Raw genomic sequence first — 44,349 nt, 5'->3', positions numbered from 1 at the left:
CTGAGCTCGGCGTGTCGAACCAAGGACCGGATCAACCGTTATTCAGACAGTCCCCGGTGCCGCCGTAATCGCAATATCTCAGTTCAGGCGGTGCCGGCGGGACATATGTATCGCACTCGGCTTCGTACCCTGTCGTGCCGTCTGAGTACAGGGCGGTGCCTGACTGATACAGATCCAAGTCACCGCACTCGTAGGTGATGAGTTGGGGCTGAGGAACAGGCGGCGGCTCAGGTGCCGCCGTCACGTCCACGTTGGAGGTAGGTGACGCCGACACCGTAACGCTCGAACTGCTCGTCACAGGAACAGCTTCGCTCGGTGTCTCGTCGGGGCTGCTCGAGCAGCCGACGCAGACCAGCGCCACTGCGGTGATTGCAATGAAAGTTCTCGTGGACATGCCAACTCCGAGCTGGTCGAGACTGCATGGACCCGTCCCCGGTACAGGCAATGTCGATTCAGTATCGCAATGAACTGACCACCGACACGGGCGATTCGACATTCGGATATGCCGTTATGCCTTCGTTCACAGGCATAACAGGGCTCAGTCCTATAAAAGAGGGGCGTATTGTCGCCTATGCATGTAGTCGCAAGCATAAGGAGCGAATATGGCCCATCCGCGACGACGAAGTCGGAGATATCCGAGTGAGGTGGCGGCCGCCTTCGTCGCACGTCGGCTTCAGTTACGCCTCACTCAAGCAGAGTTGGCATTGCTCGCCGACGTGGGTCGGTCGACGATCCAAGCTCTCGAAGGGGGCAAAGACTCGATCCAACTCGATGGTGCGATCGCCATCGCGAATGCGCTGGGCTGTGACCTTACTTTGCGGACTCGATCCGGAACGCCTGTGCCACCTCTGGATCCGCGTTGACCAAGCCTCAATGCCCGACCGGCCAGGCGGACTGCAACCCCGCGTGGCCGTAGAGCTCAGCCATGGAACCCGAATCGGGTCTCGGCCAAAAAAGGGGACAGATCGTCTCGTACGCAACGATTTCAGGGTCTTGCGTACCGGAACTCGTTGATGACGTCGCACAGTCTGGTCAGGCGCGCTGTACACCCACGCCCGTCAGTCTCTCTGCTGCTGCATCGGTTCCGAGTTCGACTCGGGCATCCGGGTTGTCGATATAGAACCGAATCCACTGTTCCAGCGCCACCGGGTGGACATCGAAGCGTCTGCAGTCGAGTTCGATGTACTTACCTTTCGGCATAATTTCGATTCTCCAGAGCAAGGTTGTGAAGCGCCGAGTCATCTTCGCCATTTCGTCGACCCTCACCAGAACCAACGGGTACGACTCCACGACCACAGCGGTGTCTCTTAGGTCCACCCACCGCACCTGGATGTCGAATGCCCAGCCGCGGTGGCGAATACCGTCATCCGAGAGCTCGAGGTAACCGTTGCGAATACTGCGCAACAGAATTGGAATCAGGAACGAGGCCATGGACAATCCCATTGCAGCAAGAACCCATCCCACCCCACCCGAGGTGTAACCCATCGCGATCACGCAGATCGACAGAGAGCTGACTATCACGACGAGCAACCTCAAGCCCAGCGGGTTGTAGCGCACAGTCGAGCCCTGCACCCAACGGCGGACGTCAGAGCCTGTCTTGATCGACGGAACGTTGGTCCACGCGAAAGCCATTGTGCTGATGCAGAACACAGCAAATCCGAATGTCGACAGAGCAGAGGCGATCATTCCCTCCACGACACTCACCACGCACGAGTACAGAGCAATCAGCGCCGCAACCCCGAAGATCGCGCTTCGAGCGATCATCGACCCCGGCGATGCCACCCAGCGCCGCAATTCACTGGGCCGCACGTCAAAAAATCGCATCCCACGCCCCTGTCGCCAGTTCGCCGATTACCGACCCCGTGCCGGCAACTGCAGCAGCACCATCACCGATGGCGTTGCCGACGCGGCCCGATCGCCGCCCCACAGCATCAGACGCAGCAGGGATCGCGCCGGTTCCATGGTCTGGGCTGTTTTCAGATCCAGTAGCACTCGCCAGATAGTTGTTTCAGTCCCACACCGTGAGCCCGCCGCCCGCCACACTGACTGCTTTGAAGCCCTCGGGCGCTGCAACGGTCCACGCATCGAAATCAGGGTTTGAGGGAACTACCAAGCTTGTACGGTCGGCGAACTCAATTAGCAAGCCGCCATCATCGGATGCATACGCGGACGCGACGCGTCTGCCGATAAGACGCTGGACAGTGCTGTCTTCGGGTAGCAGCGTGTGCGGCACACCGCGAAACCTCTTAACCCCGGGCTCAGTGACTCGAAAATTCGACTCGATGCGAATTTCGCAATCACGCTCTGTATGCAACGCGAGGGAGAACCCGAACTCCAAAGACACAATCGTGTGCCGTACGAGAGGAAGCTCCACGCGTGTCCACCCTCCCGGAATCGGTCGACAGTCTTAGCCGCTCCTGACTGTCAGACGCAGCAGCGATCTCCGCGGTTCCACTGACAAGCCGACCCCGTCGACAGCCTGGTGGATGGCTTCAGCGAGACAGCGCCTGCAAGGTCGCCTCTCCCGCGCGATACCCCGCCTCGAACAGCCATGGCCACTCGGAAAAGTCCTCGGGGTCGACGACCACCGTCTCGACACCGCCGTTTCCACGCAGCTTGGGCATGTTCTCGGGATGGGACGGGAACCGATCCTTCAGGTACGCGGGTTCGAGACTCTGCCGAAAAATCAGCCACGTCCGAGGCGTAAATCCCACTGCTTCAGCACGTTTCGCGAGGTCGATCCAGGCTTCGGCGTTGGCGTACCCACCTTGGAGTACCAGCCTCCGAGTCTCGAGCATCGGAAACACGCCGTACCAGATCGGCGGGTAACTCAGGAGCGTCTGGCACCAGGTACGACGGCGTTCGGGCGGAATGGGTTCCCACTTCGCCTGTGCTGCTTCGAGTTCGCCACTACCGGACATTGTTCACCTCATCCTGGAGGTGCAACCCTCCATCGACTTGCGCGCCTGCGATTGCGGGACGCGCCGGTTCTTCCCCTGGGGCACCCTGTCGATGGAGACGGGGTTGCCGGACAGCCGGCCAGGTACCTACGGCTGTCACTCTTGAACCTTCTTCGACAATAGCCGAGCGTTACGGCTTGGACAATCATTGCGTTCGGCTGAGCAGCTCAACCCATTTCGCACTTCAAGAGTCCCCGGCTCAGAGCCCAGTCAACGACTGCGCCCCGAAAAAGGAGTCCGACCAAAGCAGCGAGACCTCCAGTAGAACCATGCTGTCCGTGCGCTAGGCTCGGTCTTACTGGGGCTCAGTGTATTTCAGCCGCGATCAAGCCTTCAGCTCGATTACCGATTCGACAAGCAGCGCAGTACCTACGTAGACGCACAGCGGCACCGATCACACCTGGATGTGAAAGTCACTCGCCCAGACCCTCCGCGATCTCCCCGATGGACAACAATGTCCGCTGATCGGCATACTCGGCCTCATCGAAATAGCGCTTGAACACCGACCGCATCAGCTCGATGACCTCGATGTGTTGCATCAGCACGACGTGCAGCGATCGATCACCACTGAAGGCAATCCTCTCGAACTTCTCGCCGAGCTGCCTGGCCGAATCCAAGGTGCCGAATGCCTTTACGTCGACCAAGTTTTGCGTTTTCACCACCATATCCTTCAAGTGTCTGATGTAGGCAGCGCACACCTCGTCGCACTGGAACGCCACGCCTTCGGGAATCTCGAGCTGCCCGGACTCTGCCTGCATCGACAGTGACTGCCACTGCTGCATCGTTGATGCAAGCTCGTTCGTTTCCAAACCCATCGGTTGCCTTCACCTACCTTCAGACGGCAAGGACGGCCGGATTGAACGCGCCAACCGTTCGACCTCGACACACGGATCGTCAAGAGGTGGTGTCATCACCAACCCGTCGAGATTCAGGTACACGACGCCACCCGGGTGGCCGAAAGCGACACCGCAGTTGACCTCGTCGTACTTGATGGCCCGCTGGAAGCGCATGCCGTCGAGTCCCTCGATGGGCTCGAAATTCTCGAACGGTCCCCGTTCACGCAGGTAGTCGAGACTTTCAGTAGACGAGAAGATACCGACGCGATACCACGGCGTCGGCAGTGGGTTCGTCCAAAAACAAGTCATCCAGTCTTCCGAGATCGGTAGATCCCCCACCAAGTTCGAGGACTTCGTCTCGACCGCCAAGCCCGCGTCTTCGATGGCAGCCTCTGGGATGGTGCACGGATCCCACGCACCATTGGCCGGCGCGGTTGCCGTCACCGATGTCGTCGACGGGCCCGCAGGGGGAATGCCTTCGGGTGCCCCTCCGCATCCGGTTGCCACCAGCATCAGTCCGACCGCACTCCCGATCAGCAATCGCATCTTGCTCACAGCACTCCGTCCTTGGAACCCGTCCTTGGTGTTGGACGCAGCTACCGGCGCATCGGTTCCATTGGATCGGACGCAGGTGCGTCCGTGCCTGTTTGACCTCAGGCGAGCAGTATCGACGCGTTTCTCACAGATCCAGCATGTCGCGCAGTCGACGCACGCTCATCGCACCAGGTCGTTCCTCGCCCGGCAAAGAATCGAGGAGACGAATCAGATCATCGCGACGAGTGGGATCTGCCGCGGCATCGCGTGGCGTCCATCCGTCGAGAGCGGGTATGGACTCGGTGAGCCACTTCCGTTCGTATTCGCGAATCTGCTCGTCGAGGAGCCCAATCAGCTCTGGAGTCATCTCGACAGGTTCTGTGCTCTTTCCCGACCTTTCGACCATCGCTTCCTCTGCCGACGAACGCCTGTCGCTCAGCTGATCCGCATCAGGGTGAAGGGTGATCACATCGTCGATCAACGTGTCCACGCGGCGTTCGGACATTGCTTCTACCGTCAATCGGGTGCCGTCCAGGGTGAGTGTTCCGAGGATGCTCGTTCCGACCTTCCAATGCCATCGATTCCCCTCCGCAGCCCCGAACTTGCGGCTCAGCCTCCGCCGCAGTCCATCGACCTCACCGAGCTCGAAGACCGACTCGCACAACGCCACCGGATCGCCGTCACGAGTTTCGATTCGGAGAGGAGCCAACCGGGCACTGAGGAAACTCACCAGATCTTCGGGATCGACAGGGTCGGCGTCGAGGATCTCGATCAGCTTCGTTCGTTGCGTCGGATCGACAGGTTCGATTCCACCGAAGATCTGAAACTGTCCACCGACGGGTACGACGCGCGAGCAGATGAATTGTCCTGCGGTCAACTCTCGGCTCGCCGAACGTTCCGTGACAGCGTGTCGGTCGCCGGTACGAATATCTCTCAGAGACAAACCTTCTCCAGGTCTTACGGATTCGATCTCGTGAATCGAGCGTTCCACCAGGAGCCACTGCTGAGCCAGCATCAACTCGTCGGCCGGCAGTAGCGGGCCGTGAGAACTCACGAACTCTGCAAATTTTCCGCCCTCGAACAGCACTACATCGCTGACCATCGGTTCTTCGAAGGCCTTCGACAAGACATCATCACCATCACCGAGATGCTCCGTGCGTATTCGGGCCAGACCGAGGATGAGATCAGCGGAATTCGCCGTTACCGCATAGCCACCGGCCTTCTGGTAGAGCCATTGAGCGCGCTCTTCGAGCGAGAGAACGTTCTTTCCGAGGTGACACACCTTGTACTTACGGCCCGAATCACACCAACAGCGCTCGTTGCGCCCCAGATCGGGTCGGTCCTGAGGGACGTAGGGCTCCAACATCTCTCGCAGGTCCGCGCCAGCATCGGAATCGATACGTCCGAGCAGTGACAGTCCCCGGACTGCATCTCCCCGCGTCGACGCATACTCGGCGAGAGCCAGCACTGCAGGCTCGAAGTGCGAGTCCGCGTCGAGCGCTTTCTCCAACGCTGTCTCGGCCGATAGTGCGTCCCCAAGTCGGTCCAACGCGGTAGCACGGAACCAGTGCGCAGCTGCGGTCGCCCGTCGAGGCCCAGCACTGAGCAGCGCTTCGGCCGCTTGCAGTAGGGCCTCCGCGGTCCCTTTGCTGTCGAAGTGTCTGTTCAGTGCCAGCACGGCGACGTCGGATCGAGCAAGAGGGATGAGCGCATCCGCACCCTCGGAAACTGCTGCCTCGGAATGCTGTTGGGCGTCGTCGGCAATCTCACCGCGAATGTCCCTCACGATGTCGCCGAACAGGACGAGCGCGCGAGCCTCCTCGGTATCGACTCCGAGAGTGTTGGCGACGATGTTCGTTCGAGTTGTGGCCGCTGCGGCGTCGAAATCGAATCCTGTGCGGGCTACCTGGTCCTCGGACTGGTCGATGCCGGCACCGGCGAAGATCTCGGACAGCGGTGGGCCTGGTCGTGTGAACAGGTCCGGATGGTCGTACATCAGTTGGTAGACAACAGCATCGCGATCGACGCTCTCGTCTTCGGGCACAATCTCGCGCACCGCGGCAGTGACGTCGATCTGCTCCAGCGGGCCGTCGACCAATCGGATCGAAACCACACCGTCCATCACTACGAGCGATACCACGTCGCCTCGTTCGTAGTCGCTCAGAGTTCCCGGCGGGAGTACGAGCGCTTCGCTGGGCGGCCACTGCGGGTCGTCGATGCCGCGGCCGGTAAACGCCCCGCCGTCACCGATACCTCTGTACTTCGTGCGGAGACCAGCGGGATCGTCAGCGAACTGCAAGAGCGTCGTGATGGGCGACAGGTCGTCCATCGAGTCGATGATGTCCGACGCCACTTCCTGCTCGGTGAGCCGGTGAGTGAGGACGCGGCCCTCCAGCAGCCTGTCGACAGCGATGTTGCGCATGTCCGGCAGAAACGCAAGATCGATCGAATCGATTGTGTAGACGAGGTCGTACATCTCGCGTCGGTGTCCGAACCTTCGGTCGGACATGGCAATCGCCCAGTCCTCGGTGCTCAGCGGGCCGAGTTCACGGAGGACGTCGAGGGCTGCGGTATCGAGCTCGTCGTATTCATCGTTGCCGTCCATCGCGACCAGCATAAACGTGTCCAGAGGACGACCTGCGGTTCGGCTCGTATCGTCGTCGGGCCCACATTTTTCCTATGCTGTGTTCGTGCCCTCCGACCGAACAGACAGCAACCTCGCTCGCGTCATTCCTCTGTTCGGGCGCCGGGGATCCCGAACCGCCAACACGGAATTCGCCGACGACATCGAGCCGGCAGTCGAGTCCCCGGTCGAAGGACTGACGCCCCACGATATCGAGCTCACACCACCGACCGCCGAGGACGAGTTCGCAGCGCTGACCGCATCGAAGCCGATAGCGCAGCTTCGTTCGCTCCTCGACTGGCTCGGTCCGTCACGACCGATCACCGGCACAGGTGTTCCCCGGCCCGGGTCGGTCAGCGAGCTGGCGAAGGCCGTCGGGGTGGATCTGGACGCGCGTGCGCGGAATTCACGATCCATGCGCGACATCCGCAACCTGATGACGCTGTGGGATGCGGCAACAGCGGCCGGATTGATCGAGTTGACATCCACCATGGCGATACGCGGTCCCTGGGCCGACGAGTTCGCCCACTCACTTCCCGGCTCGCTGGCCGCCCACCGGACGGCTCTCTCGCACGTCATCCGCCGGTACTTCCTCAGCGAGGACCCGCGCCGCCAGTCGCAAGTCCCCGATGTCGTTGCCGGACAGATAGTTCTCGCCGCGATGACGAGCACTCCACGGGAGCGGCTCCCGGAAGTCGGTTCGGCCCACTCCGGAGATCTGTACGAACACATCATTGCGTTGATGCTCCGCGGCCTACTGGACCAATTCATCGCCGACGGGTGGCTGGTCTGCGACGGGACATACGAGGTGCCGGCACCCTTGCGTCCAACCGTCCTGGACGCCATGAAGTCACTTCGATACTACGAAACGGATGACCTCAACCGATGATCATCACCGGATTGTTCTTCGCCGAGTACGCGCGAGCCTCCAACGACATGCTCGACATCCTCGGCGGCGTCTGGGATACCTGCACGGTTCCCCGCCAGACCCGCATGCTCGAATGCCGACTGGTCGCACTGCTGCAGACGGGACCCGATGACATCGGTAAGGACTTTCCCGCGACTCTCGAAGTGCACGACGCAAACGGCGAACACATCGTGAATCAGCGTGGCCTGCAGATCCCCGGTGCCGGCTTCACCGGCGAGAATCGATTCTGGTTCCTGCCGATGCAGATGGTGTTCCGCGACGAAGGACGGCACAACTTCATCCTCAGCGCCGGTGGGGCCACAGCGAGCGTCGGGCTTCGCATTGCCTTCGGCTGACGTCAGGTGCTGATCGACACCCGCGCGGCACGTTCCACCACTCGTCGAGCGGTTCGGGCCACGGCCTCATCGATCAGGAATCCGTTGCTGTCGACGGCCACACCCGAAGTCGCTCGCTCCAAATCGGCCAACATCTCCTCGGCCTCACGCACTGACTCGTCCGAGGGTGCAAACACCGATCGCACAGGAGCGAGTTGAGCCGGATGAATACACGCACGCCCGACAAAACCGAGACCTGCCAGAGCGCGAGTATCGGCCTCGAATACATCGGCATCGCGGAAGTTTCGCGACACCGCAGCAGGCGGTGGATCGATCCCCGCCGCCACGCTGGCTGCGACCACCTGAGCCCGCACGAACGACAGTGACTCCGCAGAACCGTCGACGCCCAGATCGGCGGCGAGGTCCACTTCCCCGATTTGGAGAAACTTGACCCGAGGCGCACGCGCAATCTCGAGGGCCGCGAACACTCCCGCGGCAGTCTCGATGAGAGGCGAGACCACCGCGTCACTGCCACCCAGTAGAGCGTCGGCCTGTTCGATCTCACGGGCAGAAGAGACCTTCGGCAGCCAGATTCCCGTCAGGTTCGGGTGCAGCACTGCACGAATATCGTCCTCCTGCAACGGCCCTGGGTTGACCCGCACCCAGATCTGCACATCACCCGGATCGCAGGCTGCAACCCACGCCGCCACCGTCGCACGCGCACGGTCCTTGTTCGCCGCGGTGACGGCGTCCTCGAGATCCAACACCACCGCGTCGGTACCCGAATTCAGTGCCTTGTCGAACCGCTCCGGCACGTCCCCGGGAACGTAGAGGTACGTCAGAGCGGTCCTCATCCGATGACGCCTGTGCCCGCGACGAGGGACTTCGCGATGACGGTGCGCATAATGTCGTTGGTGCCCTCACCGATGGCCATCAGCGGAGCATCTCGGTAGAGGCGCTCAACGACGAATTCGGTGGAGTAGCCGTAGCCGCCGTGAATGCGCATGGCTTCGAGGCTGGCGGTGATAGCGGCCTCGGAGGCGAAGTACTTCGCCATGCCGGCTTCCATGTCGACGCGCTTGCCCGAATCTGCCTGCGATGCAGCCCAGTACGTCATCAGACGTGCAGCCTGCAGCTGGGTCGCGATGTCGGCGATCTTGAGCTGAATGGCCTGGAACTCGGCGATGGGCTGACCGAATGCGGTGCGCTGCTTCGCGTATTCGAGGGCGGCGTCGTACGCGGCCTGCGCGATGCCGACGCTTCGTCCGGCGATGTTGAGGCGACCGATCTCGAGACCCGACAGTGCCTGCTGCAGACCACGCCCCTCGACGCCGCCGAGCAGAGCATCGACGGGAACGCGCACATCGGTGAACGTGATCTCACACGACTCGGTGCCCTTGTAGCCGAGCTTGCCCATGTCGCGCTGCACCTCGAAGCCGTCGGTCGTGGTGTCGATCAACAGCAACGACATTCCCTTGTGTGCCGGTGTGGTCGTGGTGTCGGTCTTGACCAGTACCGGAAGCACATTCGCGTGCCGGGCGTTGGTGATCCACGTCTTTGCACCGTTGACGACGTAGTGGTCGCCGTCGCGCTTGGCGGTGGTCTTGATGCCCTGCAGGTCGGTTCCGGCACCGGGCTCGGTCAGGCCGACACCCGTACGCCATTCACCGGACGCGAGCTTGGGCAGCAGAGTCTTCTTCTGCTCCTCGGTACCGTGCTTGCCGATCATCCAGCACGAGAGGTTGTGGCTGCCGAGAATTCCGGCAACGCCCATCCATCCGCGGGCGAGCTCCTCGTACACAAGGGTGAACGAGACCTTGTCCAGGTCGAGACCGCCGTACTCCTCCGGCGTCGTGATCCCGAACAGTCCCATGGCCTTCATGTGTTCGACGATCTCGGTGGGGTATCGGCCCGTCTTCTCCCACTCGTTCGCGACGGGGATGATTTCCTTGTCGACGAAGGTGCGCAATGCTTTACGGAAGGCCGACTGTTGCTCGTCGTACGTGAAGTCCATGATGATGTCCTGTCGATCGATGGTGGTCAGGGTGCCGGCGCGATGGCAGCGGCGAGATCGAGAATGGCGGTCAGGTCGGTTTCGTCGACCAATCCGAGAATGCGGTCGGCGAGCTCGGTAGCCCGAGAGTCATTGCCGCAGTTGCCGAGAAACTTCTCCAGCAGACGGTCGTCGCTCAACGGGAACCCGGCGGATCCTTGACTGCCGCCGACGAAGGCGTCCAGCACCCGTCCGTCGGTGAGAGTCAGAACTGCTCTGCCCGACGCGGCCGCCGCGGGAACCTCGGACGGCAGGTTCGTCACCCGTACTTTACGGGCGGTGACGAGGACGTCCTCGCGTGCGATGGATTCGTCGGTGTACGTCGAGACGGTGATCGCTCCGTCGTGGAGCAACGCTGCCACACTCCACGGCAGATCGAACTTGCCGTCGTAGGTGCTCCGCGGTGAGGCGACTCCGGCGTTCGGTCCGCAGACGAACGGACTCGAATCGGGGTGAACGAACACCTCAATGTCGTCGACATCTCTGGCCTGAACTGCGTTGTCGCCAAGCGCTTCCGACACCGCATCGAGCGTCACGTGCATCAGCTGGCAACTGGGATACGGCTTGATGCCGATTCGGGTGGCTTCCCACCGCGTCCCGAGTCCGTCCGTCAGTGCCGCGAAGTTCGTCGGCCGATCGGTCAGCGCAGCGTAGATTCCGCGTCGACCTTCCAGGACCGAGGACGGTCCGGTAGCCCCTGCCGCCGCGAGCCGGGCCGCCAGGACACCGTTCATGCTCGCCGATCCGGGATGCAGCGCCTTGGTGTCGGCGTCGGTATCGAGAAACTCGAGCAAACCCGAACTCGACGACCCGGCGATCCCCAGGGCGTTGACCAAGGTTTCGGTATCGAACTTCGAGAGATGACCGGCGACCAGTGCGGCGGTCAACGGGCCCACCGCCGCGGTCGCGTGCACGCCCCGAGCGTGGAATCCGTGCGGACTGACTTCACCGAGGCGGCAGGCAGTTTCGAGGCCGAGAGCCGCGGCGGTCAGCACATCTGCACCCGAGGCCGACACCTGCTGTCCGACGGCGAATGCCGCAGGAAAGGATACGGCCGTCGCATGAACCAAGGCTCCGGCGTGGGTGTCGTCGAAGTCGAGAGCGTGCACCATGACCCCGGTCGCGAACGCGGCTGCCGGAGCAGACAACCCTCGAGTACCGGTGAGAGGTCGCGCCTCCGCTGGGCCGCCCAGAGCGTCGGCCACGGTCCATCCGGCTCGGCCGTAGCCGAGGCGTTGAGCCGCAACGGCATTCCCGACGCCATCGAGTAAGTGTCGCGCCGCCGCGCGTCGAACGTTCTCGGGCAGGTCGGCGACGGTGACGCCCGACGCCCATTCCGCCAGAACCGTCGAGGTCACGCCCGAACCTCGTCCTTCGCCGTACCGAAGGCACCCTCCGCCTTCAGCTTTGCGACGCGTTCGTCGTCGTATCCCAGTTGATCACGCACGATGTCGTCGAAGTGCTCGTTGCGCTGCGGAGCGCGACGATACTGCTTGGCCTCGGACCCGAAGTTCACCGGGGAGGCGACCTGACGCACCGTGTTGTACACCGGATGCTCGGTCTCGACAACGAGATTGCGCGCTATCGTGTGGGGTTCGGTCAGTGCGTGCTCGACGTCGTTGATCGGCCCGGTCGGAACCCCGGCCGGACCGAGCTTCGAGAGCCAATGCTCGACGGTGTTGGTGGCGAACACCTCTTCCAGGATCGGCAGCAGCACGTCCTGATGCTTGCCGCGCAGTGAGAAGTTGCTGAACCGTGGATCAACACCGAGGTCCGGGCGATCGATGGCGACGACGAGCCGGTCCCAGAACTTCTCCTTCGCGCAGCCGACGATGAGCCAGCCGTCCGTTGCCTCGAAGGCCTGGAACGGAACCAGCGACGGGTGCGCCGAGTTCTTCGTGCGGACTGGCTCGAAGCCAGCGTTGAGATGCCACGTTGCGGGATACGTGAGCAGCGACATCGCCGTGTCGTACAGCGAGACGTCGCAGTCACCGCCGATGCCGTCGCGCTTGGCCGCGTGCAATCCCGACAGCAGCGAGATCGCCGCGACGAATCCACCGGAGTAGTCGACCAGCGACAGACCGGATTTGGTGGGCGGGCCGTCCGGGTCGCCGGTGACGCTCATCCAGCCGGCGAGACCTTGCAGGATGTAGTCGTAGCCGGGCTCTTTCGATCGTGGTCCGGTCATGCCGAAGCCGGTGAGGCTGCAGCATACGATCGCGGGGTTGAGGTGCTTGAGTTGGTCGTAGGTGATGCCGATCTTTTCGGGCACGTCACCGCGGAGGTTGGAGTAGACGGCGTCGCTGGTGCGGACGAGGTCTTCGAACACCGCTCGCCCGCTCGGGGTCGAAAGGTCCAGTGAGAGAGAGCGTTTGTTGCGGTTGAAGCTTTCGAAGAACAGCGAGTCCTCGCCCTCGCTGTAGGGCGGGACGTAGCGGCCGACGTCACCGCCGACGCTGGGGTCCTCGATCTTGATGACATCCGCGCCCAGATCGGCGAGGTGCAGGCTGCCGAACGGGCCTGCGCCGTACTGCTCGAGGGAGATGATGCGGACGTCTTCGAGTGGCCTCATGCGTCGGAGTCTTTCGTCGTGGGGAGTTCGAGCGGTCCGTTCTTCGCTTCGGGGAAGTAGTTCTGCCCGATGCCACTGTCGCGGGTGGCGACCATGACCGAGCGCTTCCACGAAATGACCTCGACGCCATCCTGATTGAGGCCGCGGGTGATCATCGAGACGATGCCGGCGTAGGGGCGTGATTCGGACTTACGCAGTCCGGTGCAGATGCTTTCGGCGTAGAGGGTGTCGCCTGCGTACACCGGGTGGGACATCTTGATGTCGGTGAAGGCGAGGTTCGAGATCGCGTTCTGGCTCATGTCGATCACCGAAAGTCCCAGTACCACAGAGACTGTGAAGCCGGAGTTGACGATGACCTTCCCATCGGTGATGGGGTTCTGAGATGCCAGGTGCGCGTTGAAATGGTTCTGATTGGTGTTGAGCGACAGCAGCGTGATCCACGTGTTGTCGGTCTCCGAGATCGTCCGCCCGAAGGGATGTTGATAGACGTCCCCCACGGCGTAGTCGTCGAAGAAGCGCCCCAGAACGGCCGGATGGATTGCCACCGTGTCTCCTCGTGTCGGTTTGGCGAGTGCCTTACCTAGACCATAAACATCAGATGTTTACGGCGTCAAGGGTTCGGCAAAACCGGCAATCAACGGACTTCAGGTAGATCAGCTCGATAAAGAGCAGATGTTTACGGGTTGCGGAGTCGATCCATCTGCCGGTAGGAGTCGCCGAGGTGGTCGAGATGCTTGCGCATCAGGTCCATCGCGGCCATCGAATCGCCGGCCGCCACCACGTCGCGCAGTCCTCGGTGGTCGCTGTCGACGCACTGCCAGAAGCCCTCGGGCGCGTGGTCGCGACCGAATCGGCCGGACAGGACACGGAAGACAGGTGCGGTGATGAGCTCGAGCAGCGGGTTGTGGGCCGCACGAAGCAAGACGAGGTGGAATTCCTGGTTTTTGGCGAAGGTCTCGGGTCCCTGTACTTCGTTGGGGTCGAAGATCGTCGCGTTGAGTTGTTCGAGATGCTCGTCGGTGCGGCGGAACGCAGCGATGCCTGCGGCCGGCACCTCCATCAGGTTGCGCACTTCCATGAGCTGGTCGACGGTGACGGTCTCTGCGGCGGCCATCAGCGCGACACCTGTTTCCAGGTGCTCACTGATGTGTCCGACGCTGGGGACGGCCACGAAGCTTCCCCCGGTGACTCCCCTGGTCGTCTCGATCAGGTTCTGGCTGGCCAGGGACCGGAGAGCTTCTCGAATGGTGCTACGTCCGACGCCGAATTCGGCGGTGAGCTCGGCCTCGCCGGGTAGCCGCTCCCCCGGCTGCAGCTCACCGGACAGAATGCGGGTGCGCAGATGGCCGGCGAGAACCGCATACGCGGGGACGCTCTTGGCTGTGGCCTTGAGCGGTGCCGATGGAGCCACGTCTTCCCCCTGGTGTTGCTGGACTGTTTCTGCTGACCGGTGGGTACTGGCCGGCTCGAGCTTAACCTGGCCGCTGCTTAGAGACGTAGGGATCACGGACCTCGATACATCCGCTTTTAAGCAGCCGTTCCACCACACAGACGCATAAAAGGCGATAAATACCGGCAAACCAGACGCAATACATCAGAGGTATTGCTTTTCTGACTGATCATCAGCACTATGACTCATGTCACCTCAGTGGTGACCCAACGACTTCGTAGGACAGGCGGAGCACGCCTTCCCGCTCCACTCGGGCACCGACAGAATGGACGCAGCATGAAACGCATTGGAGTCGACGTAGGCGGCACGTTCACCGACCTCGTCCTGTGGGACGACGACGGCACGGTCGTCGTACACAAGACCCCGTCCACCAACCACGACCCCTCGATCGGCACGATGGACGGAATCAAGGTCCTCGCCGAACGCGCAGGGATCGACCCGTCCGAGATCGATATGTTCTTTCACGGCACCACCGTTGCCACCAACATCGTGCTCGAGCACAACGGCTGCGACGTCGGCATGATCACCACCGAGGGTTTCCGCGACCTGCTGCACATCGCGCGTAAGAAGCGCCCTCTCAATTACTCGAACTACCAGGATCTTCCGTGGCAGAAGTGGCAGCTCGTGCCGCGACGCAACCGTCGTGTGGTCCCGGAGCGCATCGACGCCGCGGGAAATATTCTGACCCCGCTCGACGAAGATGCCGTGCGCGAACAGGTTCGGCTGCTGCGAGAGCGCGGCGTTCAGGCCATCGCCGTCGCCTTCCTGCACGCGTACCGCAACCCGACACACGAGCAGCGCGTCCGAGCCATCATCGAGGAGGAGTTTCCGGGCGTCTTCATCTCCTCTCCAGCGAGGTCGCGCCGCAATACCGCGAATACGAACGCTTTTCGACCGCAGCGCTCAACGCCTTCATCGGACCGAAGACCTCGAAGTACATCGAGAATCTGGCCGGTAAGGCCAAGGCGGCTCAGGTCGGCGAGGACGTGCATCTCATGACCTCCGCGGGCGGACTCGTCACCTCGCGCAGCGCCAGCGAAATCCCGGTCTCGCTCCTGACCAGCGGTGTTGTCGCCGGCCTGCTCGGCGGCTGCGCCATCGGCAAAGCGTCCGGGTTCCCCAGTGTCATCACTCTCGATGTCGGTGGCACCTCCGCAGACGTCGGCGTGGCACCGGACGGCGTCCTGCGCATGAAGCATCTGCTCGACACCCGGATCGGTGACTACCACGCAATGGTGCCGATGGCCGAGGTCGACACCATCGGCGCCGGTGGCGGTTCCATCGCCGTGGTCGACGACGGTGGCATGTTCCGCGTCGGACCAGGAAGTGCGGGTGCAGTTCCCGGTCCGGCGTGTTACGGACACGGCGGCACAGAACCGACCTCCACCGACGCCATGGTGATGATGGGATGGCTGCGCGAGAAGAGCTTCCTGTCCGGAACCATGGAGGTCAAGCCCGAGCTGGCACGCGAGGCGATTCAGACTCACATCGCCGACAAGCTCGACACCCCGCTCGACGACGCCGCAATGGGCATCTTCAAAATCCTCGCGCATTCGATGACCGAGGCGATCAGCCTGCACTCGGTGCGCAAAGGCTATGACCCGCGCGACTTCTCATTGATCGCCGAAGGTGGAGCGGGGCCGCTGTTCGCGTGGCAGATCGCCGACCAGCTCGGCATTCCGCGGGTGATTGTACCCGGTCACCCCGGCATCACCTCCGCCGTTGGCCTGCTCACCACCGACATCCGCTACGAGGAGCCGACGACGGTGTGGACATCGTCCGCCGACCCGAACATCGAGCTCCTGCAGGAGCAGATCGAGCGACTGTCCGCACTCGCCGTCGCGCAGCTCGAGAAGGACGGCGTTGCGGCAGAGCATATTTCGCTCGAACGCAGTGTCGACTGCCGTTACGTCGGCCAGGGTTACGAACTTCGCGTCGCCGCGCCGGACGGCGACGTAGACGACGTGTGGGTCAAGACTGTCGCCGAGGCATTCCACGACGTGCACGGACGCACCTACTCACAGCGGTTCGACGACAAGCCCGTACAGCTGATCAACGTCCGAGTCACCGGTGTGGGTGCGGTCCCCCACGTGCAGATCGCCGACATCGCCGTGGGCACCGCCGACTCCTCGGGCGCGATCAAGACGACCACGCAGGCGCTGTTCTGGCAGGACGAGACGTCCGCGCCGCAATGGGTGGACACCCCGGTCTACGAGCGGTCGTTGCTGTTGGCGAACAACGAGATCGACGGTCCTGCGATCGTCGAGCAATTCGATTCCACCACGATCATCGGCATGAATCAGCACGCCACCGTCGACGCCGTCGGCCACATCATCATCGAGAGGAACCCCGCATGAGCAAAGCGCTGATGCCCACCACCGGAGTGTCACTGGCGGGCGAATCCACTCGAACCTGGAACGACGTCGAGGTCGATCCCATCACGCTGCGCGTCATCGGCGGAGCCCTGCAGTCGATGGCCAAGGAGATGGCCCAGGTCCTCTACCGCATGGCGTACTCCTCGCTCATCCGAGAGTCCGAGGACCTCGGCGCGGGCATCTTCGACATCAACGGACGCGAACTGTGTGAATCGGATTCGACTCCGATGCACTGTGGTTCGATTCCCGCCTACATCAAGGGTGTCAACCGTCGCCTCGCCGGAACGTACAAGCCCGGAGACGTGGTGCTGCACAATCATCCGTACCACGGAGCGGCTCATTCCCCCGATTACGGCGTGATCATTCCGATCTTCTGGCAGGGCGAGCACATCGGCTTCGCCGGGTGTACCGGACACGTGTCCGACGTCGGCGGCAACTTCCCGGGCCTGTGCATGGATGTCGTCGACGTGTGGGCCGAGGGCAAGCTGATGGACTCGATGAAGATCTACGAGGCCGGGGTCCGCAACGACTACTTGATCCAGCACATTCTCGACAACGTCCGTACACCGGAGCAGAACCGCGGCGACCTCGAAGCACTGATCGCGTGCTCGCGGATCGGGGAGAAACGATTCACCGAGCTCCTCGAGAAGTACGGCCTCGACACCGTGATGAGCGCGGGCGAGCGCTGGATGGACTACTCCGAATCCATGCTGCGCAAGAAGATCCGAGAAATTCCGGACGGCAGCTACACCGCACCCATCGGGTATCTCGACGACGACGGTAAGAACCGCGGCGAACCGCTGAAGGTGGCCGTCCGAGTGCAGGTCGAGGGTGAGGACATTCTCATCGACCTCACCGGCTCGAACAGCCAAGTGCCCACCGCGTTCAACGTCCCGTTCGAGGGTTCGGTTCTGCCGGTGGCCGTCTCGGCCATTCGTACGATTCTGCTCGACGAGGACCTGACCGAGGAATTCGTTCCCCAGAACGACGGGTGCTTCCGACCCGTCAAGGCATATGCCCCCGAGGGCACGATCTTCAACCCGGACTTCCCCGCATCGTGCTTCGCGCGGTTCTCGCAGGTGAACCGCGTATTCGACTCGATCAACCTGGCGCTGGCCCCGGTGCTTCCCGATCACGCGATCGCAGGATCGTCCGCCGCTCTGTGCGCCATCGCCTATTCCGGTATCGCGCCGGACGGTGAATCCTATTGGGTCTACATCGAAATCAACGAGGGATCGTACGGCGGCCGCAACGGCAAGGACGGTATGGACGCCGTCGACGCCCTGATGGCCAACACTCGAAACAACCCCATCGAGGAGCTCGAACTCAATCACGCCATGCGCGCGTTGCGGTACGAGCTGCGCGACGAGGCTCCCGCGCCAGGGAAGTGGCGCGGCGGTATCGGCAGTGTGCGCAAGTGGTTGATGGAGACCGATACGTTCCTCGGTTCCGAGGCCGACAACCGGTCGGATCCGCCGGCCGGAGCCCTCGGTGGCCACAACGGTGTGTCCGGTTCGTTCACCAGAAACGCCGGGACCGATCGCGAGGAAGTGTTGTACTCCAAGGTCACTCAGGAGACGATTCGTTCCGGTGAAACGCTGGAGATCAAACTGCCCTCCGGCGGTGGATTCGGAAACCCGTACGAGCGTGATCCCTTCCAGGTGCTCAGCGACGTCTGGGACGAGTACCTCACCGACGACGATGCTCGACGCGACTACGGTGTGGTCGTGAACACCGATTCGTGGACGGTCGACGAGGACGCGACGGCCGAGCTGCGCGCCCGGAGCGCGGCCTGATCGAGGACGGGACCTTCGGCGGTGTCGTCCGGTGGATCGAGGACCGGAACGACACCCCGGGGCCCCTGTCCGGCCTGCGTATCGGCGTCAAGGACAACATCGACGTGGCCGGCATCGAAACCACCTGTGCTTCGGAGTTCTTCGAGGGCAACGTCGCCGCGTCGGACGCCGAGGTCGTCACCCGCCTGCGACGCGCAGGCGGGTCGGTGGTCGCGAAGCTGAACATGGCCGAGTTCGCCGTGGGCGTCACCTCGCAGAACTCGGCGGCCGGCCCGTCGTACAACCCGTGGAAACCCTCTCGGGTCCCCGGCGGATCGAGTGGCGGCTCCGGGATTGCCGTCGCCGCCGGGTTGGTCGACGCATCCCTGGGCACCGACACCGGCGGGTCGGTTCGCCTACCCGCCGCGGCGTGCGGAATCACCGGCCTTCGCCCGAGCTGGGGATCGATCAGCAACAACGGTGTGTTCCCGGTCAGCGAGCCATTCGACACCGTAGGCCCCATGGCGCGGTCGGTCGCGGAGGTCAAGGCTCTGTTCGACGTCCTGTCCCCCAGTCCATCCGAGCCCTCGGAGGTCACGCGTATCGGTGTCCCGACCGTGTTCCTCACCGCGGACGTGGAATCGGGCGTCGCGCAGACCGTCGCAGCCGCGGTGCGAACATTCGCCGAACTGGGGTATGAGATCGTCCCCATCCAACTCGAGCACGCCGCCGACGCCCAGGACATCGTCTACACGATCGTGTACGGCGACCTCGCTCGCTGCCATCGGCACCGGCTCGACACCGAGCCTTCACGCTTCCAACCCGCGACCCATGAGCGAATAGCGTTGGGCCTGAGCATCTCCGAGTCCGACCGTGCCCGTGCATTCGCCGGCCGTGATCTGTTCCGCGAGGCCATGACCGCCACGTTCGCGACGGTCGACGTGGTGTTGACCCCGGCCATGCCTGTCGACGTTCCCCCGAGGGACGGGGGTGACGACGTGGTCGCGCTCTCACGCCGGATGGGACAATTCACGTATCCGTGGTCGTTGCACGACGGCCCGACGCTGGCTCTGCCGGTCGGGTTCCACCCGTCCTCGGGCATGCCGGTGGGAGCGCAACTCACCGCGGCGGCGCACCGTGAAGGTGCGTTGTTCGGTGTCGGCGAGCGCTATCAGTCGGTGAGCTACTGGCATCGGGCAATACCACCGCATACATCAGATCTTTAACCGGAACTGTTCGCTCTTGGATGCGACTTTGTCCGATTTTGACCCGCCTTGACGCCTTAAACATCTTATGTTTAGGTAAGAGACAGCTGTTACGTACGTCTCACTACGGGTGGGCATGCGACAGCCGACACTCCCACTTCGGCACCGTCACGCCGATCATCCAGCGAGGACGCAGATGCACTTACGCCGAGCCACGTCCATCATGGCACCACTGACGCTGTCCACCGCATTGGTGGCCTGTGGATCCGATCCCGGTCCTGACGCGGACCCGGCCAACCCGGTCACGATCGACGTCACCGTCTCGGCAGCGGCCGAAATCTACAGCATCCCTTGGCTTGTCGCGCAAAAGCAGGGTCTGTTCGAGAAGCACGGTGTGATCGTGGAGAACATCGTGCCGGGCAAGGGCGGCAGCGCCACCATGCGCACGCTGCTCGACGGCAACATCCCCATCGGTGAAGTCAGCTACCCGTCGATCGTGCAAGCCGACGCGGCCGGTTCCGAACTGCGCATCGTCGGCGGCGGCACCCAGGGGCCGTATCCGATGAATTTCTACGCGCTCGCCTCGAACCCGAACATCAACTCCATCGAGGACGTGCGCCGGTGGGCCTACACCCGGCCCAACTCGGCGTCCGACGCCCTCACCCGCCTCATTCCCTCACTCGCGGGCGTCGACGCCGGCCAGATCGAGCGTGTTGCGTCCGGCGGAATCGGCGAGGGCTTCGCGCTTCTCGAAGCAGGGAACGTCGACATCGCCCTCGTCCCCTCGATCGTCGCCGAACAGCGGCCCGAGGACTTCAAGCTGATCGTCAGCAGTCCCGACTACATGTCGCGATTCCTCCAGTCGACGATCACCACGACCAAGGACTACGCCGCGAGCAATCCCGGGGTCGTGCGCGCCATCAACGCCGGCTACACCGAGGCAGTCGCGTCGATCAAGGCCGATCCTGTTGCAGCAGCAGAGATTTACGCCAACTACACCGGCTTCGACGTGGAGTCGGCCACGGCAGTGGTCGAACGAGCGTCCTCGGTCGGCACGTGGGGCGGCGGCTTCGATACAGCGTCCGTCGAATCCGCCCAGGACGGCGTCGAAGCGTCGGGGAGCGATCGCGTACCCAATTTCTGCACCCTGTTCGACCCGGAGTTCCTCGCCGAAGGAGTCGAGAACGATGTTCCCGGCGACTGCGACTCCTGACAGCATTTCCCACCACCAGAAGGTAGCGACGTGACCCAAGCAGCGACTCGACCCCGCCCCGACACCACCTCGGCCATCGCCGTCGCATCCTCGGTGTCGAGACACTTCGGCGACGTGACGGCCCTGCACGAGATCGACTTGTCCATCGGCAGAGGCGAATTCGTCTCCGTCGTCGGCCCCAGTGGCTGCGGCAAGTCGACTCTGCTCGAGGTGTTCGCAGGCCTGCAGGATCACGACGGCGGCACCGTGCAGATCGACGGTCGGCCGTTGACCGGACCCCGCTCCAAAACTGCGGTGATCTTCCAGGAATCGGCGACGCTGCCCTGGCGGACCGTCCGCGACAATGTCGCATTCGCCCTCGAAGTCCGCGGGGTCGGCAAGAAGGAGCGTCGAGCCCGCGCCGACGAGCTGCTGAACACTGTGGGGCTGAGCAAGTTCGGCGACCACTACCCCACCCAGTTATCAGGCGGTATGCGCCAGCGTGTGGCCATCGCGCGGTGCCTGTCCATGGAGCCCGACCTCATACTCGCGGACGAGCCTTTCGGTGCACTCGACGAGCAGACGCGACTGGTCATGTCGTACGAGCTACTCAAGATCGTCGAAAAGCTCACGTGCGGAGTCCTGTTCATCACCCACAGCATCCAGGAAGCGGTGCTGCTCTCCGATCGCGTGCTGGTGATGAGCGCGCGGCCCGGTCGATTCATCGACGAGGTGGACGTCGATCTGCCGCGCCCCCGATCCGAGGACGTACTGGCCAGTCCCGAGGCTGTCGCTCTGCACGAACGCATCTGGTCGCGGCTGCGGGACGAGGCCAAGAAGACGATGAGCATCGAACCATGAGTGCGCCCACGCGCGAGACCACGCGCGCCTCCGTGGTCCCCGGATACATCCGGCCTGCCCCCTCCACCCAACTCGGCCTCCCTGCCTGGGGATGGACGGTGCTCATCCTCGTCGTGGCACTGGTGCTCATCGACATCTCGGCACGATTCTTTGCCTCACCCCTGGACATCGTTCCGGTGACCGACATGATTTCGACGTCGCTGGGCCTGCTGACCGACCCGGACTTCCTCATCGACGAGTTGGGCCGAACGCTCGGCATCATCGTCCTCGCCTTTGTGCTCAGCTCCGTACTCGGTGTCGCCGCCGCATACGTCCTGTGGCGATACGAGTTGTGGGACAGAGCGTTTCAGCCGTATCTCAACATCTACTACGCCGTCCCGACGTTTGCGCTCTACCCCATCATGGTGGTGCTGTTCGGTGCCGGTGTGGCTCCGATCGCCATTCTGTCCACCATCTTCGCCTTCGGTGTGGTGGCGTTGAATGCACGTACCGGATTCAATGCGGTGTCGCCGATCGTCACCAAGCTCGGCAAGACACTGATGCTCACACGGTGGCAGTACTTTCGATCGGTTCTGCTGCCGTATGCGTTGCCGAGCATCGTGACCGGACTCAAGCTGGGGCTCTCGTACGCCGTCATCTCGGTGTTGGCCAGTGAGTTCATCCTGTCGACGCAGGGTCTGGGGCACTTCATCTCCATTGCCTACGACGGGTTCGACATCGCCGACATGTACGCCGGGATCCTCATCGTGGCGCTGATCGCTTTGCTCTCGACCTCACTGATCTCGCTCGCGCTCAACCGATTCGATTGGAGGCGCCGCTGATGAGCAGCACCTTGGACAGAGTAGCCACCACCCCCACCGCTCCCCCGAAGGTCGCCTCGTCCGCGGGCCGCGACAACGCCCGACGGTTCCTCCCACCTCTGGTCGTGGCCGTGATCGCGGTCCTGATCTGGTGGGTCGCGGCGGTTCTCGTCGACAGTCTCATCTTCCCGACGCCTGCCGAGGCCATGGCCTCGCTCGTCGAGGACCTGGGCAAGGCAGACTTCCGAGCCAATGTCGGTGACTCGCTGCGCATCCTCGTGCTCGCGTTCCTCGCCAGCACGGTCGTGGGTTCGCTCCTCGGCCTGACACTGGGACTGAGTCCGTTCTGGACCCGGACCATCGCCCCGATCGTGTACTCGATCAACGGCATCCCGAAGATCGTGCTGTACCCGATCTTCCTGTCGTTCCTCGGAATCGGCGCATTGAGCCGGTTCGGATTCTCTTTCTACGCAGCCTTCATCCCGATGTTCCTCGTCGCTGTCGAGGCCACCGCATCTGTCCAACGAATCCACCTGAAGATGGCGGCGTCACTGCGGGTGAGCTGGCCCAGGTTGATCCGTCAGATCGTTATTCCCGCGGTGCTACCGGCGTTGGCGACGGGTATGCGCATGACTTTCGGCCTGGCGTTCCTGGGACTGCTTCTGGCCGAGATGTTCTCGTCATCCAGCGGCATCGGATACGAACTGCTGCGCAACGTCAGCCTGGTACGCATGGAGAACATCATGGGCACGGTTGTGCTGATCCTCGTGATGGCACTGCCGCCCACCATCGCCCTGCAATGGTTGGAAAGTCGTATCACCTCGAAATACGGCGGTCGGTGACGAGAGAGCAAACGCGCGCAGGCCAACCGGGGTTTAGGTGGGCCTGAACGAGCGGTCAGGCTGGCCATCGAAGACGCCACTCTTGTCGAAGCCTTGATCCACATGGGCTCGGCTGTACCGCGTTCACAACACGAGCTTGCGCGGAGCGACGTTGGCGCTCAAAGGCTTCGATTATGGCACGGTAGTTCACTAGTTGGACGCCAAGAGAAAAACCCACCCGCCGATCAAAACCAGAGGTGAGACCACTGCTGGTGACGCTCCAAAAGTATGACGCCAAGTCCAACCCCGGGCCAGCCGTGGAATCGCCCGATCACCTGCGATGCCGTACTGATGGGCGTGCCTGCGCAACGAGAACGTTGTGAGAATAGCAGCAGCCACTGAAAAAAATACCAAAGCAGCAAAGATAATTCCGAGAACTGGTAGCAGACCATGCATCGCTTCGAAGTCTGATTGGTAAGGCCGAGCTTGATTGGAGGACGTCGGAAGGCCCGCGACCAAAAGAGCATTCGCGGCAAACAAGAATGCTTCGCAGGACATCAACCAGGAAACTCGGTGATGGATCAGATCTGTCTCGCGTTCAATCTGGTGCCTGACTACTTGGTATGCTTCTAGCTTCCTGGCTTCCATTTCATCGTAATTCTCCTCGTCCACCCGAATGACCGCCATGACGTTCCTCCCCCAGTGACCGACCAGTGAGGCAGGCGGTCTGACTGAAAGCATCATACGTAAAAATTGGTTGACCACAACCTGATAGGGAAGACTAGGGAACGCTGCCGAACAGGGGGATCTGTCGGATTGCATGAATCTGCTTGCCAAGCCCGATGATCACCGTATCGGCCGCTCTCGTGGTTGGTTGAGCAGGAAGATTCACTACCTCACTGCTGGAAACGGTTTGCCGTTGGTGGTTCTCATCGGTGCCGGGCAAACGGGTGACGGTCCGATGCTCCTGATTCTGTTCTCGCATTTACGGATCGAGCGGGAGGGGCGCATCGGCGCGTACTGACCCGGATGCGGAGTTCGGAGACAAGGCGTAGTCCTCGCGTGCAATTCGTGCGCTGTTTCGGTCGCGGCGAATCGGGGCGGTGATCTCGGAGCCGCGAGATTAGCAGGGTCATCGGTGTAATCGGGGCAGCGGTTGTGGTCGGCCACCGAAGTTCGATTCGCAGAAATGCAAAGGCCGCAATATAGTTGAGCGCCTTTTCTATGCTGTCGAACAGTGGCGTGGACTTGCCACCCGGTAGAACAAACTGGTGCCAACGTACCGGGCGGGCGCGGTTCTACATGCGGCCTTCCCGTGGTCGCGCCAGATCATCCGTTGGGAGACACGCCTTAGTTGGCCGGGAACTGCCTGCTGTTCGGCTTAGGTTCTCGTTCGTCAGCAGGTGTCGGCCGTCGTGGTGACGGATGACCGGACGATCGGCGTCGTGCGCATCCACCACCCGTTGCGCCATGGACTCGCACATCTGTCGCCGAATCTCGTGGAGACTCATCCACTTGACTTCACTGCTTTCGACAGTTGGGCAGGGTTCGCCAGACAATAGTTCACAACTAAACACCAAGGCGACATACCCCATCGACATGTTCTTGTAGACGCCAGTCAGGCGGGTTGGCCGAACTGTTACGCAGGTCTCTTCCAACACCTCGCGTATTAACCCGGCTTCGATCGTTTCGTTGCCTTCCAAAATACCGCCGGGAACTTCCCATACAGCGTTGTCGGCGCGCCGAATCACAAGGAAAGCATCTATGGCGGCATTGAATACGACACCTGAAACGCTTACGGAATGTCGATACCCCACTCTCCGAACCTCTCTTTCCTGCCCGATGCCTAGTCGGGCATCAACGACTCTGCTCGCGCAGCCTATAGGCATAGGAGCATTATTCAAGTGGGGAAGGCCAGCAAAGTAGTTCGCAAAGCTTGGAATGCCCTCGCTTTGGCACGGAATGTTGCCAGATTCGCATCCGAACCGGTCGCTGATTCTCAATGCGCCCCGCTTCCCCGACTCTGCTTACGCGGATCGGTATCCATCCTTCTACCGTCGTCGCACCTTCGTTGCGCCAAGCAGAAGTTCAGTACACCATTATTTGCTCGCCCCTTCATGATCCTCCTCGCGTTCAACTAATTCGGCTAGCGGCACCAGCACGATTGCAGTTGCTCGCCCGGGCTTGGTACTGGTTCAGAGCCATTGCAACGCTGTTCTATTCGATCGACAGCAACCCGAAGATCTTGTTGTACCCGTTCTTCCCGTCCGTAGAATCGGTGCTCTGAGACGGTTCGGACTCCAGTTCTACTCCAGGTGCATTCCAATGTTGCTGGCACTGCCCGCGTAGGCGACGGGTATGCGCATGACCTCCGGTTTGACGTTTCTGGGACTACCTCTCGCCAAGATTTTCTCGTCGTCCAGCGGCATCGGATACGAACTCCTGCGCAACGTCAGCCTGGTGCGGATGGAAAACATCATGAGCACTGTTGTGTTGATCCTCGTGATGGCACTGCCGCCGACCATCGCCTTGCAGTGGTTGGAAAGTCGCATCACCTCGAAATACGGCGGTCGGTAACCGCCGTAGATCGGCGCACGCCGGGAGGGCTGCGGTCAGTCACTCGAACGCAGCACCGACGGCCGACCGGACCAATGCTGATACCGCTGGCGATCGGACTCCGGACGGCCACGCGATGATCGTCGTGATCATCGGCGCATCGGACACAGGCACGGCCACGTGCTCGGGCCACTGCCACGCCCGACTCGATGATGGAATGACCAGCAGCGCCTGGCACAGCGCGACTAGTTGGGCGATCTGCGATTGAGCACGCACCTCAGGCCCGGGTCCCTTCGGATACGTTCCGTCGAGCTGTGGCCACCGAGCCATCGGCAGATCCGCCACCTCACGGATATCGTCCATGACAACTTCGTCCTTTGAGGCCAAGGGGTGATCACGCGGAACAATCGCGACCTGGCCCTCGGTGAGGAGTCCTCGGAGTCAAACCCGACGAGGTCATCGACGGGGCGATGCATCAACGCCACATCGGCATCACCGCGGCCAAGATATCCGGCCTCCTCACCGACTTCACACAACATGACATCCACGTCAGCGGGGTACGCATCGAGAACGCCGCGTAGGAGCTCCTGGGACGCACCGGCTTTGGTCACCAGTTTGACTCTGGTGCCGGCGGCTCGTGCTCGCTGCGCTGCCGCTGCGACCGCGTCGAGCGCGGTGGCAGCGTCCCTCAGGAGCACCGCACCGGCAGCAGTAAGGGCGACTCCGCGACGATTCTGATCCAGGAGGGCGACCCCGAGTCGGCGCTCCATCCTGCTGATCGCCCGCGACAGCGGTGGCTGGGCGATCCCAAGCCGTTGCGCTGCGCGTCCGAAGTGCAACTCCTCGGCAACGGCGATGAAGTACCGGAGTTCGCGAGTTTCGAGATCGTCAACTCCGACAGCACAGCTGTGATACCCGTTGAGTATCAGAGGTTGGTCGATCGGTATTGGACGCACTTGCTCTCGACGCCGACCATGGATCGCATGACGACAAAGACCGCGCTGATCACCGGCGCCAACAAAGGGATCGGCTTTGCTATCGCACACGGACTCGGAATGCAGGGAATCAGAGTAGGTGTCGGGGCCCGCAACGATGCACGACGACAGGACGCGGTGGACAAGCTTCGTGCCGAGGGCATCGACGCGTTCGGAGTCCCCCTTGATGTCGCGTCGGATCACAGCGTTGCCGCCGCCGCCGACTTGATCCACGACCTGGACATACTGGTGAACAACGCGGGCATCTCCGGCGGCGACCAACAGAATCCGACGACGCTGGATATCGACGTATTGCGGACTACGCTGGATACCAACGTATTCGGGGTCATCCGAGTGACGAACGCACTAGTTCCGACGCTTCTTCGATCCGCCTCGCCACGCATTGTCAACGTCTCGAGCAACATGGGCTCGCTCTCGCTACAGACCGGCCCGATCATGGCGGCCTACGCTCCATCCAAGACCATGGTGAACGCGATGACCGTGCAATATGCACGGCAGCTCGCGGACACTGCGGTGATCGTGAATGCATGCTGCCCGGGCTATGTGGCAACGGATTTCACCGGATTCGCGTCCACTCGCACGCCCGAGGAGGGTGCGCAGATCGCACTGAAGCTCGCCACCCTGCCCGACGACGGCCCGCGGGGCGGGTTCTTCGACGACGCCGGATCGGTGGCCTGGTGAGCGGAGGCCATCCGCAACAACGTTGGTTTAGTGCCGGGCGCATAGGTGTCTTCGGTTGTAACGCCGCACGCAAAACCCCGATAGTCAACGGGCTCGCGAGAGAGCTCATACTCTAAACAGATCGGAATGTAGCGTTGCGTGTTTCGTTGCTGGTCGCCGTTGTGTCAGGCCTGCTGATCTTGAGCGGCTGCAGCTCAGCCGCAACATCGAGTGCCCCCAACCCTGGATCGACCACTTCGTCGACTTCCGCCACCGTCCCTACCCCGGCGGTAACCAGTAGCTCGGAACCTACGCCCACCCTCACTCCTGTAGAGAGTCCGGTGGCCGACATCGAAACTGCGCCTACCCCGGCCGAGCCCTTCGTTGTCGAGTGTCTGTTCGGGACCCCAGGGCCTGCCCGATGGAGCGACAGCACCACGCGTTTTTCGCAGTGGTGTTTCGATGAGCTGGACGGCGATGGATATCTGCGGTCCGAACGAGAAGCCAACACATTCGAGTGCGACGGCTACGTATGTCGGAACCCGTACAACGGAACGACCTATCCCGATCCGGATGCGGTGACTCCGGTACCTACAGGCACGACGTCCGGCCGCGGATATTCTTGTAACTCGAACGAATGTTATTGGTCTGACGGCTCATTCGTGATCGGAGCAGATCGGTGCGGCATTGCGTGCGGAGAACCGCCGACATCGGGCGATATCCAGACCCGATTGGGCTGCGAGGCTGGGTACATCACCGATCCCGATCTGTGCACGTCCGTGGGCAACTAAGATCCGGCGCATTCGCGTTGTAACACTTCCGCCATTAAAACCGACCACATGGTCGTAACTGTCTGGCTCAGTGCCGGGCACCAGACCCGCGGCATTCGAGAGAGACAAACGATGAGCAACCAATTCCACAACAGCCCGAACTACGGCACGATCAACATCCATCAGACAACCCATGTCGGATTCGTTGTGCCACAACGTTCTTGGCCGCGTCGCCATCCGATATTGACCGCGTTCCTGGTGCTGCTCGCCATCGGGTTCGTGGGATCCAATCCATGGGTGCTGTTCGTCGTCGCGGCGATCTGGATCGGCATGAAGATCTACAAGTCCAACGAGGCGAAGAAGTTGGCTGCCCAGCAGGAACAACAGCGTCTGATCGACAGCGCGAACGCTCAGAATGAGGCCTTCCTGCAGGGCCACCAGTTCGGCACACACGGTCACTTTCCGACACAGCCATAACGCCCTAGCCGCGGTCGATCGGCTCAGAACGACTATCTGAGCTGATCGGCGGCGATGCGAAGTCCAATACTGATGCGGTCGGCGGTCTAGTCCCAGCAGCGAACCCGCGTGTCGCCCGCGACTCACTCAGCCTTACTCCCCTCGCGCCCGTCTGCGATCTTCCGAAGTGAAGGCTGAAACCGAACGCGCATCGACACCGGCCGAGCGCTTTCGATGCTGATAGTCCGCCACCGAATCGAGGGCCGCCGTCACACCGACCGACGTCGACACGTACGTCATCGACTTGTCCCGCTGAAACCCCAGATCGGCACCCACCTCGACTGCGTCGATGTTCGATCCCAGGAACACGAAGTCCCAGCTGTACTCGGCTTCCTGCCGCTGGATCAGCTCTCGCACAGCAGAATTGGTCCACTCTCGACTCGCGTTCTCATGACCGTCGGTCATCACGAGCACTGTCACCGAGCCCGGGCGCTCGTCCTCCGGTGTCGCGGCCAACCCGGCACCGACCTCGCTGACGAGCCGGCCGATCGCGTCGTACAACGCGGTGCCACCCCGCGGCTGGAGAACGAGTGGTGCGACGTCCTCGATGGGCACATTGTCGTAGACCAGCTCGTACCGGTTGTCGAACTGAGCCAGCGTGACCACGGTCCGACCGTCGGCCTGACGCTCCCTGGTGATGAACGAGTCGAATCCGCCGCGGGTATCGTCGGCGATGGAGCGCATCGAGCCGGACCGGTCGAGCAGTGCAGCGACGAGGGACAGTTGAGGGTTGGTCATAGCTTCCTCCTTCAGGTCGCAGCCCAAACTGCAACGAACGAAATAGATTCGGCGAGAATGCGAGTGCTGTTCGCGTCGATCATCGGAGGGCGACGGCCGTTCCGCCCGAGAACGCCGAGTCGTGCAGCTCGATCTCGGCGGGCACGGTCCCGACGGGGACGTCGAACACAACGGTCGTGTCCAGCGCATTGCCCGGGTTGATCTGTTCGTAGCCGATGCCCTCGTCGAGGTAAGCAGTCGCGAGGCTGTCGACCGAGTACTGCTTGCCGTCGGCGTCGAGCAACTTCTGAGAGGACGCGTCCAAGCTCTGTGCTCGGTCGCCGATGTTGCGCACGGTCATGGTCACCTGGACGTACTCGCCCTGCGCAGTCTGCGTCAGGTACTCCGAGCCGACGGTCGTGACGGGTGGCGCGACGGCCGTGACGATGAACTCGAACTTGCCGTCACGCACTGCTACGCCGATTCCCGGCTGAGCCGGCTCGGCCGGGGCTGCAGGAGCCGCTTCTTCCGACGCCGAGGATCCGGCCGGCGCGGGAGCTGTCGGGCTCTCCGACGAACCACCACCGATGAGCCGAATAAGGACACCCAGCACGACGATCGCTAGGATGACGGTCAGGATCTTGTGTCGGGCAAACCAACTCTTCTTCTGCTCGGGAGCGGGCGGGGCGTACTGCTGCTGGGGGTTCGGGTTGTGGTTGGTCATGTCGAAATTCCTCTCGTTCGGCGATGCATCAACCACACCGCAGTCGGCCCCGTCCGCGCCTCGGCTGACCGGTCGGTGCGCCTCGTCCTTTCGGTCGCATCCGATCGGTCATGCGGACCGTTCGGACGATTCGCGGTGTCAGTGCTCCGCCGTACGCTGCAGTTCGTGAGCACCCACCGGACAGGCACCCTGCGCCGCAAAGCCTGGACTACGGCGGCGGTGGTCTTCAGCCTGTTCTGCTCGATGATGACCGCGGGGCTAGCGGGCTCGTCCGGGACGCCAGGGTGGAACCTGGGCATCGGCGTCGCGCTCAACCTGATCGCCGGCGTCGCTCTGATCTGGCGACACGAGCGGCCGTGGGTGGTTCTGGGACTGGCGCTGGCCGGGCCGCTGTTCTTCGCCACCGATGCGACGGCCGCGTTGATTGCACTGTTTGCCGTCGGTGCGTTCGCACGCACCAAGCCGCTCGTGCTTGCTGCCGTCACGGTGTACATCGCGTGCGGGGTGTCGTTGACGTACGACGCCCATCGCAGTCGGTACTACTCCGTCCTGACCATAGGTTCGACGAAGGCCGAGGACGGGTCTGTGCCGGTGGAATGGGACGTCCCGGCGTGGATTCCGTGGGTCGTCGCGGCAGTCCTCGTCGGGTTGGTGGTGGGTGGCGCAATACTGCGCCGCACGCGATCCGATCTGACGGAGGCCGTGGTCAGTCGAGACAAGGTGACAGTGGAGTCCAACGCACTTCGTGAGGAGATGCTGCTCAACGCGGAACGCGCCCGCATCGCCCGCGACATGCACGACACACTCGCTGCCAGCCTCAGTCGCATCTCGCTGTTCGCAGGCGGAATGCAGGTCAACAGCGCCGACGGGCCCGAGAAGGTAGCCCAGACGGCGTCGTTGATTCGGCAGACTGCTCACGATGCGTTGGATGAGCTCAAGCGCATCATCGGCGTGCTGCGCGGATCGGCCGATGCCTCGAGCGGTGGCCGGCAAAGCGTCGAGGGCATCTCCGATCTGGTGCACTCGGCGCGGGACGCAGGCTTGCACACGACGCTGATGCTCGACGTGACGCCCGGTGAAATTGGTGCTATGAGCAGTCATGTGGCGTATCGGGTGGTGCAGGAATCGCTCACCAATGCGCAGAAGCATGCTGCCGGTTCGACTATTCGGGTGGCGGTGTACGGGTCCGATCAGGCAGGCGTGCGCGTCGAGATACGCAATCAGCTGATGGGGCAACCCGCGTCCGCGCATGGGTCTGGCACGGGTTTGGCGGGATTGGCCGAACAGGTCCACGGGGTGGGCGGCACGTTCAGTGCCGGTGCTCAGCCGGGCGAGTTCGTGGTGGCGTGCTGGTTGCCGTGGTACTCCTGACGGGCAGTGTCGGAGTGGCGTTCTAAGCTCAGCGAACCATGACAGCGCCAGCCGTGATCACAGTTCTGATCGTCGACGACGACCCCTTCGTTCGGCGGGGAGTGACCGACATATTCGCGAAGACCCCGGACATTTCGGTGGTGGCCGACGTGGAGGACGGCGACCAGGTGCCTGCTGCGGTGGCGGCGTTCCGGCCGCATGTGGTGCTGATGGATCTTCAGATGCGACGGGTCGGCGGACTGGACTCCACCCGCGAGTTGATGAGGCTGGCAGAACCACCGAAGGTCATCGCGATGACGGCGATGGATGTGGACGATCTGGTGGTACGGGCCATCGAGGCGGGGGCGCACAGCTTCCTGAGCAAAAGCGAGGCACCCGAGACGTTCCATCAGTCGGTTCGAGCAGTCGCATCAGGCAACACGTTGTTCAGCGAGGACTCGCTCCGGAAAATAGTGGCGACGTCGATGTTGCCGGCGGCCCCGCGGTCGGTGTCGATGGACGTGCTGAGCCCACGGGAACGAGATGTGCTGCGCATCTTGGCTACTGGTTCGACCAATGCGGACATCTCCTCCGAGCTCTACCTCAGCGAAACGACGGTGAAGACCCATATCTCCGGGATCTTCGTGAAACTCGGTGTACGCAATCGAGTCGAGGCGGCACTGGCTGCCTTCCGAGCGGGAATGGTCACGTGAGCGAATCAAGCCACGATCGCCGGCCACCTGACCTCGAACTGCCGTTAAACAGTATGCATCTCGGCAATGAACGGTCATAGTTGGAGCGCGAGGCATCTAATACGGCACTTGCTCCACAACACCCAATACCGCACCGACGTCGGCGGCAGCGAGATCAGCAGCAATCCTTCAACCGCGACTGAAACTCGGATAGACACGCTCGACAAGCTGCGGACAGTGGTATCGGGTGTATACGCAGAAATGCTTTCGCATTAAGTCGAGAACCAGCGCGCCTGCGGACTTCGACACCCGAGGATCGGAGATCAACCTCGTGAGCGCGTCCAGCCCTTCAATCCAAAGCTTTAGAGTGTCAGCCCCCGCGTCCTCGTAGCCAGTCTCTAGGACCTCGACGCCGGGGTGATCAGCGAAGAAGCCATCGATGTCCACTATGGACGAATCGAGCACGCTTTCTCGGATGTTGACGAATCCGGCGAGTTGACCGCCGCGCTCTTTGTCAGCGTTGAGAACGAAGACTTCCATCTTCCCAACGCTCACGCAAAATCGACGCGGAAATTTGCTGCTGCTATAAGTTCCTGTGCTGACCGACCAGTATTGAAACTCGGTCGCTCGAGGGGACGGGATGCACGACTCGATGTAGGTACGCAGGAGTGATGTGACAGCGTCTTCATCGGGATGTTCGAGGTAGCGGCGGGCCGCCGTCGAATATCGAATCGACTGAGCTGACAGTTCTTTCAGCGGTGTCCGATCAAGAGCATTGAACGCAGCCGGTCCCGCAGACCAATCTTCTTGCGCCGCCGGGTTCAACAACTCGCTGAGCACGTCGACACCGTAGGTGATGCTCGCGTTCAGTACATTCCGAAGCGGCGCACCAGTGGATTCCAGTTCGTGCGTGAGTCCCCGCTCCACACGTTTGAGTTCCTGCTTCGATGCAGCACTAGGCAGAAGGCGCACCGCAGCGACCTCGTCTCCCCACTTCGCCTTGTGTCCACCCATCCGCGACCGTAAATCAACGGATTCTCCAAGATAGTAAGAGTCATTCTCGAATCGCAGGAGGTAGTAGCCACTTCGCTTCGGGCCGGCCGCAGGCAGACCGATATTTGTTACGTCCGGAAAATCTATTTCAGGACCGAATCCATGATCCTCAGCCCACCGAGCGACAGTCGTATGCAGAATTAGGTTCATGCCACACTCCCGCCCACAGAAGATTCACTGCACTTTTTCCAACCAGGAGCAACAATCACCAGGGCTCGACTTCCAAACTTTTACTGGCACGACAGTAGAGTCGCTGTTCACGTAGTACTACGGTATCCACACAAGGAAAGCCTACGTCTCGCCACCGACACAAGTCGCTCACGTGGATCCGAACGACGCTCGGTAATCGCTTGCCAGCGAGAAGTCCGAGTCTTCGATACCAGAGACTGCATTCGCGATCAAATCCGAATGTTCCTGCAAAACTGTAGCTTTGACGAAACTATCCGTCACCACAGGTTCTTCGATGTCATTCCCAGCCACCGACGTTGCAGCGCGCAACAATTTGAGCGCTTCCTTCTGCTGCCAGGGCGTCAGCGGTTGCGACGTCACCAGCTCGATGACAAATGTCCGAGCCACCGGCGTCGCCTCTATCGACTGAACCGAGGATGCACCGATAGCTGGCGTCCGACGGGACCGATTCAGCGAAATGACCGTCCTGGGTTCTCCGGCCAAGAAGTCCCCCGGCAGCTCATGGGCTTTCGCTGCCATCAGCGATACCTGGGCTGAAACGGACGACCCCTTGAACCAACCGCGGCCGGCAGTGACCAACCCTCGATTGGAGAGATGGCGAACCGCGGGCAGAAACTTTGCACTGGTCTGCGGCGTCAGCTGTCCGATGCGATGCCCCTCCACGCGTACCTCGACAAGCTTCTTCTCGGTCTTCGCAGTGCTGACGTCGATTTCATGCAAAGTGACCAGTACCTCGAGCTCGCCCTCTGGCTCGACGAAATGTCGAAGAATCTCGAAATGGTCGTCGGCCTTCGTCACCTGAACCGAGTATCCGTGGGGCAACATCGTGTACGGCACATCGGGAGGCTCGTTGCCAGGAAGAATGAGGTGTGGCTCGCTGAGTTGCACACCAATGTTGATGTCCAGATCCAGCGGTACACCCGGCCTGTCATCCCACCGGTTCTGGTCGTAAGCGCGAATGGACGCGGGCACCGTCGGAACGAGTCCTCGATCGATGAGGCCAATCAACCGACTGTGGAACAGAATTGCCCGCTCACGCGCCAAGTAGCCGATCAAGTGGTTGGACGCCCGAACTGACACAGCGTATCGATCGTGCGGATTTCCGGGCTCAGGGATCAACTCGACCGTGCGTCGAACGGTTGAGCCCGACGGGTCGAAGTCCGAACCCAGGGTGGCTCGGATCGCATCGATATAGGCGTGGACACCGACAACTTCTTCGTTGCACCAGTCTCCCTGACCGCCCCACAACGGGTAGGGCTGCCACTGCCCACCTGCATTGCCCATCGAAAGTCTCCTCGTCTCGCCGAACAGGCAGCACGCTATCCGACCGTACGGACACCGCAGCACCGAACCACCCAAGCGGTCTGGTCGACATCATTCATCCGAATGAACCCATCGCCGCGACTGGGCACGATTACCTTGACGAGACGAAATGGGCGGTCCCCTTTCGCTCGGGTGACGAGGTCAGCGAAGTGTTGATACAGATCGTTCCTACCCCCTCGTCCGCGACCCCATCACCGAGTTGGCGGCAACCATCGATTGGCCGGTGCAATTCGATCGAGTGGTCACATCACACGGGGGCTGTACGTCTCTCAACCAGAGGGCTTCCCAATCTGGTTGGGCCGAAACAAGATCACAGTCTTGTAAGCCGACTTTTGTTGGCTGCAGGGATACCGCGTCGAGCTATCGGACATCGCGGAACACGAGTAGCCGACCAACCCAAGTTCATTCTGAGCTCTCCGTCGCGCTCCTTCGACAACGTCGATTCGCGGACATCGCCGGCATTCCGTGGAACGTTCCCGCAACTAGCGACGATCTCTTACGGTGAGAGCAATGCCGTTCTGCTGCCCACCAGTGGGGCGGCAACGACCGAGTAGTGCGGAGATCTGATGACCCAGCCCCAACTGACTGACGCGACTCACCGAATAGAGGAAGGTGGCCTCGTCGTCGAGTTGTTCGCCCATCCTGCGGTGAACCTCGCGCTGGTCCACAACGGGGTTCCTTTGATCACGGCTCTGTCTATCCGGAATGCGTCGAACCAAGACACGATCGACGTCCAGGCGTCGGTCCAGTTGTTCGGACGCGGGCATCCCATCTCTCCCGAGTGCGACGAGGTTAACGACGGTCCGCTGGCTCCGGGCTCTGCTCTTCAGTGGGACAACTTCGCTGAAGTCGTGCCTGAGGTCGATCATTTGCAGGAACTCAACGAGAGTTATCCGGCGACCATATACGTGAGCGTCAAGCATTTGTGGAGTCGACCGATCCAGCTCAAGGTGCCAATAAGGGTTCTGGCACACAACGAATGGTTCAACGCGCCGGTTTATTACTCGTCCCTAGCCGCGTTCGTGCAGCCCAACACTCGGGCAGTTTCGTCGGTCCTCGCCATCGCCAGCACACTCCTGGAGGAGCAGACCGGCAACTCGTCGCTGGGTGGATATCAGTCCGGGCCGGAGCGCGCCGCCTATATTGCAGGCGCGATCTACGAGGCCCTCCGATCGAAGGGCATTCGATACATTAGCCCGCCTGCTTCGTTCGAGCAGTCTGGCCAGAAGATCCGCACTACAGCGCAGGTGCTGGAGGAGAGGTTCGGCACCTGCATCGATTTGGCAGTCACGTACGCTGCGTGCCTCGAAGCCGCTGGGCTGCGTCCTGTGCTGTGGCTCAAAAAAGGTCACGCGTTCGCAGGCTTCATGCGTGAGGAGACGAATCTCGCGAGCGCCACGGTGACCGATACGAATACGATGGTCAACCTCGTGGAATCGAACACGGTCGTCCCCGTCGAAGCTCAATTCTACGACTTCGCGCAAACCGGGACTTTCGCCAGTGCCGTCACCATGGCTCGACGACACTTCGCGTCCCCGGGGACACTATTGGGCGTCACCGCGGTGACGACGGCGCGTAAAGACGGTATCCGGCCGCTCCCGACCGCGGACGACGTCGCGATCGAGACGGTAGACGACGACTCCGACGCCGCGGCGGACAGAATCGAGCTTCCGTCTGATTTGGTCCGAGCTGCCGCTGAGCACGATGCAGTGTTCGACCCCACCGATAACTCCCCGGCTCGCGTGCAGAAGTGGAAACGATCTCTGCTGGACCTCAGTACACGAAACAGGCTGCTGAATCTTAAAGCTGCCAAGGAGGTCATCGATCTCCACATACCGAAATCCGGTCTGGCAATTCTCGACGACCTCGTTCACGCCAACGTAGCCATCGAGCTGATGCCCAACGACGAGATCAGTGACATCCACGAGCTCCGGGGTGCCCGTCTTGCGCAGAACATCGACAACGATGTGCTGCTGGAATACCTGCAGAAGAGCAAAAAGCTTTATGCCGCTGTCACCAAGGCGAAGTACGCGACTCAGCTCAAGAGTCTGCAACGGTCGGCCCGAACGATGTTCGAGGAGACCGGATCGGCCAATCTCTATCTGACCTTCGGAGCGCTCGTCCACACCACGTCCACAGGACGCGAAGCACGAGCTCCCCTGTTTCTGCTTCCGGTCAAAATCACGGGAGGCACCGGGAACGCACCGTTCAAGGTTGTAATCGACTCATCGGAGATTTCCAACCCGAACTACTGCCTAGTCGAATGGCTACGTCTGAAACACAACGCCTCAATCCCCGCGTTGCAGAACCCGCCGACGGACGATTCGGGAATCGACATCGATCTAGCTCTGCAGCAGATCCGGGGCTCACTGGTCGAGCACAACCTGTCATTCCGGATCGACGAATGCACATCACTCGGGATCTGCCAGTTCGGCACCTTCGGAATGTGGAAGGACCTCGACGAACACTGGGAAATACTGCAGAAGAGCGCGATCGTGCACCACCTCGTGCATTCCGCTGGCGAGTCCTTCCTCGACAACGCCCGCCCGCAGGGTCAGGATCTCGACAATGTGCCGGTCGAGGAAATCGAAGTGCCCGTTCCCATTCCTGCGGACGGGTCCCAGCTACGCGCCGTGGCACTCGCGGCCGATGGACACAGCTTCGTACTCGAAGGTCCTCCTGGTACGGGGAAGTCTCAGACGATTACCAACCTGATCGCCCACACCCTCGCGCAGGGGAAGTCGGTGCTGTTCGTCGCCGAAAAACAGGCAGCCCTAGATGTGGTGAAGCGACGACTCGAGAAGATTGGCCTATCCGATTTCACACTCGACCTACACGGAAAAAATCAGCGACCACAAGCCATCCGTGACCAGCTGAAGAAGGCCATCGACCTGGACGCACAATACAACGAGCGGTTGTGGCAAGCCAGCCTCGCCACCATGCGTTCGCGACACGCGCCTCTCGCGGAGTATCCGAAAGTCTTGCACGACACCAACGGAGTGGGCCTGTCCATGTGGTCGGCCACCGACACCGCGATGGGTCTGCCAGACGGTCCAACAGCGGACATTCCCCACAGCTTCGTCGCGCAGCCGGCGGTTCCCATCGCCGACATCGAACACTCTCTACGACTCTTCGCTCGGTCCGCGCGCAGCGCTCGTCCGACGACCGACAACGAATGGAACCTGGTCGGGGGTCTCGACGACGTAATCTCGGAATCGACCCTGTCGACACTCGCCTCCGGAATGGACCGAGACCTCGCTCTTGCGCACTCGTCCGCGTTCGCTCGTGGCGCGCTCGAACGGGCGACCGACGCAGCGTCCCTTCGCACAATGGCGGACAAAGCCGAACAACTGTCTCGCTTTCCAGTTCCTTCAATTAAGCTGCTGGACAGGGCGTCTCGTAGAGACTGGCATGGCGCGCGAGACGCTCTTCTCCGTTCTATCAACGATTTTCAGAATTCCGTGCGGGCGGTATCCGACACCTTTACGCCCTTGTTCGTCGCTACCGGCGAAATCGAGCCCGTAGTTGTGGCCGCGACCGAAGCAACCCACGGGCTCTTCGGCAAGAAAAAGCGGGTCGAGGCCTTCCATCACCTGACCGCGTCTCTAGTCGCTCCTGGCGTGTCACTCACCCCAGAGCAGGCTCTGCCTCTCTTGCAGACGCTTCCGGGCGCGCGGACCGACGCTCTCGACGTCACCGGGCGCATGACGGACCTTCTGCTCGACTTCGCACCGCAATGGTGGAGCCCGTTCGACCCTGACGCTGCAGTTCAACTGCAGCCACTTATCGAGCACGTCGAGAAAACAACCGCGATGCGACGAAACGATCCGGCGTCGTGGTCCTTCATCGTCGAATGCGGATCGATTCCAGAGACCGATCTTGCAACGGTGCGCTCGCTCGCCGCGGGGTGGACGCAGTGGATTGCTGCGCTCGGCACTACCCCGGAGTCGCTCGCCCGCTGGCTCGGCGACGATACTTGGCCTCAGAAGTGGTCCAAGGACTGCCAGCGATGGGTCGACTCTCTCAGTATCGACGGCATCCACACGGTTCAGCAATATTCGTCGACGACTTCGTATCTGGACCCGCTCAGGTCGGCCGGCCTGCAGGACTTCGTCAATCAGTTGCTTAGCGGGTCGATTTCGTCGTCGGACGCCGAGCTGTCCTTCATTCGCGGTGTGGCCGCGACCTCCGCACAAGAACGCCGGCGGCGAGCCGGCCTGGTGCACTTCGATCCTGAACAGCGCTACGGCGAGGTCGACGATTTCTCTGCTGCGGCCGACGCTCAACGTAAAGAGCAAGTGGTGGCGCTTCGATCACTTCTGTTGGGACGCAGGCCGTTCAAGGCAGGGCAGCTGACAGATGAGGTGGGCAAGTTGCGTCGCCTGCTCGATGCGAAGCGTGGCGGCCAAACGTTCCGCCAGTTGATCACTCGTTATCCGGACCACATCGTGTCAGCGACGCCGTGCTTCTTTGTCAGCCCGACCTCGTTAGCACAGTTCGTCCCGCCAGGGACAGTGACGTTCGACGTGGTCGTGTTCGACGAAGCATCGCAGGTCACCGTCCCCCAAGCAGTCGGTGCCCTGGGACGTGGTCGGTCGGGTGTCATCGTCGGCGATTCGCAGCAGATGCCACCGACCGCCGTCGGCAAAGCGACGGCCGGCGACGGCGACGACGTGTTGGACGACGAGGAAGTAGTTCCAGAAGATCTCGACAGCATTCTGTCCGAAGCCGTCGAATCCGGGATCCCACGCCAGTGGTTGTCGTGGCACTACCGGAGCCAGGACGAGTCGTTGATCGCGTTCTCTAACGAAAAATACTACGAAGGCCGCCTAGCCAGCTTGCCAACACCAGGCGGGGACGAGTCGCTCGGTGTCGAATGGCGTCGTGTACAGGGACATTTCAACCGCGAGAACACCAAACAACGCCATCGCACCAACCTCGTAGAGGCGGAAGCGATCGTTGGGGAGGTGCGTAGGCGACTTGCGAACGCGCACACGGCCAACGAGAGCATCGGAATCGTCACGTTCAATACTCAGCAGCAGACTCTCGTACGCGATCTTCTGGAGGAGTGCCGAGACCCCCTGGTGGCGGAGCAGCTCAGAGAAGACAAAGAAGACGGCCTTTTCGTGAAGAACCTTGAGAACGTGCAGGGCGACGAAAGGGACGTCATTCTGTTTTCGACGGCGTTCTCCAAGAAGCCAGGTGACTCCAAGCTCGTACTCAATTTTGGTCCGCTGACCCGCGCCGGTGGTGAGAAGCGGTGGAACGTAGCCATCACTCGGGCGCGGCGCAAGGTCATCGTGTTCACCTCATTCGATCCAGCGGATATCGACCTGAACCGAACGAACTCCGTCGGTATGGCACATCTGCGTGGTTACCTGGAACGGACCGCGCAGCTCGGCGAAGTAACCGAGACCGACGTTCGGTGGGAGTCGGTCGACGCCGTCCTACGCTCGCTCGGTCAGAGTCTGATCGAACGCGGCTACGAAGTACGCCCCGGATACGGGTTGTCCGACTTCGTGCTCGATCTTGTTGTCCGTCAACCGGGCAGTGCTCATTGGCAAGTAGCGGTTCTAACAGACGGACCACAGTGGGCAAAACGGCCTACCGTTTCCGACAGGGACATGACTCCCCTACTACTCCAGTCGATGATGGGGTGGGGCGGTCTGGTTCGTGTCTGGCTGCCGGAGTGGATTGACAACCCGAACGCGGTTCTCGATCGTATTTCCGACGCCGTTGCCCGCGCAGCGCAGTTCGACGAAGAACGCGCAGCACGTCGTGAATCCGACGCCGAGGACTGGCAAGCATCCATCGACGAGCTGGCCGAGATTGCCGCCCTCGACACCCCCGACACAGAGTTGGAGGTCTCTGCGGACATAGAGCTCGAGAACGTGCCCATGCCTGCGGAACCGGATCTCGAGTACGCCAGGATCGCGAGTGCCATCGAGGAGCAACATCAGATACGACTGTCCAGTACGCGCGACATCCACGAGAAGGCCGCGCTGTACCTGGAAGCACCGACCACGCGTCTAGGCGGACGTGAGGACCTCGAGCGGGACCAGTCTCCCAGCGTTCGCGCAACCATCGTCGACGCGATACGTGCTGTCGTGGAGATTGAGGGCCCCATCGAAGTAGACAGGCTGTGTCGGCAGATCGGTACTCGTTTTGGCTTCGATCGCCTGCGAGCCGCTCGGAAAGAATTGATCGAGCGGTGTATTCCTGGCGAGCTGCTCCGCAGTGGCCTGGGCGGCGACTTCGTCTGGCCGGCAGGGTTGGACTCCGAGTCATGGCGCGGGTTCCGCATCACTCAAACGGGACTCACTCGACCACTCGGAGAAATCGGCCCGGAAGAGATTGCGAATGCGATGATGTTCGTGGCCGATGGCAGCGCCCTGGCGCAGTCGGATCTGTTCCGCCAGACGCTGGCCCAGTTCGATCAGAAGCGTCTCACCGCGCAGACCGTTGAACGACTCCGCCATTGCCTCGATCTCGCGCTACGCACCAGCCGAATGATGCAGGTCGGTGATCTTTACGCGAGCGGTTCCTGACTCCACCCCCGAAATGCACCTCGATTGAAAGGCTCAGTGCAGCATGACCTTGGACGAGTTCCTTACCGACGCCGCGAGTAGGTCTGCGGACAACGCGGTGACGCTGACCATCAGGGACTTGCTCGGCCGGTGGGGAGCGAAGCGCCGCGACGCAGAGACGGTTCAGTCCATTTCGTCGGACCTCGCAGCGTACGGATTACAGGCGTTACCGTCGTTCGAGGTGAGCTGGATCGACACGGAAATCAAACTGATCGCTCATGCTGCGTCTGGCGAGCCCAGTACCGATGATTGGGAACCTCGGCCAACCTCGACCGACACCGAGGATGTGTCGCTGACCGTCTCGAGTCTGCAATCCGCGACCGGTGGGGTCACGCGTGTACGGCCCGACGAGAGCGTGATCAAGGCAAGGTCACTCATGCATCGCCATGACTTTTCGCAGCTACCCGTGATGAAAAGTGAACGCGCGCTGGTCGGCGTCATCAGCTGGGAATCTATCGCAAAGGGTCGTCTCGACGGCGATGTCGACACCGTGAGCAGTGTGCTTGCATCGGCTGCAACCGTCGCATTGACAGCCGACCTCCTCGCATCCATTCCTCGCATCATCGAATCCGGATACGTGTTCGTGGAGGACAACACGAAACGGGTTACAGGAATCGTCACAACCTCCGATCTCAGCCAACAATTCGAACTGCTAGCTGGGCCGTTCTTGCTGATTGGCGAGACCGAGAGACGGCTGCGTCGGCTGATCGACAAGTGGTTCGCGGTCGACACCATCAGGGATGCGGTCCACGACTCACCAGAACGCCGAAAGAAGGTGGTGAACGCCTCCGGATTGACCATCGGCGAGATGATGAAATTGTTTGAGCCCGAATACAACTGGAAAACGTTGAGCTCTTTGGTTGACCGGAAGACCTTTCTTCAGGCTTTGGATGAGATGCGACGGTTGCGCAACGACATCATGCACTTCAACCCGGACCCACTCGATCAAACGGCCATCACCGGAACTCGGCAGTTTGCCAAGTGGTTGGAGTATTTGGACTCCGCCGCGGTCGCGAAGGAGTGACCTGAAACCCAAAGCAATCATCTGACTCCACGTCGAAGGAGCCGAAGCAGATCGGCCAAACGGTAGTCTCGTTACATCGACCTTCTTGATCGATAGTTGAGGTATTACCAGGCTCCTCTTCGCTGACAACTGGCAACAATAACGAAAAAACAGGAGAACGACATGGGCTTTCAGACTCCCTTGTACGAGCTGAATGACTACCTGAAGTGGACCTTGAGTGGGAGAATCCAACTTCCGGATTTCCAGCGTGGATACAAGTGGGAGGACGAGAGAATTCGTCAGCTCCTGGTTACCATTTTGCGAGGTCATCCACTCGGAGTTGTAATGCTTCTCCAAACGGGGAACGACCAGATACGATTCAAGCCCCGACCAATCGAGGGTACGCACATAGCGGATGGCACTGCTGCCGACCTGCTCTTACTTGATGGACAGCAGCGACTCACCTCGCTGACGCAGGCACTTACAGGAACTGGGATCGTACATACGATGGACAGCCGTGGAAAGCTTATGGACCGCCGTTACTATGTCGACATGTCGTTGGCCGTTCAGGGCGACGATCGTATCGACGAAGCGGTGCTATCAATTACCGGCGACGGGATCGAGCGGACCAACTTCGGCAAAGACGTCGTTCGGGACGTCTCGACGGCAGACAAAGAGCGAAGCGTAGGCCTTTTTCCTGCTCGTCTACTCTTCGGTGACGCGATGTCGTGGTTGTTCGATTTCGATGATCGGGATCTTGCCAAGCAGTTTAATGCCGACATAGTCAAACCTGCTGGTACTTACAATATTCCCGCGATCGAGCTGGGCAAGGAGACGAGTAAGTCTGCGGTCGCGACCGTATTCGAGAAGGTCAACGTTGGCGGTCTACCGCTCAATGTTTTCGAACTGCTCACGGCTACATTTGCCGGAGATGCGAAATACTTCGAGGCAAACGGCACAGATTTTCGCCTGAATGATAATTGGAAAGAAACCAAAGCCAAGTTCGCGAAGCATCCGGTACTCGCCAGCCTTGAAAATACAGACTTCCTACAGGCAGTCAGTCTTCTCGCAACAAGAAAACGCAATTTGGCGGACAAGAGCAATCGACCACCGGCCGTTTCTGCAAAGCGAGAGGATGTACTGAAGCTCTCACTCGAGGATTACCTGGAATGGGTAAAACCGCTACGAGAGGCTTTCGTTTGGGCCTCCGATTTCTTGGCGGACCGCCACATTTTCGATACTCGGTTTCTCCCCTACCCGAAGCAGTTGGTTCCGCTCGCAACCTTGCGAGTAGTAATTGGAAAATCAGCAGACTTACTCGGGCCGCGAGACAGACTCGTTCGATGGTTCTGGTGCGGAATACTCGGAGAACTGTATGGCGGTGCAATTGAGACCCGTTTTGTTCGAGACCTGGAGCAGGTACCGTCCTGGGTGCTCGGAGACGATGGTGCCGCTACACCAAATACGATCAATGACGCGACATTCGTCGAATCACGACTGCACTCCCTTCGCACTCGCCAGGCAGCAGCATACAAGGGCCTGTACGCACTACTTCTAGCAAACGAAGCTCGAGACTGGATGGAGGACAAGGCGCTCGATAAGGTTCAGTACGTCAGTTTGGCAGTAGATATTCATCACATCTTCCCCAAGAAGTGGTGCGCCAGTCATCAAATCAATGACGAAAGACGTGAGAGCATCGTCAATAAGACTGGCATTTCAGCGGTGACGAACAGGACGATCGGTGGCGCTGCACCATCGAGCTACTTGCTGCAAATCGAGAAAAAATCGCAAATCGAGGCCCAACGATTGGATAGCATTCTTGACGCGCACCTTGTCCCTTCCGCCGCTTTACGAACCGATTGGCGTGTCCCCAGTGAACGGGGCCATCTGGTTTTAGAGTCTTGTTGCCCATGAG

The 44,349-nt window shown here is 61.3% G+C and carries 39 protein-coding genes, 1 pseudogene and 1 riboswitch; of the genes and pseudogenes, 20 read left to right on the top strand and 20 right to left on the bottom strand.

Going from position 1 to position 44,349, the window contains the following annotated elements; all coding sequences use genetic code 11:
• Nucleotides 1-602: 602 nt before the first annotated feature.
• Complete coding sequence (locus QM590_RS21370) at nt 603-863, top strand: helix-turn-helix domain-containing protein (protein WP_269596330.1); 261 nt, start codon at nt 603-605, stop codon at nt 861-863.
• 169 nt (nt 864-1,032) lie between these two features.
• On the opposite strand, the gene QM590_RS21365 is transcribed toward QM590_RS21370, so the two are convergent.
• The 6 genes from QM590_RS21365 to QM590_RS21345 all read right to left on the bottom strand — a co-directional run bounded on the left by QM590_RS21365 (nt 1,033) and on the right by QM590_RS21345 (nt 6,935).
• Nucleotides 1,033-1,824: a hypothetical protein gene (locus QM590_RS21365; RefSeq protein WP_269596329.1), complete on the bottom strand. Its 792-nt coding sequence runs from the start codon at nt 1,822-1,824 to the stop codon at nt 1,033-1,035.
• A 184-nt stretch (nt 1,825-2,008) separates the two neighbouring features.
• Nucleotides 2,009-2,374 carry a DUF6188 family protein gene (locus QM590_RS26000; RefSeq protein WP_411741374.1) on the bottom strand — a complete coding sequence of 122 codons (366 nt, stop codon included), beginning with the start codon at nt 2,372-2,374 and terminating at the stop codon, nt 2,009-2,011.
• Nucleotides 2,375-2,492: 118 nt separating this feature from the next.
• Nucleotides 2,493-2,921 (bottom strand): mandelate racemase/muconate lactonizing protein, encoded by a 429-nt coding sequence (locus tag QM590_RS21360; protein ID WP_269596328.1) that lies wholly within the window; start codon nt 2,919-2,921, stop codon nt 2,493-2,495.
• Between the two features lie 28 nt (nt 2,922-2,949).
• A riboswitch (SAM riboswitch) is annotated at nt 2,950-3,068 on the bottom strand.
• A 305-nt stretch (nt 3,069-3,373) separates the two neighbouring features.
• A complete protein-coding gene (locus QM590_RS21355; protein ID WP_269596327.1) occupies nt 3,374-3,775 on the bottom strand; it encodes a hypothetical protein in 402 nt (133 codons plus the stop codon).
• A 9-nt stretch (nt 3,776-3,784) separates the two neighbouring features.
• Complete coding sequence (locus tag QM590_RS21350) at nt 3,785-4,342, bottom strand: DUF3558 domain-containing protein (RefSeq protein WP_269596333.1); 558 nt, start codon at nt 4,340-4,342, stop codon at nt 3,785-3,787.
• Nucleotides 4,343-4,475: 133 nt separating this feature from the next.
• Nucleotides 4,476-6,935: an SEC-C metal-binding domain-containing protein gene (locus QM590_RS21345; protein ID WP_269596326.1), complete on the bottom strand. Its 2,460-nt coding sequence runs from the start codon at nt 6,933-6,935 to the stop codon at nt 4,476-4,478.
• Between the two features lie 85 nt (nt 6,936-7,020).
• Between QM590_RS21345 and QM590_RS21340 the strand changes: the two genes are divergently transcribed.
• Both QM590_RS21340 and QM590_RS21335 read left to right on the top strand, forming a co-directional pair.
• Nucleotides 7,021-7,842, top strand: coding sequence for a hypothetical protein (locus QM590_RS21340; RefSeq protein ID WP_269596325.1), 822 nt, complete (start codon nt 7,021-7,023; stop codon nt 7,840-7,842).
• Nucleotides 7,839-8,216, top strand: coding sequence for a DUF6941 family protein (locus QM590_RS21335; protein WP_269596324.1), 378 nt, complete (start codon nt 7,839-7,841; stop codon nt 8,214-8,216). The genes QM590_RS21340 and QM590_RS21335 overlap by 4 nt, the downstream gene beginning before the upstream one ends.
• A 2-nt stretch (nt 8,217-8,218) precedes the next feature.
• On the opposite strand, the gene QM590_RS21330 is transcribed toward QM590_RS21335, so the two are convergent.
• From QM590_RS21330 to QM590_RS21305, 6 genes are all read right to left on the bottom strand, one after another.
• Nucleotides 8,219-9,049, bottom strand: a complete 831-nt coding sequence (locus QM590_RS21330) for an HpcH/HpaI aldolase/citrate lyase family protein (RefSeq protein WP_269596323.1) — start codon at nt 9,047-9,049, stop codon at nt 8,219-8,221.
• A complete protein-coding gene (locus tag QM590_RS21325) occupies nt 9,046-10,209 on the bottom strand; it encodes an acyl-CoA dehydrogenase family protein (RefSeq protein ID WP_094741511.1) in 1,164 nt (387 codons plus the stop codon). Before QM590_RS21325 ends, QM590_RS21330 begins: the two co-directional genes overlap by 4 nt.
• A 26-nt stretch (nt 10,210-10,235) precedes the next feature.
• Complete coding sequence (locus QM590_RS21320) at nt 10,236-11,606, bottom strand: MmgE/PrpD family protein (RefSeq protein ID WP_269596322.1); 1,371 nt, start codon at nt 11,604-11,606, stop codon at nt 10,236-10,238.
• A complete protein-coding gene (locus tag QM590_RS21315; RefSeq protein ID WP_269596321.1) occupies nt 11,603-12,820 on the bottom strand; it encodes a CaiB/BaiF CoA transferase family protein in 1,218 nt (405 codons plus the stop codon). The genes QM590_RS21320 and QM590_RS21315 overlap by 4 nt, the downstream gene beginning before the upstream one ends.
• Complete coding sequence (locus QM590_RS21310; protein WP_037148390.1) at nt 12,817-13,365, bottom strand: MaoC family dehydratase; 549 nt, start codon at nt 13,363-13,365, stop codon at nt 12,817-12,819. Before QM590_RS21310 ends, QM590_RS21315 begins: the two co-directional genes overlap by 4 nt.
• A gap of 131 nt (nt 13,366-13,496) precedes the next feature.
• The gene (locus tag QM590_RS21305) at nt 13,497-14,231 is read right to left on the bottom strand and encodes a FadR/GntR family transcriptional regulator (protein WP_269596320.1); all 735 of its coding nucleotides are present in this window, start codon (nt 14,229-14,231) and stop codon (nt 13,497-13,499) included.
• 315 nt (nt 14,232-14,546) lie between these two features.
• Between QM590_RS21305 and QM590_RS21300 the strand changes: the two genes are divergently transcribed.
• The 8 genes from QM590_RS21300 (at nt 14,547) to QM590_RS21265 (ending at nt 23,320) form a co-directional block, all read left to right on the top strand.
• On the top strand, nt 14,547-15,269 hold the full coding sequence (locus tag QM590_RS21300) for a hydantoinase/oxoprolinase N-terminal domain-containing protein (RefSeq protein ID WP_269596319.1): 723 nt from the start codon (nt 14,547-14,549) through the stop codon (nt 15,267-15,269).
• Nucleotides 15,185-16,627 carry a hydantoinase/oxoprolinase family protein gene (locus QM590_RS21295; RefSeq protein WP_269596332.1) on the top strand — a complete coding sequence of 481 codons (1,443 nt, stop codon included), beginning with the start codon at nt 15,185-15,187 and terminating at the stop codon, nt 16,625-16,627. The genes QM590_RS21300 and QM590_RS21295 overlap by 85 nt, the downstream gene beginning before the upstream one ends.
• Nucleotides 16,624-18,441 carry a hydantoinase B/oxoprolinase family protein gene (locus QM590_RS21290; RefSeq protein WP_269596318.1) on the top strand — a complete coding sequence of 606 codons (1,818 nt, stop codon included), beginning with the start codon at nt 16,624-16,626 and terminating at the stop codon, nt 18,439-18,441. The genes QM590_RS21295 and QM590_RS21290 overlap by 4 nt, the downstream gene beginning before the upstream one ends.
• Nucleotides 18,387-19,646 carry an amidase gene (locus QM590_RS21285; RefSeq protein ID WP_269596317.1) on the top strand — a complete coding sequence of 420 codons (1,260 nt, stop codon included), beginning with the start codon at nt 18,387-18,389 and terminating at the stop codon, nt 19,644-19,646. The genes QM590_RS21290 and QM590_RS21285 overlap by 55 nt, the downstream gene beginning before the upstream one ends.
• A gap of 202 nt (nt 19,647-19,848) precedes the next feature.
• On the top strand, nt 19,849-20,838 hold the full coding sequence (locus QM590_RS21280) for an ABC transporter substrate-binding protein (protein WP_269596316.1): 990 nt from the start codon (nt 19,849-19,851) through the stop codon (nt 20,836-20,838).
• Between the two features lie 30 nt (nt 20,839-20,868).
• Complete coding sequence (locus QM590_RS21275; protein ID WP_269596315.1) at nt 20,869-21,678, top strand: ABC transporter ATP-binding protein; 810 nt, start codon at nt 20,869-20,871, stop codon at nt 21,676-21,678.
• The gene (locus QM590_RS21270; protein ID WP_269596314.1) at nt 21,675-22,499 is read left to right on the top strand and encodes an ABC transporter permease; all 825 of its coding nucleotides are present in this window, start codon (nt 21,675-21,677) and stop codon (nt 22,497-22,499) included. The genes QM590_RS21275 and QM590_RS21270 overlap by 4 nt, the downstream gene beginning before the upstream one ends.
• Complete coding sequence (locus tag QM590_RS21265) at nt 22,499-23,320, top strand: ABC transporter permease (protein ID WP_269596313.1); 822 nt, start codon at nt 22,499-22,501, stop codon at nt 23,318-23,320. Before QM590_RS21270 ends, QM590_RS21265 begins: the two co-directional genes overlap by 1 nt.
• 189 nt (nt 23,321-23,509) lie before the next feature.
• Here QM590_RS21265 and QM590_RS21260 read toward each other — a convergent pair whose 3' ends face one another.
• Nucleotides 23,510-23,986: a hypothetical protein gene (locus QM590_RS21260; RefSeq protein ID WP_269596312.1), complete on the bottom strand. Its 477-nt coding sequence runs from the start codon at nt 23,984-23,986 to the stop codon at nt 23,510-23,512.
• Nucleotides 23,987-24,119: 133 nt separating this feature from the next.
• Here QM590_RS21260 and QM590_RS21255 point away from each other — a divergent pair, with 133 nt between their 5' ends.
• Nucleotides 24,120-24,323 (top strand): hypothetical protein, encoded by a 204-nt coding sequence (locus QM590_RS21255; RefSeq protein WP_269596311.1) that lies wholly within the window; start codon nt 24,120-24,122, stop codon nt 24,321-24,323.
• 274 nt (nt 24,324-24,597) lie between these two features.
• On the opposite strand, the gene QM590_RS21250 is transcribed toward QM590_RS21255, so the two are convergent.
• Nucleotides 24,598-25,116 (bottom strand): NUDIX hydrolase, encoded by a 519-nt coding sequence (locus QM590_RS21250; protein WP_269596310.1) that lies wholly within the window; start codon nt 25,114-25,116, stop codon nt 24,598-24,600.
• A gap of 541 nt (nt 25,117-25,657) precedes the next feature.
• Between QM590_RS21250 and QM590_RS21245 the strand changes: the two genes are divergently transcribed.
• A complete protein-coding gene (locus QM590_RS21245) occupies nt 25,658-25,876 on the top strand; it encodes a hypothetical protein (RefSeq protein ID WP_283279303.1) in 219 nt (72 codons plus the stop codon).
• 39 nt (nt 25,877-25,915) lie between these two features.
• Here the strand turns inward: QM590_RS21245 and QM590_RS21240 are convergent, their stop codons facing one another.
• A complete protein-coding gene (locus QM590_RS21240) occupies nt 25,916-26,218 on the bottom strand; it encodes a type 2 periplasmic-binding domain-containing protein (RefSeq protein ID WP_269596334.1) in 303 nt (100 codons plus the stop codon).
• A 398-nt stretch (nt 26,219-26,616) separates the two neighbouring features.
• Nucleotides 26,617-26,811: pseudogene (locus QM590_RS21235) on the bottom strand (LysR family transcriptional regulator); the annotation flags it as partial.
• A gap of 27 nt (nt 26,812-26,838) precedes the next feature.
• Between QM590_RS21235 and QM590_RS21230 the strand changes: the two are divergent.
• Together QM590_RS21230 and QM590_RS21225 are read left to right on the top strand one after the other, a co-directional pair.
• A complete protein-coding gene (locus tag QM590_RS21230) occupies nt 26,839-27,531 on the top strand; it encodes an SDR family oxidoreductase (RefSeq protein ID WP_269596308.1) in 693 nt (230 codons plus the stop codon).
• An 881-nt stretch (nt 27,532-28,412) separates the two neighbouring features.
• On the top strand, nt 28,413-28,757 hold the full coding sequence (locus QM590_RS21225; RefSeq protein WP_269596307.1) for a hypothetical protein: 345 nt from the start codon (nt 28,413-28,415) through the stop codon (nt 28,755-28,757).
• Between the two features lie 132 nt (nt 28,758-28,889).
• Here QM590_RS21225 and QM590_RS21220 read toward each other — a convergent pair whose 3' ends face one another.
• Together QM590_RS21220 and QM590_RS21215 are read right to left on the bottom strand one after the other, a co-directional pair.
• Nucleotides 28,890-29,534 carry a vWA domain-containing protein gene (locus QM590_RS21220; RefSeq protein ID WP_269596306.1) on the bottom strand — a complete coding sequence of 215 codons (645 nt, stop codon included), beginning with the start codon at nt 29,532-29,534 and terminating at the stop codon, nt 28,890-28,892.
• 79 nt (nt 29,535-29,613) lie between these two features.
• Nucleotides 29,614-30,237, bottom strand: a complete 624-nt coding sequence (locus QM590_RS21215) for a DUF4352 domain-containing protein (protein ID WP_269596305.1) — start codon at nt 30,235-30,237, stop codon at nt 29,614-29,616.
• A gap of 135 nt (nt 30,238-30,372) precedes the next feature.
• On the opposite strand from QM590_RS21215, the gene QM590_RS21210 reads away from it, so the two are divergent.
• Together QM590_RS21210 and QM590_RS21205 are read left to right on the top strand one after the other, a co-directional pair.
• Nucleotides 30,373-31,608: a sensor histidine kinase gene (locus QM590_RS21210; protein WP_269596304.1), complete on the top strand. Its 1,236-nt coding sequence runs from the start codon at nt 30,373-30,375 to the stop codon at nt 31,606-31,608.
• A 38-nt stretch (nt 31,609-31,646) separates the two neighbouring features.
• A complete protein-coding gene (locus QM590_RS21205) occupies nt 31,647-32,300 on the top strand; it encodes a response regulator (RefSeq protein WP_269596303.1) in 654 nt (217 codons plus the stop codon).
• 168 nt (nt 32,301-32,468) lie between these two features.
• Here the strand turns inward: QM590_RS21205 and QM590_RS21200 are convergent, their stop codons facing one another.
• Complete coding sequence (locus QM590_RS21200) at nt 32,469-33,482, bottom strand: GIY-YIG nuclease family protein (protein WP_269596302.1); 1,014 nt, start codon at nt 33,480-33,482, stop codon at nt 32,469-32,471.
• Nucleotides 33,483-33,650: 168 nt separating this feature from the next.
• Nucleotides 33,651-34,805, bottom strand: coding sequence for a hypothetical protein (locus tag QM590_RS21195; RefSeq protein ID WP_269596301.1), 1,155 nt, complete (start codon nt 34,803-34,805; stop codon nt 33,651-33,653).
• A 605-nt stretch (nt 34,806-35,410) separates the two neighbouring features.
• On the opposite strand from QM590_RS21195, the gene proA reads away from it, so the two are divergent.
• The 3 genes from proA (at nt 35,411) to QM590_RS21175 (ending at nt 44,348) form a co-directional block, all read left to right on the top strand.
• Entirely contained in the window at nt 35,411-41,392 is a 5,982-nt protein-coding gene (gene proA / locus QM590_RS25995; protein ID WP_502942417.1) for an anti-phage protein ProA, read from the top strand.
• 43 nt (nt 41,393-41,435) lie between these two features.
• Nucleotides 41,436-42,455: a CBS domain-containing anti-phage protein gene (locus QM590_RS21180; protein WP_269596300.1), complete on the top strand. Its 1,020-nt coding sequence runs from the start codon at nt 41,436-41,438 to the stop codon at nt 42,453-42,455.
• Between the two features lie 162 nt (nt 42,456-42,617).
• Nucleotides 42,618-44,348 carry a DUF262 domain-containing protein gene (locus tag QM590_RS21175; RefSeq protein ID WP_269596299.1) on the top strand — a complete coding sequence of 577 codons (1,731 nt, stop codon included), beginning with the start codon at nt 42,618-42,620 and terminating at the stop codon, nt 44,346-44,348.
• Nucleotide 44,349: the final 1 nt, after the last annotated feature.

The organism is Rhodococcus sp. IEGM 1372, from assembly GCF_030056835.1.
Classification (GTDB): Bacteria; Actinomycetota; Actinomycetes; order Mycobacteriales; family Mycobacteriaceae; genus Rhodococcoides.
This window is presented reverse-complemented; position numbering and strand designations above follow the sequence as displayed.

Excerpts from the sequence above, each read along its gene's own strand:
- QM590_RS21360 (WP_269596328.1), bottom strand. The coding sequence starts at position 2,921 with ATGTCCGGTAGTGGCGAACTCGAAGCAGCACAGGCGAAGTGGGAACCC.
- QM590_RS21195 (WP_269596301.1), bottom strand. The coding sequence starts at position 34,805 with ATGGGCAATGCAGGTGGGCAGTGGCAGCCCTACCCGTTGTGGGGCGGT.
- QM590_RS21180 (WP_269596300.1), top strand. The coding sequence starts at position 41,436 with ATGACCTTGGACGAGTTCCTTACCGACGCCGCGAGTAGGTCTGCGGAC.
- QM590_RS21330 (WP_269596323.1), bottom strand. The coding sequence starts at position 9,049 with ATGAGGACCGCTCTGACGTACCTCTACGTTCCCGGGGACGTGCCGGAG.
- QM590_RS21225 (WP_269596307.1), top strand. The coding sequence starts at position 28,413 with ATGAGCAACCAATTCCACAACAGCCCGAACTACGGCACGATCAACATC.
- QM590_RS21335 (WP_269596324.1), top strand. The coding sequence starts at position 7,839 with ATGATCATCACCGGATTGTTCTTCGCCGAGTACGCGCGAGCCTCCAAC.
- QM590_RS21290 (WP_269596318.1), top strand. The coding sequence starts at position 16,624 with ATGAGCAAAGCGCTGATGCCCACCACCGGAGTGTCACTGGCGGGCGAA.
- QM590_RS21240 (WP_269596334.1), bottom strand. The coding sequence starts at position 26,218 with ATGGACGATATCCGTGAGGTGGCGGATCTGCCGATGGCTCGGTGGCCA.
- QM590_RS21175 (WP_269596299.1), top strand. The coding sequence starts at position 42,618 with ATGGGCTTTCAGACTCCCTTGTACGAGCTGAATGACTACCTGAAGTGG.
- QM590_RS21215 (WP_269596305.1), bottom strand. The coding sequence starts at position 30,237 with ATGACCAACCACAACCCGAACCCCCAGCAGCAGTACGCCCCGCCCGCT.
- QM590_RS21200 (WP_269596302.1), bottom strand. The coding sequence starts at position 33,482 with ATGAACCTAATTCTGCATACGACTGTCGCTCGGTGGGCTGAGGATCAT.
- QM590_RS21345 (WP_269596326.1), bottom strand. The coding sequence starts at position 6,935 with ATGGACGGCAACGATGAATACGACGAGCTCGATACCGCAGCCCTCGAC.
- QM590_RS21265 (WP_269596313.1), top strand. The coding sequence starts at position 22,499 with ATGAGCAGCACCTTGGACAGAGTAGCCACCACCCCCACCGCTCCCCCG.
- QM590_RS21325 (WP_094741511.1), bottom strand. The coding sequence starts at position 10,209 with ATGGACTTCACGTACGACGAGCAACAGTCGGCCTTCCGTAAAGCATTG.
- QM590_RS21230 (WP_269596308.1), top strand. The coding sequence starts at position 26,839 with ATGACGACAAAGACCGCGCTGATCACCGGCGCCAACAAAGGGATCGGC.
- QM590_RS21300 (WP_269596319.1), top strand. The coding sequence starts at position 14,547 with ATGAAACGCATTGGAGTCGACGTAGGCGGCACGTTCACCGACCTCGTC.
- QM590_RS21315 (WP_269596321.1), bottom strand. The coding sequence starts at position 12,820 with ATGAGGCCACTCGAAGACGTCCGCATCATCTCCCTCGAGCAGTACGGC.
- QM590_RS21220 (WP_269596306.1), bottom strand. The coding sequence starts at position 29,534 with ATGACCAACCCTCAACTGTCCCTCGTCGCTGCACTGCTCGACCGGTCC.
- QM590_RS21365 (WP_269596329.1), bottom strand. The coding sequence starts at position 1,824 with ATGCGATTTTTTGACGTGCGGCCCAGTGAATTGCGGCGCTGGGTGGCA.
- QM590_RS21260 (WP_269596312.1), bottom strand. The coding sequence starts at position 23,986 with ATGGCGGTCATTCGGGTGGACGAGGAGAATTACGATGAAATGGAAGCC.
- QM590_RS21355 (WP_269596327.1), bottom strand. The coding sequence starts at position 3,775 with ATGGGTTTGGAAACGAACGAGCTTGCATCAACGATGCAGCAGTGGCAG.
- QM590_RS21245 (WP_283279303.1), top strand. The coding sequence starts at position 25,658 with ATGCGCATGACCTCCGGTTTGACGTTTCTGGGACTACCTCTCGCCAAG.
- proA (WP_502942417.1), top strand. The coding sequence starts at position 35,411 with ATGACCCAGCCCCAACTGACTGACGCGACTCACCGAATAGAGGAAGGT.
- QM590_RS21205 (WP_269596303.1), top strand. The coding sequence starts at position 31,647 with ATGACAGCGCCAGCCGTGATCACAGTTCTGATCGTCGACGACGACCCC.
- QM590_RS21350 (WP_269596333.1), bottom strand. The coding sequence starts at position 4,342 with ATGCGATTGCTGATCGGGAGTGCGGTCGGACTGATGCTGGTGGCAACC.
- QM590_RS21270 (WP_269596314.1), top strand. The coding sequence starts at position 21,675 with ATGAGTGCGCCCACGCGCGAGACCACGCGCGCCTCCGTGGTCCCCGGA.
- QM590_RS21280 (WP_269596316.1), top strand. The coding sequence starts at position 19,849 with ATGGCACCACTGACGCTGTCCACCGCATTGGTGGCCTGTGGATCCGAT.
- QM590_RS21370 (WP_269596330.1), top strand. The coding sequence starts at position 603 with ATGGCCCATCCGCGACGACGAAGTCGGAGATATCCGAGTGAGGTGGCG.
- QM590_RS21255 (WP_269596311.1), top strand. The coding sequence starts at position 24,120 with ATGAATCTGCTTGCCAAGCCCGATGATCACCGTATCGGCCGCTCTCGT.